This is a genomic window from Photobacterium rosenbergii (genome assembly GCF_003026455.1).
GTDB classification, from domain to species: Bacteria; Pseudomonadota; Gammaproteobacteria; order Enterobacterales; family Vibrionaceae; genus Photobacterium; species Photobacterium rosenbergii.
This window is the reverse complement of record NZ_PYMB01000012.1, coordinates 1-57,671: the sequence shown is the minus strand read 5'-3', so window position 1 is coordinate 57,671 and position 57,671 is coordinate 1. Positions and strand designations below refer to the sequence as shown.

The following is a 57,671-nucleotide window of genomic DNA, read 5'->3' as shown; positions in this document are numbered from 1 at the left end:
TCACGCACCACTACGCCAATGGTGTGGGTTTTCTCAGCTTTCAAGCTACGTGCTATAGGGTTGGGCACATAGTTCAACTCAGCGATAGAGGCCTTAATCTTTTGTTTTGTCTCTTCTGACATATGGCTGTAACGGCCATTAAGATATTGTGACACAGTGCTTTTAGACACTCCCGCATGGGTCGCAACATCGACTATGCGTACCTTCTTCATACAATACTCGAGTCATTTTCGGGTGTAATTTACTGCGCTACATCATAGCTAAGCCCCTAAATGAGCACAAGTAAATCGGTTTACAAACAAGGTTAATTACTTAGCATCTCGAACCAAACGAACCCAGTTATCAATCGAGATATAGTCTGTTGCCATTTCAGAAGCGAGCTCATATTCTGAAGGTGAACCACTTTTGGGGTCACTGCGTTGCGCACCAGCGCCGTGCCAGTCATAGTAATCTGTAGAGTCTGAGTTTTTCTTGCTCCATGCTTGCCCAAATGCAATATAGACTGCAGTATGTTTAAAGTCACCTTGGGTTGTACTCGTCCAAAAATAATATGAATCTTGTTGTGATTTAAACTGAGTTAAAGTCACATTAAAATACTTTGTATTAATAGCAGGTAAGTCTTTCTTCTCATAATCAACCAATGATTGAAGTTCTTTTGCATTTGGTAGACGCCAATCACTATATCCAGCAAGCGTAGAGTTATTGGCAAATTCCAGAGCCTCAACCCAGTTCATACGCTTGCCACTATCACTCTTCGCCCACATCAAATTTGTCGATTTGTCTGTAACGGTGCCATCTTGGTTGTCAATATATTCCATATCATATAGCGTCGTAGTATTTCGCACAGCGCGAACATAGTTACCTGGAACAAACATGTTATCCGACTTTTGAATAACAGTCCCATCGACAAACTTACCTGTTTCGTATGATTTTATATGGCCATCAGCAAAGTTAAACCCAAAACCTCCCTCAAGGCCTCCATGGATTGTAAAGTTTTGCACTCCCCCTTTGTTATAAACCGTGCTAGACCAAAATGCGCCGGCAAATGGAACTCTCTTGTCATACTGGAATTCAAAGTATTCTGTATCAATATATGGGCGGCTTTCTTTTCCACTTTCGGGTTTCATTAACTCACCGTCAAAGTCAGCTAATGAATATAGTTCTTTAATCGTTGGTAGTCGCCAATCCTCATGTCCACCTAAGGTCATGGCCTCAACAACAGCAACTGAGTCAGCTAGGTTACGTTTGGTCGTATCATGAGATTTCTGCCACATTAAGCCTGTATTCAAGTCAGTAACTGTCCCATCACCATTATCTTGATATCTCAAAGGATTACTATTTATTGAGGCATCTTGACCTGTATATAAGGTGCTTTCTGAGACAGCTAAGGGCTTCCCGTTAGTATCATATTGAGCTGTTTGGCCAGTATCTGGTAGCAATGGTGCATCTTGTTTAGAATAGGCAAGGTTAACCAATGAGAAAATTATCCCAACCAATAATGATGATTTTAAAATATTTGGCATATAAAGTACCTTTAATGGTTCAGATATATGAATCGATGATAGTTTCATTTTGGATTTACCAAATACGAAAACAAGGTATCAGTAAGGCTCTTATGTTAACCATAGCAAGGTTAAGGCGGGGTTAAAGGTAAATAGGACAACACGATATTGCGATACCTAAAATCCCTAATCAGTAAATAGGGCAAAACGTCTTTGAACATATCGGCATGACTAGGGGAGAGATCTAAACTATGCTTTTTGCTTTGTAAGGTAATGAATAATAACTCCGAAGTAATTGGTATAGGGAATCAGTATGAATCGCCTACTTTTGGCATTGTCGATTACGTTCACATCCAGCCTACCAATCGCAATGGCACAAAATGTGGAAATCGCACAAAAACATCAACTTGATGGTTTTTTGAGTAGCTATTGCTTAGATATGGTTGGACAGGGCGAAAATGCTACCATTGATAAACCACTACAGTCCCATACGTGTTATAGCTACCGTGGTGATTTAGGCATTGATCAAGTATTTGACTCAAAGAAACTCGCCCACAATCAGTTTTACCTCCCCCATTTTGGTCTGTGCGCAGAATTTAGTGCTATATCTGTTGGCGCTCAACTAAACCTCAATAAATGCAATGACAGTGAGCTTCAGCAAATTGAGTTAACAGTTGAGGGGTTAATTCGTCCAATAACAAATCGTAACTTATGCCTATCCTCGGGGCTCACTACTAAGCGGGGCCGAGGTGGTACATCCGATCACCAAATAAAAACCTTAACCTTACAACAATGCAGTGCTGAAAGAGCCCACTTTCAAGAATGGTATGGTCGTAAAAATGAATAGCGCAATAAGGAAAGGGTAAAAGCGAGTTTGGAACTCAACCAAAAAAAAAGGGGCCTTGCGGCCCCAACCAAAAGGTAACAAAGTAAATACAAGTAAGGGAGTAAGTCTGTTAGCGCCTTGATAACTCCTCGAGCCATCGGGTTAAGAGATTAAGCGAGGCTTGCTGGCGGTAGGCGGCAGTTGAGCGCTGATCATCGATTGGGCGGATGATTTCACGGTAACAGCCAACGACCTGTTCAATAAAGCCGGACTTGGCCAATGTTTGCAAAGATTGGCCGACGACCAAGGATTCCAGCTCGCGGCTGCGCACCACCGTTGGGCCGACTGCGCCAAAGGCGACCCGCCACTCTTCGAGGACAGGGGCTTTCTTGGGGTAGCGTTTGATACGGGCCATACCTGCCACCGATAACTTGCTCAGGGCATTAGCAGCCCGGGTGCCGACCTTGTGGTAGAACTCCTCAGGCAAGTCATGCTGCGGTATCACAATGTGGGTGAGCATTTCATCGGGCTTAAGGGCGGTCACCCTTGGTGCCATGATAAAATCTTCCAATGGCATTTCCCGCTGCCCGCGTATAGATGACAACACCACACGGGCATCGAGCACATACAAGGCTGGCAAAGAGTCAGCAGCTGGCGAGGCATTACAGATATTGCCTGCAAGCGTAGCGCGGTTACGCAACGCTGGTGCGGCAATTTTGGCAACGCTCTGGCGAAGTACCGAAGGCACCAACGGGTGCTGCTCGATATCTGCCAACACCACCCCGGCTCCGATGTACAAGGCTTGCTCTTGCTGCTCATCAGATGCAATGTACTGCAACTCATCAATGGCATCAACGAACAATACATCTTGCTCGAACTTTGGTGACATCCCTGCCCTGACACCATGCTGTACCATCAAGTCCGTACCACCGGAAAATACTGTCAGCTTGCCCATCGACAGGGTATCCAATGCCTGCGCCAGTGTTTCAGGCCGATAGACATTTACCATAAGCCTTCTCCTTTCTGGGCCGCAATCTTGGCCGCTTCGACTATCATGCCGTATCCGGTACAGCGACAAAGATTGCCGGAAATCGCGGTGCGGATAGCCTGCTCTGTCGGGTTAGGGTCGACTTCCAGCAAGGCATAGAGTGCCAGCACCATACCCGGCGTACAGAACCCGCACTGAACCCCCTTGGCCTCGAGCAACGCGTTAATCACGCATTGACCTTTTTCAGTCTGGCGCAGCCCTTCCAGAGTCATTACATCACCGCCTTGCACCTGGCCGATAGGCATCATACAGGCGTTGACCAAGCGGTTGTTGAATAGCACGGAGCAAGCTCCGCACTCCCCTTCCCCGCAGCCTTCTTTGGTTGCGGTATGGTTCATGGTGCCGCGCAGGGTGTGGAGCAAAGACTGCATCGGATCTACGTCGACAACGACAAGGTGGCTATTGAGATAGAATTCAATCTTCATACTTCGGCGCTCCATTACCAGGGCCCGATCCATCTAGGCCAGACCCATTCAGCTCAGCCGAGCGACTGGCTAAAGCCTCACATATCTTCTCCGGTGTTGCCGGAATGGATGACAAAGGCACACCAATGGCATTTTCAACCGCTGCAACAAAGGCTGCAGCCCCGCCGTTGTGGGTCAATTCACCACCACCTTTGGCACCGTTAGGCCCATATGGGTAAGGGTTGTCGACAAGATCGCTACCGATAGCCGGTACATCGAGTGCCGTTGGGATCACATAATCGGCCATCGAACGCTGGGCAAAAACGCCATCTTGGGTCATCTCCAGCTTCTCGCAACTGCCGTATCCCAGCGCCTGTACCAAGCCGCCTTCAATCTGGCCCCTGAATATGGTGCCGTCGATGGCTTTACCAATGTCATACACGGCCCAAGCGCCAGTAATTTCCGCTTCACCTGTTGCCATATCGACCTCAACCTCGACCACGTTAGCGCCGTAGCTGGTCGCCTGATAGGCATTGCCTTGGTAGGTATTTTGATCCCACTGGTGATAATCCGGTTTGCAGTAAACCTCTTCCAACTCCTGCGCTTCACCGTCAATCCAAGATTTTTTAAGCTTTTTCGCTGCTTTTTCGAGGATGTAACCGACAATCAGAATCGAGCGGGAAGCGACCGTTGGGCCGGAATCAGGCACAACCCCAGTATCTGGTACGGCTATTTGGATATCATCAAGTGGCTTTTCTAGGGTATCGGCCACAATCTTACGGAACGTTAGGCTCAAACCTTGGCCAATGTCGGTATTAGAGGCCAATATCTGGACCTTGTCCTCAGCATCTTTGAGCAATTTGACCTTGGCCCTGACAAGAGTATCTTCCAAGTCTCCGGCAAACCCACAACCATGCTGGAATACCGCTAGGCCAATCCCTTTACGTATTTCCAAACACTCAGGTTGACTTGGGTTCTGGTTTAGCCGATTAAATTCGTCGAATTTTCGCTCATATCCCGACATATCGAGCACTTTTTGCAGTATCTCTTCGAGAACCAGCTCACCGAATATCTCCGCCCCGGTCAAAGAATGGGAGTCAGAGGTCAAGAAGTGCTGCTGCTTGAACGCTACCGGATCGGCACCTATCTTCTTGGCCACATGGTGGATATGGGTTTCCATACAGAAGCAGTTCTGCGGCGAACCAAAACCACGGAACGCGCCAGTCGGTACGGTATTGGTCGCCCACGCATGCCCTTCAACCCTGACGTTGGGAATGTCATACACATTGGTTGCGGTTGTGATAGAGCGTTGCAGCACAATGCCAGACAGGCTCAGGTAGGCCCCGGCATTGACATCGAACTTGATATCCATGGCAACAATCTTGCCGTCGGCATCGACACCGGTTTTATAGTGAAAAGTGACAGGGTGACGTTTTGAGGTGGTAGCAATATCTTCGCCACGCTCGAAAATGATCCTGACTGGCTGTTGCAACCTCTCAACGGCTACTGCCAGAGGCGCTGCCAGCACATCGGGAAAGTCTTCCTTACCGCCGAAGCCACCACCAGTCGGACACTGGATTGCCCTAACGTTGTCATGGCCGAGTACGACCGCCATGGTGTGGTGGACATACCAAGGGCATTGCATCGAGCCTTCCAGCACCACTTTGCCATCTTGTGGATAGCAAACGGCACCTTGGGTCTCGAGGTAAATGTGCTCCTGGTAACCGGTCGAGCAGGTCTCTTCGATTATGGTGACAGCCTTGGCAAAACCTGCGTCGATATCCCCTTTGTGCAGCATATGGGTATCTAGCACGTTGTCATCAGCATGGATTGCGCCGTCCTTTAGCGCTTTGGATTGTTCAATCGTATAGGCTGGCTCCAGGGCGTCGTATTCGATGGCGATCTCGCCAAGCAACTCGTCAACAACATCAGGATCAGGCCCGACAACCAAGAAGATCACCTGACCGACAAACCGTACTTCTTGATCGGCGAAAGCTGGCCAGTCGATCTCAACGATCGGCAGGACATTTTGTCCGGGGACATCATTAGCGCCGAAGATATGGTAGCCGTCAGGCAAGGTTGGAAGTGTTACCGATTTGATCCGCCCGCGAGGGCAAGAAGAGCGGTAAAACCGCCCTTCTAATAGTCCCTCGTAATGGCGATCGGCAATATATTTCGCAGCTCCTGTGGCTTCCTCCCACTTGAAGTGCGTATTGACCGTATCCATAACGGGATCTCACATTAGTCCAATTTATCCATGGTTTGCCATAAACGCATCGCTACCTTGCGCGCCTCTGCGTAAATTGGTGCCACATCGAATGGGAACTCACGGTTTTCGTAAACGAAGCGACCTTCAACCACTACGCTATTAACGTTACCGGCATTGAAACCAAAGGCAATATGGCCCGGTAGGTTGTCTGCCACCAGCGGTGTCGGACTGGTGTAATCCAGTATGGTCAGGTCGGCCTTGTTACCTGCATCCAGGCGACCGAATTTCGCGCCGAAGTTACGGGCAAGAATTTCGTTACCGTTCCACAGGTGGCGCAGGAAGCTGTCTGGCCATAATGGACCGCCTGCATCACGATGCTTGAAGAAGGCGAACTTGAGCTCTTCGAACATGTCTGCGCCGATACCATCCGTACCCAATGCCACGTTCTGGAAGCGGGTCAGTTTGTCGTTGTAGCCCACGTTGTTGTTCATATTCGAACGGGCATTGTGGACCAAGAAACCGTTTTTGGCGTTGAGGATGGCGATGTCTTTTTCTGACAAGAACAAGCCGTGTGCCAAAAGGGTTTTCTCGTTGATCAAGCCGAAGCTGTCCAAGCGCTCGACAATATCCTGGCTGTAATGATGGTGGCTGTGGGTCACGTCATAGCGATCTTCAGCTACGTGAACATGGATACCACGTCCGGTTGCCTGTACCGCTTCGGCCATCATCGCCAAACCGTCATTGCTCACCGTAAACGGTGCATGGGCACCGATATGGGCTTCAACCAAGTAAGGTTCTTCGCCGTTTTCCTTGGCACGGTCAATCAACTGGGCAAACGCGATATTTTCCTCGACGCCTGCCACCATCTCTTTCATGCCGTGGTTACGGTCCGTGGTCTCGAAACAAGTCATGCCACGCAGACCGGCTTTTAGGAAGCCTTTGCGTAGTGTATTAAGCGAGCCGGCGATATAGTTCGGCGAGGCATGATGGTCAATCACCGATGAACAACCGCACTTGATGGCTTCCAGCGAACATATAAGACCGCTGTAGTACAAGGCTTCTTCATCCAATGCCCTGTCCATCCGCCACCACAGGTTCTTCAGTATCGAGATGAAGTCAGGACTTGGCTTGATATCGGCCATGATCCCGCGTGCCAGCCCGGAGTAGAAGTGGTTGTGAGAGCAGACAATACCCGGCATCACCATCTTGCCCTTCATGTCTTTGACTTGGGCATCTGGGTAGTTGGCGGCCAAATTGGCGCCAACTTCCTTGATTTTGTCACCATCGATAACAATATCGACGCCTTCTTTGATCAGTGCAGGCTCAAACTGCACTGCTGTTGCGTTTCTGAGTACTAACATTCCCTGGCTCCTCACTAAACATCTACTTTGCCAAGCAGGTAGCTGTGGTTAGCCATGACATAGTTAATAATCGTCGCTTCATCAGCGAGCGACTCTGGCATGTCCACATTGCCCTGCTCATTAATCCGGAAGGAATAAATCTCACTTTGGCTACGGACCAGTACTTCATCACCTTCGACGAAGAAACCGGCATTGGTGCTGTTGGTAAAGTCTTCACGCAGGTTGAACAGCGTGAACTTGTCTTTGTACGGCTTGCTGTCCCATGGGCAGAACTGGGCACAGTTACCACACTCGTTACAGTACGCATCGAGGTGTAGGGTCTGGAACTGGTCACGGAAGCCCGGAATTGGCAGCGAAATGTTGGCACGGTTCGGACACACATCCACACACTTGCTACAGATGTAAGAACATTCCAGACAACGTTTTGCTTCCTGCTCGATAAATTGCTCGCGGTCTGCTTCTTCCAGCTTGTTGGCTTCAATCAGCTTGACCTGAATATCACCCTTACGGGCATATACTGCCTCTACCCTAACATCGGATTTCGCTTCAAGCTGCTCATCGGCCTGTGCTTCACGGGCCAAGATAGTGGTTGCCGCCTTACGACCACCAGAAATTGCCGATACGATTGATGAAGGGCCGGTGTGGGCATCACCCATCAAGAACACATTCTCTACCGCAGTCTCACAGCTTTCACGGTCAACAACCGGCCAGCCATCTTCGCCCATAGGGATACCCATTCGGGAGAGGACATCGCAGTTGGACTGCTCACCGACAGCCGTAATCAAGGCATCAACCTGAAGATCAACAGTCATATCTGTTGCGACAGGACGGCGACGGCCTTTCTCATCAGGTTCACCCAACTCCATCACGCGCGCGGTCAGTTTGCCATCGGCATCGAACTGCTCTGGGTTGGTTAGGAACATGAACTGAACGCCATCTTCCACAGCTTCTTCGTACTCTTCCTTGTAAGCTGGCATTTCCGCGATAGTACGGCGGTACAGGATAGTGACCTTCTCAACGCCATCCACTTTCAATGCAGCGCGGGCACTGTCCATTGCGGTGTTACCGGCACCGACAACCGCAACGTGTTTGCCAAGCTTGAGTTCTTCGCCGTCATTGAAGCTGCGTAGGAATTCCAATGACTTGTAGATATTGGTGTTATCACCCGCCAATGAGATTGGGTTGCCTTTATCAGCACCTATGCCCAAACAGACATACTTGAAGCCGCTCTGCTTGAGCACATCGACGGTCAGATCCGGGTTGCAGCCGTATTCGATATTGACGCCGTGATCCCTGACAAACTGGATATCGTGCTCAATGGCCTCGGCTGGAATACGGAACTGAGGAATAATGTTTTTCACTACCCCACCAGCGTTTTTCTCTTTCTCAAACACCGTCACCGGATGGCCAGCACGTGCCATGAAGTAAGCTGCAGATAAACCAGCAGGACCGGCACCAATCACCGCCACAGGATGTTTGGCTGTATCTAGGCTTGGCTCATGCCACTTGGCTTTGTACTCATCCCAACCTTTGGCGAGGGCGATTTTCTTCATTTCACGGATATTCAACGCCCCTTCGTAGTCACGACGGGTACAGTTGTACTGGCACTGGTGATCACAGATATGGCCTGTGATAGAAGGCAAGGCGTTGCGCGCATAAATCACTTCAAGCGCTTCGGTGTACTTGTGCTCACCCATCAGACGGATGTACTCAGGAATATCCTGACTGATCGGACAGGCTGTGACACAAGGGGCAACATAACAGTCGGTCAGCGGAACCGCTTTCTTCACACTGATTTCTTCAGGTCCACGCCACTCTTTCTGGACGTATTCGGCATCAAGCGACTTCGCTGCCAACGCTTCTAGCTTGACCAAGTCCACTTTGCCCATGCCCCACTCATCGCTGCCTTCTAGCTCTTTGGCACAATCAGACAGGCGAAGGTAACCACCCGGCTTAAGCAGATCCGTTGCCATGGTGATAGGACGGATACCTGCGTCGAAGATCTCTTTGATGTTGAATTTGCTCGCACCGCCCGAATAAGAAATAGGCAAGGTACCATTGAATTCGCGGGACAGTTCCAGAGCGACATTAATTGAAAGCGGGAACAATGCACGGCCAGACATGTACATTTCTTTGTCTGGGAGGCGGCCTTTCTTGTTGATAGTCCCTAGGGTGTTGGTAAGTTTAACACCAAAGCCAATGCCCTTCTCTTTACCCAAGTCTACCAAGCGGTGCAGCATAGCTTTGGCATCATTGATTTGCAGGTCGTGGCTGAAAGACTCTTCGCTCAGTGCCACATAATCAAAGCCTGCATTGTCGAGGATGCCGCGCACACGCTCAAAGCCCAATAGGGTTGGGTTTAGCTTAACAAAGGTATTGATACCCTTGTCTTCAATCATGTAACGGCAGATAGCTTCGATTTCGTGTGGAGGGCAACCGTGCATGGTGGATAGTGTCACACCACGGGTAAGCTGGGCAGGGATCGCTTCGACCATAGCATTGAGATGATCCACTCTATCTTCAAGCTGGTATTCGCGAATGAACTCAGGATCCTGGATAAAGGTTTTCAGCTCGCTGATGTAGGCATGGAAACTTGGGTGCTCGCTAGAGTCGAGCATATCGTGAATGTATTTCTGCATCGGCGGTGTTTGGATCCCTGACAGATCGTAGCCGACACTCATGTTAAAGATGAAAGACTTAGCTTCGCCATCGGTTCTTGGCGCGAACACTTCTTCTAGCAAGTGGAGGGCAATCCACGCTTTAAGGTATTCATCATAAGCTTTAAGCAGGGTGAATTCTGTCGACCATTCGGTATTGAAACACTCATCCTCAGCATCGATACACGGTTTGGCAATCTCCAGCTGATCAAGCTTCTGGACTGTTTTCAGCTCCATAAAGCGGCCGCCTGCAAGCCAAGAGGTAATGATATTCTGGGCTAACTGGGTGTGTGGGCCAGCGGCAGGACCAACAGGGGTTTCACAATACTCTCCCCAAACCGCCAGTGATTCTTTGCTTGCTTTGCGGTAGAACTGCTTCTCTGGAATACCGAAGATAGATTTGCTCTGCTTGTATTCACTAAACATTCGGTTAAGTAGCTCACCGAACGGAACGGGGCGCATGATATCTCCCATGATAGATCTCCTTGATGCTTTTCTTGTTCTTCTAGGCACATTAATTTGCGCAATGTGTAGGGCTAATAGTTTGAAAATTAGTTAATGGCTAAAGAGCAACTACTGAGCCAAACTTTTTCAGCCCCGCCAAAACCTGCGGTTTTATTAATGAATTTCGTGAGCAAAGTCGAAAGTTCACTGCTTTTTGTGACAGGTGACAAACAAACAAATTTATAGAGAACAAGAAAAGCTCAAACAATAATTCACGCCAAATGAGGATGATTATTGATTAGAAGGAAATTGCTATCATATTAATAAAAAGCTATCAGTTTGATATCAACTATTATGATAGAAATTATCGACCATGAGAAAATAACTATATGATAAAAATAAAATGGAAAATGTGAGAAAAATGTAATCTCAATATCAGATTGATAATAAGCCTATTATCAGCTATCAAGTTGATAGCACTATTGTGACACTGCACGCAACTCTTCATAAGCTTGCGGTGTATCGACATCTAAATATATTTCGTCACAGTCCAACCCCAAGTACTTCACCGGATAGCGGAAGATAATCTTCTTCATCGACGCATGAATATTGGCATTGAGCACCATGTTCTTCAGTCGGCAAGGGATCAACACCGGATGCCCTGGCTTTACGGCAGTACCGGGAAAAACCGTGCAGCCGCCTCTTTCAAACCATACCTCACGGAAAATATGCGGCGGAACGCAAGGCATATCACCATGGGTAATAAAGAAATAGTCGCTCTCTACATGGCGGACTCCCTGCTGGATTGAACTAAACATACCAGCCTTATAATCTTCGTTGACGACTATCTTGACCCTTGGATCATCTTTATATTTTTCAATAAGTTCTGCTCCACGATAACCAACGACCAAAATAACCCGACGACAAAATGAGAGCGCATTTTCGATACTTGCATCAAGGATTGTGTACTGCTGGTAAGGTAGCATGAGTTTCCAGTCCCCCATCCTTGAAGACAGGCCCGCTGCAGGCATAACGCAATCCAAGCGTTCGGGACGTAACGATTTATCCATCACTGAACATACTCCTTTATTGATATTTATGGTGGTCGTATGGTTAATAACACACAGACACGATTAATAGAGCAAACTCCAGACCAGTTTATCCTGTCTGAGTTATACCAATACCATTTAACTGCTGAAACTAACCCATTGTTCATTACTCTGGTCGGCGGTGGTGGCAAAACTTCGGCCGCTTTTTGGCTGGCAAGAAAATTTAAACAGTGGGGCCACGCAGTCTGCATAACAACGACAACTAAAATGTATTTACCTGATGCCGAACAAACTGACTATATTCTTCCCTTCGATGCCATGTACTGCAATAAAAAAGAAAATGAAAAAAACTTAAAAGTACGTAATGAAGCTTTAGCACAAGACGCCTTTTCTTTTTATGATCCAACAATCACTTTTTGCTACAAATCGTTATTAACTGACCATTTGAAAACTACCCGGCTGAAAGTATCTGGGTTATCTGAAAAGGAGATAAAAAAGCTCGAAAATGACTTCCCCTTCACAGTTTTTATTATTGAAGGCGACGGTTCACACTCACTGCCAATAAAAGCCCCTCACGGGCATGAGCCTTGCATTCCGAGTTACTCGGATATGGTGATTGGTGTCACCGGCGCAGAGGCTATCAACCATAAGGCGATACCTGAACGCATCCACCGCTGGCCGGCTTTTTCAGCCCTTACACAGTGCCAGCCCGGTGATGTGATTGATGCCGACGTATTACAACCGCTGATTTCTCACCCGCTGGGGTTATTCAAATCAAGCCCAAAAACAGCGAAACAGGTGTGGCTGATAAACAAAATGGATAAAGCCAATGATACCCAAGCAGTGAGTCACATAGCAGAAGAGGTACTGGTGAACAGCCCACAACTCGATACGGTTTGGCTGGCAGAAATGCAGACGGAAGCACCAATCAAGAAAGTCATTTTGAAGGAACAAGTAGCCAATGCCACTGAGGCATAGCCGCTACCTGACTTCGTCAGTACAGAGGTCATAGAACATGAATATCTTTGCCAAGGCAGCCAAATTAGAACAAGACAACGTCCCTTTTGCCCTTGCCAATATCATTGAAACCCGCGGCTCGGCCCCGCGCCATTCCGGCCAGATGATCGTCAAAGCCGATGGCAGCATCATAGGTACTGTGGGTGGTGGCATGATTGAACGGTATGTTATCGACCAAGCCTTGGAAGCCCTACAAGAAAGGAAACCCCGCGTCGTCAAAGGCCGGATGACCCGAACCGGCCCCGAAGCTATGGGCATGGACTGCGGCGGGGCAATGACAGTATTTGTCGATGTCTATGGCCTGCGTCCTAGCTTGATCCTTATCGGAGCCGGTCACGTCAACCGCGCCGTTGCCCAGGCAGCTCATGTGCTGGGCTTTGATATCTCGGTAGCCGATGCCTATGCCGACAGCCTTGCCGAAGAGCACTTCCCACTAGGCACCAAGCGCCTTCTCGGCGATACCATGGAAGCAGCCATCGACCAACTTGATATCAACAAAGACAGTTATGTGGTCATTGCCACCAACCACCAAGATCAAGATGCCATTTCCAAAGTCGTCGATTGCGAAACCCGTTATACCGGCCTGATGGCCAGCCGCCGCAAAGTCCAGACCCTGTTTACCCACCTGCGCCAAAGCGGGGTTGATGAAGTCAGGATCCAGAATATCCATTCTCCAATCGGTTTTAATATCGGTGCCGAAACCCCCGAAGAAATCGCCATCAGCATTATGGCTGAAATTCTCAAGGTGAAACATGAATCTGCTGGCGGCCAAATGAAAGATGACACCCGCCTCAACCAGAACAAACTGGTGTTGGTACGTGGTGCCGGGGACATGGCTACCGGTGTGGCTGTACGCCTGTTCAATGCCGGCTACAAAGTCGTTATGACCGATATCGCCAAACCCACCATGATCCGCTGCAGCGTATCGTTCGGCCAGTGTCTGTATGGCGAACCGGTTGAAGTAGAAGGGATCACCGCCTGCAAGGCCAATAACAAAGACGAAGTGTTCGACATTATTGACCGTAACCAGATCCCCGTGGTTGTCGATGAAGATTGCAGCTACGCCAGCACATTGAAACCGACCTTCCTCGTTGATGCCATTTTGGCCAAACATAATGTCGGCACCCAGAAGGACATGGCACCCGTCACTATTGCCCTCGGCCCTGGCTTTACTGCAGGCAAAGATTGCGATGCGGTGATCGAAACCAACCGCGGACACTACTTAGGACGGGTTATCTACCAAGGGGCGACTCAACCAAATACCGGGGTACCTGGCAACATTGCCGGCTATACCCACCAGCGAGTCCTGCGGGCCCCATGCGCAGGCGTTATGCACAGCCACGTCAAATTGGGTGACATTGTCGCCGAGGGTGATGTGATTGCCCACATTGGGGATAGTCCCGTAGTCGCACCTCTAGGCGGTATGGTACGTGGATTACTGAATAACGGCCTCACTGTTCGCGAAGGCTTCAAGATAGGCGATATCGACCCTCGTGGCGAAGAAGCAGATTACACCACGGTGTCTGACAAGGCCCGGGCAATTGGCGGCAGTGTGCTAGAAGCCATGTTACATCTGGAGCAGCACAGAATGAGTTAACCCCAAACTCACCTCCAACCGCTTCAAATAGGGTGATTCAGAAGCGGTTGCAGGGACAGTTACAGTCTGGCTTGAGGGATTCAAGCCAGACAAATTTACCAGCTAAGGTTCCCCCCCACTGCATTCGCTGCTGATGAGGTAAACCAACTGCTGGGCACTACGACAGGAAGAGATCAAATTATGAAAACTAGAGGCTATTTCCATCATTTTGTTACCTCCTTTGTGCTGATGTGCGCTGCGGCACTCACCGTCAAAGGCTTCTTCTTACCAGAACACACCGGTTTACTGCTTACCGATACCGGTATCGTCCCCGCCATGTATGTCGAACCTATCGCTTTCGCCATCCCATTGGCGCTTGGGATCAGTGCTCTGACTGCCTACTTGGGCATCACCACCTTACTTCCTGTTGTTGTAGGCTTCGGCATCCATATTGCCCTGTCGGGGCTGGCGCTTTATCAAGGCCTGCATTTTGATTGCGGTTGCTACCTGCCAGGTTCGGTACAGTCAGATGTCTACAGCACTCTAGAGCCTCAGTTTCTCATCATGCTGCTTGTTCTTCTTGTTTCGGCAGCGCTTTATTACTTCAACAACTTGGCTAGCCACCGCCCAGTCACACCCGCGGTGTGATATAGCGAAATAGCCTAATTTTCATAAGGATACGTTCATGATAATGAAAAAAGTCGGACGCAGTTTTTGGCTTAACCTATTTATTCTCGCCAGTGCATTGTTAATCCTGCCGTTTAGTGCCAATGCCGCCCTGTTTGGTGGCAAGTTCAAAGCAGAGGTAGAAACCGAGCAGGTGGCTATCAAGCTCCATAAAGATACCCTCGCTGGTGGCTACCAACTTGTCGATACCAACGGGGTCAAAACACTGATCGAGCAAGACAGCAACGTGATGATCATCGATGCAATGCCGTTCAAAGACAGCTACAAGAAAGAACATATCCCCAGCGCCAAACAGTTTGAGTTCCCAATCCCTGATATGCCCGAATGGGACCCAGCATTAACTGACCAGCAATCTGTCGAGGATTTCACCAAACTGCTAGGCGAAGACAAAGATAAAACCTTGGTCTTCTATTGCGGGTTCGTGAAATGTGGCCGCAGCCACAACGCAGCAACTTGGGCGGTGAAACTTGGTTACACCAATGTCTACCGCTACCCTGGTGGTATCTTTGCGTGGAAAGGTGCGGGCTTTAAAACCTCTTCACTCTAATACCTCTCATAGTAAAACCGGTTAGCTTTAAACCTGTTCGAATTTATTTATTCGCAGTAAAAACTAAAAAGGCTGAATCTTGATTGAGATTCAGCCTTTTCGTTTAGATGAAAGCTTGCCTTACTGGGCCTTCATTGCCAGACGCTTAGCCGCCGCACTATGGCGTGCCATCAGATCATCGAGATCAACACCCAGAACCCGGCCATCCAATACCCGCCACTTTCCAGCGACCATCACTCTATCAGCCTGCTGGGCACCACAAAGCAACAAAGCGGCTAATGGATCATGGCTACCAGAGAAACGGATATCATCAAGCTTGAACATCGCGATATCGGCTTGCATTCCCACCTCTATTTTACCTATATCATTGCGCCCCATCGCAGTCGCCGAACCTGCGGTTGCCCAACTCAAGGCATCGAAGTGTGTCACCTCGGCTGAGCCATATCGTAAGCGCTGCAAATACATCGCCATACGTACTTCGGCTATCATATTAGAACCGTCATTAGAGGCCGAACCATCGACACCGAGGCCGACTTTGGCACCTGCCGCTTCCAACTCTTTGTTGCGGCAAATTCCCGATGCCAGCATCATATTCGATGTCGGGCAGTGGCAGATCCCCACCTGTGCCTGCCCGAGGCGGCGCACCTCCTCGTCGTTAAAATGGATACCGTGGGCCAGCCATGTACGCTCATGAAGCCATCCGACCTCTTCCAGGTAATCCACCGGCCGGTAACCGAACCGCTCGAGGCAAAACTGCTCTTCATCCTTGGTTTCACACAAATGGGTATGTAGCATCACTCCATGCTGGCGGGCTATCTGCGCCGTCTCTTTCATCAGTTCGGTTGTCACCGAGAAGGGTGAGCAAGGAGCCAGTGCAATCTGCACCATGGCACCATCATCCGCTTGATGATACTCACGAATTAAACGCAGGCTATCGTCGATGATGGCTTCTTCCGACTGGATAGTATGCTGTGGCGGCAACCCACCCTGTTCTTCACCCAAGCTCATCGAACCACGGGTAAATATCGCCCTTACGCCCAACTTCCGGGCCGCTTCAACCTGAATGTCGATGGCGTTTTCTAACCCGAGTGGTAATAGGTAGTGGTGGTCTGATGCGGTAGTACAACCTGACATCATCATCTCGACCAGTGCCACCTCGGTGGCTACCTGCATCATCTCTTCGTCCAATCCCGCCCAGACCGGATAAAGGCACTTAAGCCAGTGGAACAGCTCTTTGTTGAGGGCGCCAGGATAGGCACGGGTCAAGGTTTGGTAGAAGTGATGGTGGGCATTGATAAGCCCAGGGGTGACGACATGCCGACTGGCATCGATGGTGACATCTATTGGTACGGAAGGCAGTTGTCCCTGTGACAGGGTTTCAATGATGCGGTTACCCTTGATAACCAAACCGCCTTGGGCATTTTTTGTATTGGCTGTGAAAATAGCCAGAGGATCTTTAATCCACGTTGTTTCCATCCATAATTTTCCTTAGCCTTCGCAACCATTTCAGGGGAGAAGGACTTTGTTTGGGTTGTTTTTGAACACAAAACGCATATTTGAAAATCATCTCTATATTACCGTCAGCATCCTTGCAAAGACGTTACCAACTCCACGAAAACGCTTCTAAGCTACTGATAATAAAATACCCACAAGGCATCAAGCTCGCCCAGTACAACTCTCATTACCATTTTGAGACTATCAAAATGATACCCTCAGGAAATAAATGAAAATAAGTCTTATTTATCAACATTATAAAGAATTTTGATTTTTGATGCTCCTCTCAGCGAGCAACAATATGCTCACTAACACGACAAACTTTCCCCCTTGAGTTCACACTTTTGCCTGACAAATCAAACTACCGCTTTGTTGTGGCCTGATTAATGCCTTTATAGCTGGGTCGAAGTCACTATGAAATATCGCTAACTCACTATCAATTTCGCGTAATTTCCTAGTTTGTCATCCTCGATGCAGCAATTTATTTAGCACATTGTTTGTCATTGGTAGATCGTCGTCGCCAATGTAAGAGGGAGTGTTTAATGACGCGTTTCAATCACGTAGGCCACAGCCTACCCCGCGTAGACGGCCAAGCCAAAGTCACTGGTACGGCCATATATGGAGATGATATTACAATGCCCGGCATGCTGTATGGTGTGTGTCGCTATACCGATATCCCGGCGGGCAAAATCCTTGGCATAGACACATCTGAAGCTGACGCCATCGAAGGCGTAGTACGGATAGCCACTTTCAAAGATATCCCCGGAGATCCTACAACAGGGGTTATCATTCGCGATTACCACCCAATTTGTAATGATCAGGTTCGTTACAGCGGCGATGTTGTCGCTATCGTTGCTGCTGAAAGTTATGAAGCAGCCTGTCTGGCGGCCGATAAGATCAAAATCGATTACCAGCCATTTACTGCTATCGGCAACGTGCATGACGCACTCGCCGACGGCGCTCGCCTGATCCACCCCGAAACCGGCTCCAATGTGGTCAACCGCCACCATACCGAAAAGGGGGACGCCGAATCCGCCATTGCTGATGCCGATATCGTCCTTGAGCATACTTATCAGGTCGGCTTCCAGGAGCATGCTTATATTGAACCTGAATCTGTTACCGCTTATATAGACCCCACCTCGCGTGATTTGGTCGTAACCGGCTCTATCCAGAACCCGCACCGGGTCAGAGGCTTTGTCGCCAGTTTTATGGGCATTGACCAGGCCAAGGTCAATGTGAAACGGGCTGTAATGGGCGGCTCTTTCGGCGGCAAGGATGATGGTGTTGATCACCTTTCTTGCCGTGCCGCGCTGCTCGCTTCTATCACCGGTCGGCCGGTGAAGTTTTCCTATACCCGCGAGCAGTCAATCATCGAAAGTACCAAGCGCCACCCCTACCACATGAATTACAAGGTCGGGGTCAGCAAAGACGGCAAGATCCAAGGCATGAAGGTCGATATTCTGGCTGATGCTGGGGCCTATGCCGCCTGTACGCCTTTCGTCACGTGGCGTTCGGTGGTTCAGGCAGCCGGCCCCTATGATATCGAGCACGTTCGCGTCGATATCAAAGGCGTTTACACCAATAACAGTATGTCCGGTGCAATGCGGGGGTTCGGCTCGCCGCAAATCATCTTTGCCAATGAATCCTTGATGGATGAGATCGCCAAGGCCAGCGAGCTTGATCCCGTTCAGGTCAGGGAGCGCAACGCGCTGCGCCAAGGCAGCCGGAGTATTACCAATCAGGTCTTTGATAACCACAATGTCTCGGCGATTGAAGTCCTCGACAAAGCGACCCAACGCAGTGAATTCAGGGCCAAGCGCGAACATTATGCGCAGTTGAATAACCAGCCGGGCCATATCAAATACGGCATCGGACTGGCGCTGAGCTATCGCGGATGTTCAATGGGGGCCGAAGGGGTCGACACGTCCAGTGCCTTGGTAACCGTTAACAGCGACGGCAGTGTCAACGTCTCAACTGGGGTGTGTGAAAACGGACAGGGACTACAAACGACGATGGCAGCCATCGCCGCCGAGGTGTTGGGCTTACCTGTCACCAAGGTGACATTTGTCGAACCACCGACGTCTTTGATTGCCGATGGCGGTCCGACTGTGGCATCAAGGGCGACCGTTACCGGTGGTAACGCGGTGAAAGACGGTGCCGAGCAGATCAAACAGCGCATTTTCGAGGTGGTCAAAGAGCAACTCTGCGCCACCAGCATCGATGATACTCTGTGGGCCCATGGCGAAATCTGTAACCGCCACGCGCCGGACAAGTCCATCAGCTTTGCCGAAGCGGCCAATGCAACCAAGTGGGCAGGGGTCAACTTAGCGGCCTATGGATGGTTCGACCAACCGGCAATCCATTGGGATGAAGAAAAAGGCACAGGCTCACCTTATTTCACTTGGGTTTACGGTTGCCAAATCGTCGATCTGAAAGTCGATACCAGCACCGGTAAAATCGACTTGCTCGATGTGACCGCCGTCCACGATGTCGGTCAAGTTATCAACCAGATCGGTTATGAAGGACAAGTCGCCGGCGGTATTGCCCAGGGTGTTGGCCTTGGCATGCTGGAAGACTACAACATCGAACACGGTCAGGTGAAATCGGAAAACCTCGATAGCTACTTGTTGCCAACTATCAAGGATATTCCTTCGCTTTCTATCCATGCGGTGGAAAATGTCGACAACGGTGGGCCTTTTGGTGCCAAGAGTATCGGTGAGCCGGCAGCCGAACTTGCCGCCGCGGCGATAACCAATGCGGTCGCCTTTGCCACGGGCACACGCCATCGCCAATTACCGCTCACCCTTGAGCAGGTCGTACTGGGTTATAACCTCAAAAAGCCTGCCCGCCAGAGCGAATTGCTCCATGCGTCTGCCGAAAAAAAACAAACCCATCGACTTAACGGGTTCACGGTGAAAAACCCAGAGTCACTGGCTGCGGCACTCGAAATGCTTGATGACGGCAATGCCATGCCTTTGGCCGGTGGCACCGACGTGATAGTCCAGGGTCGATTGCAGAACGAACCACGTAGCTTGGTGAACATTGCCAAATTACCGGAACTATGCCAGATCGAACGCTGCGGTAGTGAGTGGCATATCGGCTCGGGAGTGTGTTTCAACCACCTCACCGAACATGCCGACATCAAACAGCTCTACCCTTTGCTTGCTGAGGCATGCCATACCATAGGCTCGCACCAGATCCGCAACCGGGCTACCGTCGGCGGCAATATCGTCAATGCCGCACCCTGTGCTGATTCCGTTCCGCCATTGGTGATCTATGACGCCAGAGTGGTTCTGCAGAATAAAGCCCAGACAAGGGAGCTTCCGATCAGCGATTTCATCACAGGAGGCTACCGGACCGAACTACAACCGGGCGAGTTGCTAACCAAGGTGATCCTTCCTATCCCAAGCTCGGCTAAGCACAATCCTTCCGGGCGTATCCAACAATACCGCCAGCTCGGCAGACGTAATGCACTCAACATTACCCGCCTGAGCCTAAGCTGCCTGATGGAGCGTGATGACAACGGGGTGATCACAACTTGCCGCCTTGTCGACGGTGCCCTGTTTAGCAAACCGCAAAGGCTATATCCGGTTGAGCAAATCCTGCTCGGTCACCCTCTTAACAGCGAAAACATCGACAGTGCTTGCCAAGTGCTTGAAGCGATGATCGATAAGGCGATAGGTGGCCGCTGGTCTGCCGCCTACAAGCAACCGGTCTATCTCAATATGTTCCGCGATCTTATGAACGATATTCGATATCAGCAATCCCATCAGCCACTACAAGGAGAAGTGCAATGAGTCTGCTTGCTGAAAACCTGATCCCATTGTCACTCTCGGTTAACGGCCGCTCCTATCAGTTGTCTGTCACAGGCAATACCCGTTTGCTTGATTTGCTGCGGCAAGATCTCGGGCTGACGGGGACCAAGGAAGGCTGTGCCGTTGGCGAATGTGGCGCCTGTACTGTTGTGATGGATGACGAAGCGGTTTGCTCGTGCATGATCCTGGCCGCCCAATGCCAAGACAGGCAAATCGTGACCATCGAAGGGCTAAAGGACGATCCGTTAGCCCAGCAACTGCAGCAATCCTTTATCAAGCGTGGTGGTGTGCAATGTGGTTTTTGCACGCCCGGCGTCCTGATGAGTACCTGGGCCTTGCTGAAGAAGTACCATCGCCCAAGCCAACAGCAGGTGTTAGATGCCCTCGAGGGCAACCTATGCCGCTGTACGGGCTATCAACCCATCCTGAATGCCATCAATGCTGTTATTGAAGACATCACCCCGTAAGTCTTTCTCCCCTGCCTAACCTGCAGGGGAGCTTTTTTATCCAAGATTACATGCTGTTGTACATAAGGATTGAACAATGCAGTTACTCTACCAAGTCAATGAACAGCCCCCCAAGGGGGTGACCTTTTTCCTCGCCCTGCAACATATGCTCGCCTCCATCGGGGGCATCGTCGCCGTCCCCTTGATAGTCGGCGGTGCAATTGGCCTGCCCGAACCGGACATCGTTACCCTGATCAGCGCTGCCCTATTTGTCTCCGGCCTCGCCACTATTGTCCAGTGCCTCGGCTTCGGCCCAGTGGGTATTAGGCTGCCCGTGGTAATGGGAGCAAGCTTTGCTTTCCTCGGCCCTTTGATTGCTATCGGCCAGACCGGAGGGATGTCGACGATACTCGGCGCCGCCTTCGTCGGCTCGTTCTTTGTTGTCCTCGCCAGCTTCTACATGGATCAAATCCGCAAACTCTTTCCCAACCTTGTCAGTGGCGTGGTGGTCACCCTTATCGGCCTGACTATCTTGCCGGTAGCGATGAATTGGATCGGCGATGCTCCGGCAGGCGACCCAAGTTTTGCTTCCTTGCCCAAGGTGTTCCTTGCTGCAGCATCGCTCGCTGTAGTTATCGGCGTCTCGGTATTCTGCAAAGGTGCCATCGCCGCCTCGGCTATCGTTATCGGTTTAGCCGCCGGTTACATCATGGCTATCCCACTTGGTATGGTCGACTTAACCCAGCTGTATGAAGCCGATTGGGTTGCCGCACCAGAACCCTTCAAATACGGCATGACCTTCTCGCTTCCTGCCATTATCAGCATGACCTTGGTCTATCTGGTGGTAGTTGCCGAGGCGACAGGGGATTTCATGGCGCTGGGCAGCAACTGCCACGTCGAGGTATCAGGGAAAGATCTTAAGCGCGGATTGCTCGGCGATGGCCTTGGCAGTACCTTTGGCGCGATGTTTTCTGCCATGCCAGTTGCCAGTTTCAGCCAGAATGTAGGGATTGTTGGGATAAGTGGTGTTGCGAGCCGTTATGTGGTCGCGCTGACTGGCTGCTTGCTCGTTGCCGGGGGCCTATTCCCGAAACTAGCAGCACTAGCTGTTACCGTACCGAAGCCCGTGCTTGGTGGGGTTGGTTTCGTCATGTTCGGCATGATTGCCTATGCGGGGATTCGGATGCTGCTTAAAGCGGCCGACTCACGGCGAAATGCCCTAGTGGTTTGTGTTGGTCTCGCATCGGGCATGGCTGTGACCCTTGAGCCCAACTTGCTCCAGCACTTTCCCGATTCACTAAAAACGGTGTTCCACTCAGGGATCACCACCGGCACCCTCGCAACAATCGTGCTAAACCAGCTACTGCCAAAAAGTAAAAAAAGCACCGACGATGCGAAAGTGACAGCCAAAAGTATACTTATTAAACCCGATAAGCGTGCCGCCCAGCTCGTGGCTGCGAAAGCCCGCCGCGCCGAGCAACTTGCCGCATCGAAATAACTGACTTCCTATTGTTGACGTTATATCGATGATTAAACAGGCTCCCAAAGGTATCTCTGGGAGCCTTTCTTCAAATCACTCAATATGAAATAAAGCGCACTATTTCGTCTATTGAAAACATCCTGTCATAAAGCCTACCTACAATCCCCATGCTTCTTAAGCCAAGTGGTCTGAATCACTCGGAAAAAACTACAACATTTAATCAACTCGATAAGCAAGATATGAAAAGTTCAGCAGATGTATTAAAAATGGCAATCACTGCGGTTTACCAAGCATTTCCCAACTTAAGTTACCGACCAAGGCCTGATGATGTGAAGCTCTTGGCGGCATACATGAAGAGCCAGAGTAATGATTACCCCGGTTTCCTAGATACGTTACTGGAGGTGGAGAATGGACATATCGAACTGGCTTTAACCAAATACCACAGCATCAATAAAACGAACAACAGCAAAAAAACTAAAGCCTCACCAGCGCTCGACCGTTGTAATGTCAGTTTCTAGAAAATAATGCTCTAACTTGGGAACAGTAAACGTCAGAATCTTACCTTCCTTCTCGGTTCCCGGTCTAAAGTATGTCTCCGGCATTCTCTTTATCGAGGTCCAAACAACATGGTTATCCCGTTTGAGCACTTCACCACTGTCGTTGCGCAAAATTGTAGCAACTTCAACAAGGATCACCGAGTCAGTCCCCTCGTTTCGCAGTGATACTGGAATTGTCAGCCGCCCATCCTGATAACTGGCAGACTGAGCAACCATAACGACACCACTGCGTTGGTACTCACCGACTAAGCGCCCAGTATCGGGCGCGACCAGATCTCCTTTGGCTGATGAGGCCATTTTAGTTGGCGCATTAGCCGCCCCAGATGAAGGAACAGCAGGTGCCGTTGCTTTACCAGAAGTGATCGCTGTCCCCGTTACCACCGCTGCTCCGGTCGCAGTGCCTTTTGCAACGTTCCCGGTGCTTGGGATTGTTGCTGCAGATGCTTGGTCCGGTGAACTGCTTTCTATTTGAGGTGTGACAAAACGCCAGGTATTGTCCTCCAGCAGAATCACTTCCCGGCCATCGGGCAACGTCGCTATCATAGATCCGGCTTGCACAAACTGGATGAAGCCGAACAATAAACTGGCTATCGCCACCTTGATAAAAATTTGCCAATTAATGCGCATAAACCTGTCCCCTACGTGTTCTTCCACTGCCTTGTTAGTTATTTCTTTTCATTTTTTAATGTGTTTATTGTTTGCCTGCTTGGCATTCAAACTTACTGTCGAACCATTGAATGGTTATTTCACCCTGGTGCTCGCTATATTCCACGTTCTGTCCTAGGTATTTGATACCACTCGCCATTGGTTCTGCCAAGGCAATCACTTGGTCATTACCTTGGGTCAACACCAAGCTTGCCGGGTCAGTCTGATTGTAGAAGACTGCAGTAAAAGGCTGGCTGGTATCTCCACAATCTAGTGAAATACTATTGGGCACCTCGAGTTGCCCACTGATAATTTGCAGCTCGACAATCCGGCTTTTATAGGAAAATTCGGTACAGTTACCGACATCATCAGCTTTCCAGCAATCGTTTCGCCCTTTGATCCAACCGCGCTGCATTGCCTTCTGCAACTTGACGTCTTCGGCAGGTAGTTGCTCCATCGCCTTATCGAAGACTTGCTGCATTTGCCTATCCAAAGCGGCCAAGCCATCATCTTGGCAAATAAGCGTTTCCACCTCGCCATCAGCGTTGGCGCAATCAAAAGCAGGTTCTGACGCCAAACTATTAGCTAGCGGTACAGCATAAGCCAACAGGGCCAGAGCCCCCTTCTTCCAATACAATTTGTTCACGAAGCCTCCAGGTTGCGAGCATTTAACCTCAAGCATCACTTTATTATTAACTCACCAGCCCCGCTATGTTTTTTCATCTTTGAGCCTGAAACCTAAAAGAGCTCAAGAAATATCAACAACACTAATTAACATTAATTATCAATAAGGTACCTTGTCGCAATTTTGCAAATCCCTACTATTGGTACGAGCTCAGCACCATTTCCTTTCAACGCCAATAAGTAAAAACCCAAGGAAAATAGTAATATGGAAAAAAAGCACTACAACCCAGTCACTATATTTATACACTGGCTAACACTCTGTGTGATCGTCGCAGTTTTTGCTTCGATAGAAATCGCCATAAGCTTTGAACGCGACTCAGAGACCCGTGACCTGTTCAGCAACATGCACTTTTACCTAGGCGCTACACTCTTTGTCATTACCCTTTTCCGCCTGGTAGTAAAATTGACCAGCCACAAACCTGCTATTGATCCGACGCCAAGCAAAATGCAAAACAGGATTACCCAGATTGTCCATATCGCCCTGTATGCGTTGATGCTGCTTATTCCTATTGCAGGTCTGGCTTTGTTGAACAGTACAGGAAAGCCTTTGATTGTATTCGGTCAGGCACTGCCGACGCTTGTCGAAACAAACCGAGCCCTCACTGCAACAATCAGGGAGCGTCATGCATTGCTTGGTTTTACCCTGCTGACCTTGATCGCAATACATACTGCCGCGGCCCTGTTCCACCATTTCATCATCAAGGACAACACCCTGAGTCGCATGATGCCGCGCGCTAAAACGAAATCGGCCCAGCCAAAGGCTGAGCCGACAGTCGATTAATCACAGAATAAACGAAAGAATAATAAAAACGTCACCTGGCTAGGCGACAGGCCTCACATCAGTGAGGCCAACCCAACACATCACCCCAACAAGACAGGCGACAGCCCGGTACTCTGAGTACTAGCCAACAAGAAGCCAAGTAGAATCAAAATAACCCCACCCAACAACTGCAAACTGTACCCGGCCCATAGCAAGCCAGCATTAGCTCTTGATTCACCTGATTGACCGCTACTTTGTTGCAGATAACGATGGACAATACGCTTGCCCGATAGCGTCAACAGAGCCAGAGCAGAGGTTGTCAGCGCCGTGCCCAAAGACATCACAAGAGCACTGACTACGCCCATCCAGTAAAGACCAACCATATTGGCAAACAGCAATACCATAATGGCACCGGTACATGGACGCAGACCAATACTCATTATCACCCCAACGTACTCACGCAAGGTCTTGGCATTATCGACCTCTTCCGGCGAAGCGATATGGCGGTGCCCACAGCCACATTCGGTACCATGATCGTGATGATGGTGGTGATGATGATGGCGGTCATGGTGGTCATGGTGGTCATGGTGGTCATGGTGGTCATGGTGGTGACTACAGCCCGACGCCTGCTTCTTAGCAACACTTTTACGGAATCGCTTCAATGCCCGCCAGCAAATCATTACACCCAGCACACTCACCAGCACGCTGCTCATGGTCATGAACTTCACAGCCTGTGAGCTCACTTCACGCATAGACGCATTGAAGCCCCATAGCAGTACACTGACCAAGGTAATAGCGACAAGGGCCTGGCACACCGCCGAGATTATCGTCAGCATCAAGCTGGTTTTCACTTTGGTCGGCTGGGTAGCTAAGTAAGTCGTTACTATCACTTTGCCATGGCCCGGACCAAGGGCATGAAGTACACCGTAAAGGAAGCTAAAGCCAGCCAAATAGCCCCCTGATACCAACGGGTTCTCCTTGGCATCGTAGAGCAAATCCGCCAACTGGTTGTTCACCGCCCTCTGCCATTCAATGCTTTTCAACACCATACTCGGCCATGCTAACCAAAGCTGATAAGCACCGAACAATAAGGCTATCATCAGCACCGACAACATCAGCCACTTCTGACTCAGTAAATTATTAGGAGCAGCCTTCACGCTAGTTAATGGCTCGTTATGTTTATGCTGTGTCATTAGTTTGCATCCTTTGCAGTTTCACTCGGCTGGCAGTGAAAACGAACAGATTGGGTGAAAAGTTGGCCTAGGGCATTGTCCGGATCGGCGTCGGCAGGCAACGACATGGCATAGCTCATCTGCTCTGGCGTTGGGTTGGGTTCAATCATTTCAAGCTCGCAATAGTCCGCCAGATCGCCGGCCAAAATGACATCACGCTTGGAAAGCCAAGACATATCGACGTAATAGCTTGGCTCGAAAATTAATAGCTTGAGCGAGTCTTTGGTGACAAGCTTCGGCTTGGACAACGGCAGCTCGAAAGTAAGTACTAACCGCGCCCGGTCACGGGTCAGTTTACCGTAACGGGCTAGTTGGTATTTGATGGGTTCTTCACCGTCATAAAAGTAGGTGAAGTAGTGTTCGGACAGCATGTTATCAAGGACCATAGCTGTCACTTTGGTAAAGGTCTGCTGCTCCATCTCAGGCGAGGTATCTTCGCCATCAAGCATGTATGCGGAAGTCATAGGATCAAAAGACCAAACCATGCGAAAGCCGGTGATCATACCGTCATTGCCATCGACATAGGTTTTCATCTCGATCCATGAATGGGGATGCGCTGTGGCAAACAGCGGAAAAGTCATTAAGGAGAGACCGAATAAAGCCCGCTTCATAGCGGTGCTAAATCGGTTGTTTGCCCTTTTGCGGTAAAACATCAAAAGCCTTGTGTTGTGGGTTATTCAGACTAACAAATGTTATAATATAACATCTACCAACTTTGCTACCACTTCTTTTAACCCATAAACAAAAAGGCTTCCAATACTGGAAGCCTCATTTTCATGCTTTGTGACAATATTTTGCGCCCAGAGTATGGTGCTCATCTCGACTTGAGCACATGGTGCAACAGCGAAACCGCCAATCGTGCCGTCTGGTTCTGGTAGTCATACTCAGGATTCAGTCCCGCAATATCGACTAATCTAACTTTGTTGCTAGCCATTGCCTGACTGACCACCATCTCAACCACCGCCAAGTTCACACCGAATACCCGTGATAGGCTCACTCCCCCAGCTATTGCCGAAGAGAACACTGACAAATCGATACTCAAGTGGATGTGGTCGACCTGCTCAAGATACTGGGCCACCACCGACTGGATCCGTTTGCGATTTTTCATCTTCATTTCGCTATCGAGCAACCATTGCGCACCCAGCTCACTGGCATAGGCCATCGTGGCCTGCGAGTTAATATGATCGCACATGCCAAGCCCAAGGTATCTGAAGGTACGGTTGTTGGCATGGCAGAATGCCGCAACGCTATGGAATGCTGAGCCTGCCTTTACCGCCAGCGAGCGCCGTAGCTGGAAATTGGCGTCAATATTGATGATGCCTATCCGGTTTCCTTCCAGAAAAGGAAGGATATGGCTCTCTTCACCCGAGCTATCATTGCCCGCTTGGTTCACCGTATCTGAAAGGGCCTGATAACTTCCAATAGCCACTTCGTGACCACCGCCTAGCATCACCGGCAAGTGACCGAGCTTGAGCATACTGCACAGCTTGGCATACTGGGCTGAACGCATGGTATCGAACTCGTCTTCCTTCACGCCAAAGTAACTTTGAGCCTCAATCACTCCCGCATCGTATATGGGCAAGGCACCAGAATATGAAGTTCTCACCAGCATCTGCCTAATCGCATCTGGCCCTTCCTTGGCCCCAGTGTAGATATCGTAATCACTCAGGCTCAAATCACTGGCTAGCCCAAGGATCACCGCCCCTGCCTTGCGCTGCTCGGCATAAGGCTCAATCATGGCTCTAGGATGAGTATTGACGGGGTGACCGAGGAAGGAAAATGGAAACCAACGTTTAACATCCAGCATGATTGCTCCTTATGGAATATTACAAGTCCGGCGGCAATACCCTCGCCGCCTGGAGGACTGAGAAAATAATCGCGTTTTTACTCTTCTGAACCCGCTCTTGCGGCGCCATCACACTCACCGCCCCGACAATCTTGTTGCCGGTAAATACCGGGGCACTCACCCCCGAGACGCCAACGTCATACTCAGAAGTACTGATGGCGTAACCGTCTTTTTTTATCTGCGCCAGATCCTGTAACCAGTGATTGATATCATCCGGCTCACTGATCCCGAAATGGTGCAGTGTGGACATGATCCTTTGCTCGGGAAGATGAGCCAGAATCACCTTGGCGGATGCACCGCGGATCAATGGCTGGCTCTGTCCTTCCTCATAGGCACAGCGTAATGCATGGGGGCTATCCACCCGGGCAGTACACAGTGCCCGAAAACCGACCGGTACCAAATAGGCGGCCATTTCGCCGGTTTGCTGCTGGACCCTTTTCAGGACCTGATGCACCCCGCTTGATAGCGGGGAAAACTGCTGGAAATTACGCAGCAGCTGTAGTGCCGCCGGACCTATGCTGTAACAGCTTTGTCTCGGGCTTTCCTCAATCAGGTTCCAGTTCTTGAGGATTACCAAATAGCGATAAACGCTACTTTGCGGCATGCCTGTCTGTTCACTTAATGCCTGTGCAGTGACAGGTTCGTTCGCTGACGCAATGTGCATCAAAACCTGAAGCATCTTTTCATTGGCATTCAATTTATATTTATCTGATTTCAAAGCATTTCCTGTCGGTTTAATCTGGTTAGGCGACACGTCCGGTAGCTCCCATCGCGCCGACGCCTCTATTTACGCGCATCAGCCACTGTGGTTCAACCAGCATTCCCACAATGTGGTAATTACTATGATATAGAAACCCTACATTCCCACAATTTGATAATTTTATGATGGCCATAAAAAAGCGCCGACCCCATGGCCGGCGCTGACGCTGTCTGTATGTAGTTATCTGTCAAGCCTTCTTGCGGGTGAGGTACCAACAACTCAGCGAAGCCAGCGTTACCATCACGACTCCTTGCCAAAACGTTGTTCCTAAACTGATTCCGAAAATCAGGGCAGAGAAGAATGCCGAAAGAATGGGCGTAAAATAGGATAACGTCGCCAGCAGCACCATGTTGCCGCCAATAATGGCAATGTTCCACAACCCGTACCCCCCAGCCATGGCAATCGCCGCCAGTACTAAGTTCACAATTGCCCCGCTGCTCCATACCATCAGCGGTTGCTCGGTGAGGAAGTACTTCACCCACAGTGCAATCGCCGTGGCGATAAAAAACCAGGCAATCGCATTCTGGCCATTGGCTAAGCGCTTGGTGATATTGCAATAGATTGCCCAAATGAATGCGCCACTAAATGCCAAGGTATAACTGACAGGGTTGGTGGCTACATTGGCTGCCAAACGCGTCAACGATAAGCCTTGTTCACCACTGACCGTCCATGCCACACCCAAAAAAGCCATTGCCATGGCCGGGTACAAAAGTTTGCTCACTTTTTGTCTGCTTGCTACCACCGCCAACAAAACAGTTAGCGCAGGCCAGAGGTAATTAATCACGCTCATTTCAACGGTCTGTACCCTGTCGTTGGCCATGCCCAGCGCCAATGCCAAACACATTTCGTAACTGACGAACAACCCACCGCCAATGGCCAAATAGCGAGGGGAAAATCGGCTAAGCTTCGGGGCGCCTACAACCACCACCAGCAACACCGAACTCAGGGTATAAATCATTGCCGCCCCGCCTACCGGGCCCAGCTGCTCTGCAACATTTCGGATAAAGGCAACAATAGTGCTCCACAGCAGGATAGCGACGCATCCGGCCAGTGTATATTTGTGCTGAGAAACCAAAGAAAAACCGCCACAACTAAATATTGAAAGCGGCTAGGTTATCAAGCTTTTATCGCTGACAGTTAGCCTATTTTGGTATCGATTCTCAGTTAGTTTAAACACTTATAAAAACCATGGTTTTTATGCTTAATTTGTGACCATCTGAGCAATGCTGTAAATGCAACTAGTGTAGCATCGGTTGTTATAAGCATCAGTTGGTCAAATCAAGAGCTATCACTTGTTGTATGTGATTTTTCACCAAAATGCTCTGGTTGATAAGGTGCAAAAAAACGGCGCATAAGCCGAGAAGTATTTTGGTGAGGAAGTAAAAAAAATCGACCCATAGGAAGTCGACCGAATAAAAATCACATACCAAGGAGCTATGTCGTATGTCTACATTGACACAAAGGAGCAATACGTCCCAGGGCACACCAACTTACCCAGGCCAATCAACCGTAATACATGGAAATGGTGCCGTCGCACATGTCATGGATTATGTTTGTGGCGGTGTCATTGGCTACCCCATTACCCCTTCGACTGAAATCTCAGAATTATACGAAGCATTCAGGGCGCAAGGCGGTTGTAATGTATGGGGACAGCACCCATTCTTCTTCGAACCCGAAGGCGAACACTCAGCACAAAGTGGTGCACTCGGCGCGGCTCTGACCGGCGGGAAATATATCTCAAATGCCTCCTCAAGCCAGGGGATCTTATATGGCTTGGAATCCCATTACGTTACCGTCGGTAAGAAAGCCGCAGGTTTCGTCCTTCACGTAGCGGCCCGCTCTGTCTCGCGCCATTCACTAAACGTAATGGCTGGGCATGATGATGTGTACGCCCTGCTATCTGCTGGCTACACCACCCTATTTGCCAGCAACGCACAGGAAGCGGCAGACCTTGCAGCGATCTCATACCGTGTTAGTGCCCAGTCACTGATCCCGGTAGCCAATACCATGGACGGCTTTGCCACTAGCCACATCCAGAGCGAAGTGAAACTGCCAGAGCCTGAACTACTCAAGCAATACCTCGGCGACCCGACTGACCGTATCCCTGCACCAACCGAAGCCCAGCGTATGCTTTACGGAGCCAAAGGACGGGTTTGGCAACTCAACCAGTTCATGGATAAATTCCAAGACCAGTTCTGGCCAGAAAAGTTAAACGATCTGAAAGGTTATATTGCCAACAATAGCGAAGCGGTTGAGAAAGACAGCGAAGGCCAGTTCATTGAAGCTACCAAGCCATTCCTACCAGAAGGCCTGCATAAAAAATGGCAGCGTGCCTGGCTCAACGCCTATGAGAAAGATACCCGCCAGCGCGTCCCTGCACTGATGGATACCCATAACCCGGGCCTGACAGGCGGGGTGCAGAACCAACCTGATTACCAAGCCGGTATTGTCGACCACCGCAGCCACTTCCAGAATGACGTGTCGATGTTTATCGAGCAAGCTATGAAGGAGTACGGCGAGTTAACCGGTCGCTACTACGAACCAGTGATGGACTTCATGTGTGACGATGCGAACTATGTCATTGTTGGCCTCGGCTCAGTCACCGATGATGCAGAAGCCGTCGCCACCCACTTGCGCAAGCAAGGCCAGAAAGTCGGTGTTATTTCTATCAAGCAGCTTCATCCGTTCCCTGAAGCGCAAATCGTTGAAAAGCTAGCCGGTAAAATGGCTGTGACCGTACTTGAGCGTTGTGATGAAACCCGCTTGACCGCCCGTATCTCCCGCGCCTTGTTCAAGGCACAAGAAAACGTACAAAACCCAAGGCACAAAGGGATCCCTGCCCTACAGCATATTCCAACCATCAGCACCGGTATCTTCGGTCTGGGTGGCCATGACCTGCAGCCAAAACACCTAATCGCTGCGTTCGATAACATGCGCGAAGAAAATACCAAGCCGTTCTTCTACCTCGGCAGTCAGTTCTTCGACGCCAAGGCCACCGGTGAGTTAAAGGAAATCCAAGACCGCCTGCGTGCTGCCTACCCGGATACCGAATTGATGGCACTGGAAACCGGTGAGAACCCTAACCTGCTGCCTGATTCTGCACTGCGGGTTCGCTTCCACTCCGTCGGTGGTTACGGCACCATTGCCACCGGTAAACTGCTGACCGATATCCTGTCTGGCGCGTTGGGACTGCACTCGAAATCGATGCCGAAGTACGGCTCGGAGAAAAGTGGTGCACCGACCAACTTCTTTATTACTCTGTCGCCAGAGCCAATCAAGATCACCAACGCCGAATTGCAGCAAGTTGAAATCGTACTATCTCCAGACCACAAGGTGTTCATGCACACCAACCCACTGGCCGGGTTGACCCCTAACGGTACATTCATCCTGCAAACCCATCACGAGCCTGAGCAGGTATGGCAGGAAATCCCAGCCAGTGCCCGCCAGTACATCCGTGATAACAACATCAACTTCTACATTGTCGATGCCTTCAAGGTCGCCCGTGAACAAGCACCATCGGCAGATCTTGAAATCAGGATGATGGGTATCGCCTTTATCGGCGCGCTTTGCGGCCATGCGACTCAAGTCACCCAAGGGGCTGACGAAGCTTTGATGCTCGAGCGCATCACCCAGCAGATCGCCAAGAAATTTGGCGCCAAGGGCGAGAAAGTGGTTGCCAGTAACATGGCGGTGATCCGTGAAGGGATCCACGCAACCAAGCAAGTTTGCTACGCAAACTTCGAAGATGCCGACACTGCAGCAACAGCAACGACAAAAGCCGATGCACCGAAACAGAAACAAGCCAGCTGTGGCTTGTTCGACCCATCCTACTTCAGCAATATCGCGGGTAAACATTACGCCGATGGCTCGATTGGCGAAGCACCGGTTATTCCAGGTTCGGGCATGTTCATGCCGCCAGCGAGCGCGATCACCAAAGATAAAGGCCTATTCAGGCTCAATGCGCCCAAGTTCGACGCAGATAAGTGTACCGGATGTATGGAATGTACCATTGCCTGTCCAGACGGTGCGATCCCGAATGCGGTCCATGAGCTCCACGATATCCTTTATGTCGCTATCGACAAACTGAATATTCCACCGGCTCAGCGTGATGGACTGAAGGCGAAAATGCCACCGATTTTGGATGCGGTTCGCCAGTACTACCGCACCGCGCCGAAGAACGAGTCACTGCCGCTGCACCAAGTGGTTGCCAAAGTGGTCGACACCATGTCATTCGACGAACCAGGGGTGAGCCAGCAAATTGCCGGGATTTGTGTAGCACTGGAATCATTGCCAGTCAGCCGTACCAAGCCTTTCTTCGATGCGATGGAAAAAGCGGTTCCTGGCAGCGGCGGTTTATTCTCAGTTGCAATCGATCCGAGCAAGTGTAGTGGGTGTATGGAGTGTGTGGATGTTTGTGGCCCGAACGCGCTACAGAAAGTCCGCCAGACCACCGAAATGAACCAGCAGATGCACGAGCTGTTCCATACCTTGGCAGAGATGCCGAATACCCCAGCCCGCTTCCTGCAACAAGGTGTCACCGATGCCAGCGAGTCCAAGCGCCTGTTGCTTGACCGCAGTAACTACTACGCCATGAGTTCAGGCCACGGTGCGTGTCGTGGTTGTGGCGAGGTCACCGCGCTGCGTCTGGTTACTTCTATCAACCGCGCCTTGCAGCAGCAACGCTACCAGTCACACATCGCCAGCCTTGAGGAGATGATTGATAAGCTGGAAGACAAACAACAATCTTTAGCGGCTATCGATGCAGAGCAAGCTCGTGCCGAGCGTATTGCCCGTACTATTCAAGTATTGGAAAAACGCCTGTACCACTTCGAATATGGGCCAACGGGTAACGGGCCATCCGATGCGCTGATCGCCAACGCCACAGGTTGTAGTAGTGTTTACGCCTCGACCTTCCCGGCTAACCCATACAACGACCCATGGGTAAACAGCTTGTTCCAAGATACCCCAGCCGTCGCGAAGGGCTTGTTTGAAGGTGAAGCAGCTAACCAGCTTGAGCAATTCAAGGCACTGCGTACCGCCAAGCTAGAGCTTGAAGATATGTACGATGCCGAAGTCCATGACCGCCAGCTTCGTTACCTAGAATGGAGCCACCTATCCGATCAGGAACTCGGCCTATTACCAACCGTATTCAGTATCGGCGGTGATGGCGCGACTTATGACATCGGCTTTGGTGCCCTATCACGCCTACTGTCCACCAGTACACCTATCAAGGTTTTCGTACTAAATACCGGTAGCTACTCCAACACCGGTGGGCAGGCATCGACCGCCAGCTTTACCGCGCAGGATTCCGACCTCAGCCGTTTCGGCAGTGCCCACAGCGGTAAACAGGAATCGCGTAAAGAGTTGGGTATCATCGCGACCTTCCACCCGAAAGTCATGGTGGTACAAACCTCTACAGCCCTGCAGGGTCACTTCATGGCGAATTTGATGGAGTACCTCAACTATCAAGACGCCCCTGCGCTGTTTGATGTCTACACCCCATGTATGGGTGAGCACGGTATTGCTGATGACGCCAGTACCCGCCACTCCCGCCTGGCTGTCGAAAGCCGCATGAGCCCAGTGTTTGTCCATGACCCACGCAAGGGCGAGACATTGTCCGAGTGCTTCTCTATCGAGGGCAACCCTGAGCTACAGCAAGACTGGGCAACCCATACCATTAGCTACATTGACAGCGACGGTATGACCCAGTTGAAACAAGTACCGTTCACGCCAGCCGACTTCTCACTCTATGAGGGGCGTTTCAAGAAGCACTTCAATCCAGTAACCGAAGCTCAGAATGCTGTTGAGATAGCTGAGTACGTCACAATGAGTGCGGATGAGCGTAATGGTAAGGTGCCGTTTATCTGGGCAACCGATAAGCAGCAGCACCTTATCAAGTTAAGCGTCTCCAGTTCGATTGTCGCCCTGACCGAAGAGCGGTTACGCAACTGGCATATGCTGCAGTACCTCAGCGGCCAGCACATCACCAACATCGACCAGCAGTACCAGCGCCAGATCGATGAATGGAAACAGCGTTACCACAACGCCATCGACAGCAACGAGAAAACCATCGAGACCATCGCCAATGGTTTGGCAGAGCTAGCTATGGCTGCTTCGCCTAATGTGGTCAATAGCATCCCGGTGACCCAAATAGAGAGCAATTCAGCAGCACCACAGGCACCGAGTAATACCAACGGCGACCTGCCTCTGGTAATGATAAACGAGGATGAAAAAGGCCAATGTACAGACTGCAAGACCTGTTACCAGCAACTGGGCGAATTGTTCGAGAAAACCACAATTGTTGAAAACGGCGAAGCCAAGGTCATCAGCCAGGTGATCCCTAACGCCTTGGAAACTGTCGAACTCAGCGATGAATTGATCAAACGAGCCTCGCGTATTGCCGATGAGTGTGATGCAGAAATCATCCACTTCAACGCACCTGCATCGGTGGAGGTGTAGTCATGAGTGATGTAATTTCCCGTCCAATCTCGCAAGCTCAACGGGAGCTGATGCTAAAGCGCATGGAGCAAAACCCACAGCGCTTCCAGCAGGTGGTGATCGAGGAGAGCATGCAGCTCATTCGCGAAACCCTTAAGCAAGGCAAGCTCTCTGCTGAGTTTACCGAAAAGCTCTGGCAACTACTGCTTGCCGATAACGAACTCAGTATCGCCCTGCAGCGCTACTTATGGCGTATCCCGCTCAAGCAAAAGCGTGCCTTTGTGCAGGCGCTGGATACCCATTTATCAGAGCGCTATCCGATGTTCAAAGGGCTATCTGCCGGATGGCCAGGAAGCAACAACATACCGCCTTATGTACGCCCGGCCGAAGAGCGCCGCAAGGACTTTGACTTGGTTAGCCAGGGCTATTTGGGTTACATGGGGCTGGGTTACAGCCTGCGTGAAGTTGAAATGTTCGTCTGGCTTGAAGTGATCCGAGACAAGCAGTGTGAAGATCGCCCGTGTGAGATCGGCGTGCCGAAGTGCGACCGAGACGGTAACCCCGCTGAAGAGAACGATGGCGGTTGCCCGGTTAAGATACACATCCCTCAGGTACTCAACCTAATGGGTGAAGGCCGTTTCAGGGACGCCTTCGAGCTCATCCGCGATGCCAACCCATTACCGAATGTCACGGGCCGGGTTTGTCCTCAAGAGCTGCAATGTCAGGGCGTGTGTACCCATAACGACAGGCCTATCGAAATCGGTCAGTTGGAGTGGTTCCTACCCCAGCGTGAACGCGAACTATCCAGCGGCGAGCCGCCGAAAGCGGCTGACATCAACCCTTGGGTTGCGGCTACCAAACCTCCGGTTGCGATTGTAGGTTCTGGCCCTTCGGGGCTGATCAATGCCTACTTGCTCGCCAAAGAAGGCTATCCGGTGACCGTTTTCGAGGCGTTCCATGTCTTGGGTGGCGTACTGAGGTACGGTATCCCTGAGTTCCGCCTGCCAAACCAGTTGGTGGATGATGTGGTCGAGAAAATCAAAGCGCTCGGCGGGCGCTTTGTCACCAACTATATTGTTGGTAAAACAGCGACCCTCGCCGATCTGAAACGCGCTGGCTTCACGCGCATTTTCGTCGGTACCGGAGCAGGTTTGCCGCGCTTTATGAATGTTCCGGGTGAGCATTTACTGAACATTATGTCGGCCAATGAGTTCCTGACCCGTGTCAATCTGATGCACGCCAACGAGCCTGACTACGAAACGCCAATGCCGGATATGGAAGGTAAAGAAGTGATGATCATCGGCGGTGGTAACACCGCGATGGACGCCGCCCGTACCGCTTGCCGTTTGGGGGCCAACGTCACTATCGTCTACCGCCGTACCCAACAGGAAATGCCCGCCCGTGTCGAAGAACTTCACCATGCGCTCGAAGAAGGAATCCAGCTTAAGGAGCTACGCTCGCCTTGTGAGTTCAACGGTGACAAAAACCATGTTCTGGCCAGTGCCAAGCTTGATGTAATGGCGCTGGGCGAGCCTGATGCTTCTGGCCGAAGGCGTCCACAGTCAACCGGTGAGTTTGAGCTGATGAAAGTCGACTTTGCCATTATGGCCTTGGGCAACAGCTCCAACCCTATCGTCAAAGACGCCAACCCAGACTTGGATACCTCCAAGTGGGGTACACTGCTGCTCAACAAGGGCTCGCAAGAGACCTCACTAAGCGGCGTATACAGTGGCGGTGATGCTACCCGTGGTGGCTCAACAGCTATCAAGGCTGCAGGTGACGGCCAGGCTGCGGCAAGGGAAATCATGGGCCACCTTGATTTCAATGCCAAGGAAGTCGAAGGGCTCGTCGCACAAGCTTGTCACTATACAGGGCTAGGCCAAACGCCAGCTAAAATCGTCAAACGTCGCCAATTGACCGAAGAAATTGTCGAATTCACCATTACCTCACCGCTCATTGCCCGTTCAGCCAAGGCTGGTCAGTTTGTCAGGGTACTGGCGGATGAAAAAGGTGAATTGATCCCTCTCACTTTGGCCGATTGGGACGCCGAAGCCGGCACTATCGAGCTGGTGATCCAGGGGCTAGGAACCAGCTCCAAGCTGATCAACCAAATGCAAGAAGGCGACTGCTTCGAGGCCATTGCCGGCCCATTGGGGCAAGCCAGCCATGTGGTAAAACACCCTGACAACCAGAGTGTTATCTTCACCGCGGGCGGCGTAGGCCTGCCTGCTGTGCATCCTATCATGCGTGCCCACCTGGAAATCGGCAATAAGGTCACCCTGATCTCCGGCTTCAGAAGCAAGACCCATAGTTTCTGGACGGAACAAGGCGACAAGGTCGAGAACCTACGGGCAGCGTTCCCTGGATTACTGGAAGTGGTTTACACCAGTAACGATGGTACGTTCGGCATCGAAGGATTTGTGACAAATCCGCTCGAAGATCGCTTGGTGCAGCATAGGGAAGCCAATAACCCTGATTCTGATCAGACAATTGCCGAAGTCATCACTATAGGCCCGCCTATGATGATGCGTGCAGTCAGCGATCAAACTCTGGGCTACCAAGTTCCATGTGTCGCCAGCCTCAACTCCATCATGGTCGATGCCACCGGCATGTGTGGTGCATGCATGGTACCTGTGATGGAAGACGGCAAACTAGTGCGTAAGCACGCCTGTATCGATGGTCCTGAAATCAACAGCCATGTCATCGATTGGGACAAGTTCTTACCAAGGTTTAATCAGTTTAAACCGCAAGAGCGCCAGAGCCAGATAGCGCACAAGCTGATTGAAGAGTAAATTAATGCAGAGTAAGCACCAATAACTAGGTAACACCCAAGGGGCCCCACTGCAGAGTGGGGCCTTTTTTTGCCTCCCACAAACTCCGTCCCGCAAGAGCATCCTAGATAAGTCATTCAAAGGTGAAACATAAGGAAGGCCTAAAACCAACTACACTTAATCGACTGTTAATATCAGGAGACTGTTATGAGTGGCTCGAATCATCATACCTATAAGAAAATGGAACTGGTTGGCTCCTCTCCCGTTAGCATTGAAGATGCTATAAGCAACGCCATCGAACGCGCCAATGAAACGGTAAACAACATGCGCTGGTTCGAAGTCGTCGAGACCCGTGGTCATATCATGGGCGGCAAAGTGGCCCATTGGCAGGTGACAATCAAAATCGGATTTACGTTGGAGGAATAGGCTTAAGGCTAACTAACACCATGAAGTTAAATAATTTATGGGATTTATAAAGATATAAAATCCCATAAAAGATATATCAAATCCTCGCTACTGCTCTTGTCTGCCGACCCATTTCGTAACATTATCCGTGTCGAAAGTTGATTGTTAAATCCAAATCAATGATTGCTAATTGTGTTTATCACCAATTTTAGATAAGCGACTGTCTGGGGAGGTTAACTCCCCTTTTTTTAATACCAAGCGCGTATTACCAGCCAATTATCAATTGGTAAACTCTAGCTTCATTGAAAGACATCAGTTTCTGTTACTACATTGAACAGTTGGGGCATTTATATGTTTGCGCCCCTTTTTTTATTAGAGCAACAACCAGTGCCGCAATGTTCGCAAAGCCCTTTCAGAGAAATCCATCTCTTCGATATTCTGTTTAGCTTCCTGCGCCAGTTTGGGCTCGTCGGTAATAATGCCATCAACCCCTAGCAGGAACAGTCGCTGCATTGCCGCTGCATTGTTGATAGTCCAAGCCAGCACCTCTTGCTCTCGCTGCTGGATTTCAATGATTCGCCAGGCATCAAGCCATTGGTCGCTAACCATCAACATGTCCACCTCGCGTTCAAGGTCCGACTCACCAACACTTGCTGCGTATATCAGAGCATATCGCAATTGCTCGGGCCGCTTTTCCGCCAGCATATTCATCAGTTCTGCCAGCAAGTCGGTATCCAGGCTCGAAACAATCATGGCCTGTCGATAATTCGGTAGTAACTCAGCCATTGCCTTAGCCAAACCAAAGCTTCGGTTGTATCGTTTGAGTTCGATATTAAACTCAATGTCATTGGCGTAATTATCCAATAGATGGGTCAACAAAGGCGGCGGTGTAAGATCCTGTTGCTGGTATGCTGCGACAATCTCAGCATAAGAGGCATTTTCCACTACCAGATGAGAACCCAGCATCCGGCCCAAATCACGGTCGTGGAATACGACCACCTGCCCATCTTTGGTGATTTGCACATCAATCTCGGTGCTTTGGATACCCAATGAAATAGCGTACTGGATACCCGCCTCACTGTTTTCGGGATAGGCAAATCCACCACCACGGTGAGCGGTAACATATCCCGATGTATTAGTCTGCAAATGCCCGACAAAATGGCGTACGTCGGAGTAGCCGTTAAATGAAGCAAAGACCGTAAACACCACCATTACGCCGCCAAGTAAAACTCGGCGCTGGGTGTTTTGCATTAGGCCAGCAAAGCGCTCTTCTTCATTGACTAACTTCAAGCGCCTTGTCTGCAGGCGCAACACGTAGTACTGGCAACTTGCGTAGATAAACCGGTCGATAAAGCTCAATAGAAAAGCGACACCAATCAGCACAACCGTTGCCACCATCAACCACGGATATCGCTCGGGATCATAAGTCGCCCAGTGCAATATGGGTTCAAGCACAAACAGTATGCTCGTGCCGATAGCGGCAATTATCACAGCCCGACCCAGTAACCATGCAACATGGCCTAATAGGATATGGATATAGATGCCCTGGCTGAGGCGCTGGGCTTGCTTGAACAGACGCCATTGGGAACAGTTCTGGAATAGGCTAAGTGGCAATGCAAGCCACCAGCTGGCCCAGTAGCGAAGAACCAACAAAACTATCGGCAGCGTGATTAATACCAGCAGGCCAACAGCTAGCCACAAAGAGCTCATCTGATGGCTGAGGTAATAGTTAATATCCCAGTCATTGAGCATAAGCCCATAAAGCCAACGCCCGCACCAAACTAAGGTAGAAAGTAGCAGACTGATCCCTAACGACTGGGCAAGGACCACCTTGGCAACGCGGAAACTGCGCTGGAGGATCAGCCCAAAGGTATCCATTATCGAGCGTTTTCCCAAATCATGCTGGGCCAACAAGATGCTAATCGTTGAATGCTCGACGAAAAAGGCAAAGCTCAACTGAGTAATGAGCCAGAGGCTGAGCAAAAAGCCTGCGGGTGACAGGAAGAAGGCCAATAGTTCCTGGTTGGCAATCGCACTCACGCCATGGAGTGACATCAACTTGGAGCTTATCCAGATATCTAGCGGGACAAACAAGGTCAACAATGTACAGCGAACAAAAAGGAAACTGGTTAGCATCTGAAACCCGCTAGTTCTAAGCCGGTGCCAAATGAAATAGAGGATATGTCGTCCGCGATGGAAAAATGCGTAGCTCAAAAGTGTGTTTCGCCAAGGTTGTATTATCATTCTATAGCTATGATAACACCTCAATAGCTTGGGTGCCCGCGAAGGTGATTACTGGCAAGCATGGGTACAGGCGGGCTTTCGCGGTTTGTTCTCAGCCACCCTCTATCGCCATTGTTGTTATCACCGTCATAGACTTCGATTTAAAAGTCTTGGATTAACGTTGGCGTTTTTGCAAAAAAGAGTTTGCTGAACCGGGATTTATACTGCCAGCCAAGTGCAAGCAGCCGCTTGGCCAAGCCTTTATTCTCGATAGTTGCGACTTCAATACCGTTATAATGATAAGGGTGCTTCCTGATATAATCGATAAATGCAGTTAACACCCCTTGTCCCCTTACCGCAGAAGCAAAGCGTACAGACACAATAGAGAATCGCTGACTCCCTACTGGGCAGCGAACCAAACAGTAACCTAATTCATTTTGGATGGTTTCCGAAAACTCTGGAAATGGCCGATCTTGATACTTTTGCGACAAGTTATCGTACTCTGCACAAAGTGTTTTCAGAAGTTGTTGGGCATTCTGATTCATGGGCAGTGCCTTTTTTGGGTCCTTTTACATAATAAATTTTAATTCATCATGCGAAGTGGCTGAACCCATTGAAGCCATTAAAATAGGGTAAACATTTAAGTGTTCAAACTGCCTCTTTTTACTTTTTTCTTAATTATTTGAAAAAACACAGTGGCTCATTTCTTTCAATATAGCCACAGTACTTATTCCTATTATACTTTTCTACAGAATCACACCAGTGCGCTCACCCCGCCACCCCAACATAAGATACTGAATATTAGAGACTTAATTGAAAAATAAAATTATTAACCTTTGGTTTCTTCGAGGTTAACGTCTAGTTTATGGCATCAAATAAGTATTTGAGCAAAACTATAACCGTGATTTGAACAAAGTATACATCTTCGTTAAAAGGTAATTATTACTTTTATTTTCATAATGAAGAAAAAGGTTAAATAAAACATTTCCCCTTTGATTTATTAATCATAGAAATTAAGCCAATATTTTTGAAATATTCAGCTAAAAGTCAGTTAAAGGATATATTTAATGAAGTTTGCAAAACGTACCCTAGCATCAGCGTTAACGATCGGTTTTTTATCTTTTTCACTCCCTGCTCTGTCATCACAAGCAGAGGCAATGAAGGGCAGCAGATACCCCGACAGGCGCACTTCACCAACCTAGTGTAGAAAAAGATGTCTTCCGTAACCTGACCCCATTACACCTTGCGGTTGTCGAAGGTAATTTGGAACAGGCCAAAAAGTTGATTGCCGAAGGAGCAGATGTCAACGCTTTGGACCCATTGATGGGAAATGCCCCTATTCACTTTGCCGCTCAGGCCCATAATGTCGAGATGCTGAAGATGCTGGTTGAGCATGGCGCATTCGTGAACCTTCAACCCGTGCGACTAGGCGCATCCCCACTGATGCTGGCGGTATGGTACCGCAACATCGAAGGCGTAGAATACCTTCTTAGCCTGCCGGATACTGACACAACGTTAGTAGCGGCGTTTGGTATGTCGGCCAAAGATTTCAATGACTTCGGTCCAAATCCTGAAGACAAGGCTGCCATCGCCGATATCGCGCAGATAAACCAATTGTTTGATAAACGCACCGCAGAACTAAACAGCCAGGCCAAAAATGACAGTACCATCTTTACTGCTTTGGTCCTTGATACGGAGTCAACCGACGAAGAAAAGCTGGCAAATATTCAAGCACTCATCAAAGGAGGAGCTGATGTCAATGCAGTTTCCCCAGTTCTCAAGGTAGGTAGTGACTTCCACGCCGCTCTTCTGGTCGCAGCCCGGAACGGCAACTACGAGATCGCAAAAGCCTTGCTCGAGGCGGGTGCCGACCAAACTATCCCTGGCAACTACATGGCTGCGATTCCTTTACACAAAGCGGCTTATTTTGGTCGGGCCGATATGCTGACGCTGCTTTCTCAATACGAAGGATTCAAGGAAGTATTGGATGCGATGGGTCCAAATAACGGTTACACACCGCTGCATGATGCTATCTGGCACGGCCACACCGAGGCGGCTAAAGTCCTGATTGAAGCAGGAGCGGATACCAGTATTGTCGCTTTTGACGGTTTAACACCAAAAGCACTGGCAGAGCAATTTGGCTATAGCGATATCGTCGAACTCTTGGAGGCCGGTGAGTAATGTCCAAGCCAAAATTGGAACCAATTATCAATGATATTTTTGCCGCTTTTGATCAGTTGGCCGACGACAGTTTCTTTACTCAATACCTCAGTGAAGAGTGCCATTTTGAATTCCACGGAGAGGTATTGTGTGATGGCTGACAACCGGTATCAAATTGGCTTCATGTTAGATTTCAAAGCCCGCGCTTTGTCGGGAGAAATATTCGACCATACCGTGAAGGAGCAGATTGAGAGGTACCTTGTTGAGCCAAGTGATTATAGTTCGGTAAGCTATCTACTAGCTCGAATTACCAACCAAACAGCAACCCAATAACTGAGTTGCTGATTTTCTTTCCCATGTCGATTGTCGTGAAATGACCTGTCAGGTATTTCAGTACTGAGTATTATCCGCGCACAACAGGCTGGGCTCTGAACAGCGCCCAGCAGACACATTGCGCCGTGCTCATAACAATCACAACACATAAGTAATAGATGACACGGATTTGGCTTAATCACTCACCAGGGTTCTGATGAACCTCGATATAAAGCAAAAGACACATGAAAAAAGTAATCCTAGCATCTGTAATTACATCTACTTTATTTGCAGCTAATGCTGCAGCTCAAGGGCCACGCATTGGTATTGGTATGTCTACTACCGGTGCCGAGTCGATTACGGCTGAGAAAGGCCTCAAAATTGAAGGTGGCTATGATATCAATGATATCTTTGCGGTAGTTGCCTCCTATGAAACATCGTCATTTGATCAGAGTAACAGTTATGGAACTTACAAAGACGACTTCACAACACTGAAATTCGGCATGGAGTTTGGTTATACGTTCCACAGTGAAGAAGGTATCGCCGTTAAGCCGTTCGTTACAACAGGCTTCCATTACAGTGATGTTGATTGGGAATACGACCGCCATAGCGGCTCATTCGGTGATGAAAATTTCTATTACGGTGCCGGTGTTCGTGCCAGTGGTGAAAACGTCTACGTTCAGCTTTCTAAAGACAAGCTGCACTTCAATGTGGGTGGATATAATGTCGTCCCTGGCCAACTAGCTTTGACCGTCGGCTTCAAGTTCTAAGCCATTAAGCCGAATTACATCAAGATAGCTATATCAAGATGATGCTCCATTACGGCCAAGTTTTATATTAACTGAATGCCAGTTAAATATATGTGACTGTATTTTATAGCCATTTGTAGATATCGTTTTAGCACTTCTCCTTTCCTCTCTGTGAGAAGTGAATAATGTTCTTGTTTATGTAAGTCAGAGCCCTCCAGTAACCGGTCAGATAATAACTGTTCCGTTACTGGAGGGCTCTTTTTATCTAACACCAGAAAGGCTGTACAAGTTCCTATGCGCTAACACAAGTCCCTGCTTTTTCGGCCAATACATCCAACCCTTCTTCCAAGGCGCCGATATAAGCCCTGCCGCCGAACTGGGCAAAATCTGCAGCGGCTTCCACTTTCGGGCCCATTGAACCGGCAGGGAACTGGTATTCGCTCAACTGGGCGGGTGTTGCAGCGCGAAGTGCGCGCTGGTTCTCAGTGCCCCAGTCCAAGTAGACCGCATCGGCGTCGGTTAAGATCAGTAGCTTGTCCGCTTTAAGTTGCTTGGCGAGTAAGGTCGCGGCAAGATCTTTGTCGATCACTCCTTCCACACCGGTATAGCCGTAGTCAGTTTTACGCACAGGGATCCCGCCACCGCCACAGCAGATCACGATTTCACCCGCGTCCAAGAGCGTCTCAATAGATTTCTTATCTATGATATTCAGTGGTTTCGGCGACGGTACAACGCGGCGGACAAACTCGCCATCTCGTTTCATGGTCCAGTTATTGGCTTCCGCCAATATGCCTGCTTCTTCTTCGTTATAAACTGGGCCAACGAACTTGGTTGGATCTAGCATGCTCGGGTCGTTCGGATCGACTTCGATACGGGTCAGCAAACTAGAGACTTCGGTGTCCGGCATCAGGTTTTGCAGCTCTTGCGCCAGCATATAACCGATCATGCCTTCACTTTCAGCGCCCAGAACATCGAGCGGGTATGGCTGGACTTTGTCGTAGGCCAGATTCTGAAGGGCTAACAAACCAACTTGAGGCCCATTACCATGGACAATCGCAACCTGGTATTCCTTGGCAATCTCGGCAATTGCTTTGGCAGCAATCTTGATATTGGCAAGCTGGTTGGTAAAACTCGGCGCATCGCCACGACGCAACAGTGCATTTCCCCCTAAGGCGACAACAGCAGTACTCTTCTTGGTTGGGGTGTTCATAATTACTCCTTGAATTATCCTTGTTGTTTGGGGCTGTCACCCCTACCCGTTCGTGACGGTTTACAGCGCACTGGCATCGAACGGTTTGCGGCGAATAAAGCGGCCATTCCCGGCTTTCCCCGTAAATTCGCCATTACACGCTACAACGTCCCCACGGCTGATGGTCATGACTGGCCAGCCCTGGGTTTGGATATCTTCAAACGGGGTGTAATCTGCGTTGTCGTGTAGTAATTCGTGTTTGATTGAGACTTCTTGTTCCGGGTCGAACAGCACCAAGTCGGCATCAGATCCAGCCTGCAATGCGCCCTTTTGTGGATATAGGCCAAACAGCTTGGCTGGCAGGTAACTGGTCAGTTCGACAAAACGGCTTGGGCTAAGCCGCCCTTTCATGACACCTTCTGAGAACAGCAACGGCATTCTGGTTTCAACACCGGGCATCCCATTGGGGCAAGCACTGAAATTGTCTTTGCCACGTTGCTTTTGATCGTGATAGGTAAACGAACAATGGTCGGTGGCAACCGTATCGATGCTGCCATCCACCAGCCCGAGCCAAAGCTTCTCGCGCTCTATCGCAGGTCGAAGTGGCGGGCTTAGGATGAACTTGAGCGCGTCTTCCCGTTCATAGCAGCTATCATCCAACATTAAATACTGCGGACAGGTTTCAACCCACACGGGTTGGTGGTTATCGCGGGCAAGACGGGCGTAATCCAAACCGAGTCCATTAGAAAGGTGAACAATATATAGCGGTGCATCACCGGCCAATTTGGCGAGGTTAATCATCCGGGCTATGGCTTCAGCTTCGCACTCTAGAGGACGGCTTACCGCGTGGTATTTGGGTGCGGTTTTACCCTGTTCTAACAATTGGGTACGACGCAAGGCAATGGCGGCATCGTTCTCAGGGTGCACCGTCGCAAGCGCACCCACTTGCTTGAGTTGGATTAGTGCCTTTAGCACTTCTTCGTCATCGAGCTTGTAACCATAAGTCAGGTACAACTTGAAGCTGGATATCCCCTCTTCTTCCACCATCGATGCCATTTCAGCGAGGATCTCATCATTTACGTGCTGGATAACCCCATGGAAGCTATAGTCTATAACAGCCGTTTCCTTGGCGTATTGCTGATAGACATTCAACTGGTGGTGGAGGCTACACCCTTTTGGGCCAAAGCCCATATGGTCAACAACAGTAGTGGTGCCGCCGCAGGCCGCTGCGCGGGTGCCGGAGAAGAAATCATCGCAACTGCGCGCGATGCCGACATCAATATTAAAATGGGTGTGGACGTCAATACCGCCCGGCATCACATACAATCCCGCCGCCTCAATGATTTCACACTGCTTGGGAATGATATGGATTTCAGGGGCAATATCGGCGATCTTGCCGTCAACGATAAGGATATCGGCTTTTTGTGCCTGTTGGTGATCGACCACTATCCCCTGTCGGATCAACAATGTCCCCGGACGGGGTTGGGTCAGGATCGCCGCTTGAGTTTCTGATGTTTTTTTCGACGCCGCGGAAAACATACTTTATTCCTTCTCTGCCTAAGAATTCACATACCCAAATAACGTCAAGGTATAAAAAGGATGCTGTTTCGTTTGCCCGCTGGGATTAGAGACTTAGCTTTGAAGCTTAAGCTTTGAGGTTTCAGCTTTAAGGCTTCAGCTTGAACGGACAAAAGAAACAGAAAATGCCTGCCTAAAAAAGAAATCCATCCTGGGGGGGATATGTGGCCAACGTTAGGCAGAGCGGTCGGCGCCCCCAGGACGGAAAAGGGTGGACAGGCAGAGCACAGAGAGCATAGTGCCCTACCCGTCACGTTTTATTACTTCTTCAGTTCTTTCAAGTACATCTGAGGGATAACAGCGTACATTGCGGCACAAGTAACTAGATGATCTTTCCAAGTCTTCTCGTTTGGCGCATGTGCTTCTGGCTCTTTACCCGGACCGAAGCCGATCACTGGGATCCCGTAGCGGCCCATGATAGATACGCCATTGGTTGAGAAGGTCCACTTATCAACGGTAGGTTTCTTGTCGAACAGAAGCTCGTAAGAAGCTTCCAGGGTCTTGGTTGCAACATGATCTTCGTCGATCTTCCATGCTGGGAAGTAGCACTCAGTTGGGTAAACCAAGCCGGTGTAGGCTGGGCGGTCGTAGTTGTACATAGATACTTTACCGCCGAACTTCTTAACTGCTTCAAGCTCTTCGATTTCCTTGATAGCACCTTCCCAAGTTTCGCCCCAAGTCAGGCGACGGTCGATAGAAACTGCACAACTGTCAGCAACGGCACAACGGCTTGGTGAAGTGAAGAAAACTTCAGAAACGGTTAATGTACCTTTGCCTAGGAATGGGTCGTCGCCAAGGTTTGAAGCCAGTTTTTCAATATCACCTAGGATGTGGCCCATCTTGAAGATCGCGTTGTCACCACGCTCAGGCGCTGAACCATGGCAGCTCACACCAGATACATCAACACGGATTTCCATACGGCCACGCTGGCCACGGTAGATCTGGCAATCAGTAGGCTCTGTAGATACAACAAACTCAGGGCGGATATTGCTTTCTTGGATGATGTACTGCCAGCAAAGGCCATCGCAGTCTTCTTCCTGAACAGTACCGGTAACTAGCAGGGTGTATTCGTCTTCAAGGCCAAGATCTTTGATGATCTTACCGGCGTAAACCATAGACGCCATGCCGCCTTCCTGATCCGATGCACCACGACCGCCGATCACTTCATCATCTTCCATACCTTCGTATGGGTCGAAGTCCCAGTTATCCATGTTACCCACACCAACGGTATCGATATGTGCATCCATCGCAATAAGGTGAGGACCGTGACCAATCCAACCCAGTACGTTGCCCATTGGGTCGATTTCTACTTTGTCGAAACCGACTTTTTCCATTTCTTCTTTGATGCGAAGTACTACTTTTTCTTCGTCACAACTTTCACTTGGAATGGCAATCATGTCGCGAAGGAAGCGGGTCATGTCCGCTTTGTAGTCTTGGGCTTTTTCCAGTACTTGGGCAAATGGGATGTTCATTATAATTCTCCTTGAACCGGGCGGTGGTCATCACACCCGGTATGATCGATTTTCACGGCACCCTGCCTATAGATGACACCAACAAGGTACGAAATTTAAAATTCTTGGTAGATTGCTTTGTGCATTTAGTGATGCTAGTTAGTGCAGGTATTGCGCTAACTAGCAGGCATAAAGGCTCAAATGGTTTGGTGTTTACCGCCCCACACAACTTCACGGTAATGGACAGGGTCGGTATCCCCTTCGGTGTTAATCAACAGCACGACCGAGTCTTGGTTGAGGCCCATTTTCTCCATCAGTTTTTCTTTTTCTGGATGGAAGTGAACGGCGGCAAGCAAACCAGCACCTACAGCACCAGACTCACCAGACACAACCCTTGGGTCTTCACCTAATGGATTACCAAGGACACGCATACCAAGTGCCGCAACACTGTCCTGGCAAGAAACAAACTGGGTGGAGCAATCGCGCAATACAGGCCAGCCGATAGGGTTAGGCTCACCACAAGCCAGGCCAACCATGATGGTGGCAAGGTCACCATCAACATTGATCATTTCGCCTTTTTCACTGATACCAGAACGGTAGATACAGTCAGCTTGGTCAGGCTCGACAACAACAGAGTGCAATTTGTCAGGGCCGTATTGGTCACATAGGTAGCCCAGCACGCCGCCGGCCATTGCGCCGACACCAGCCTGTAGGAAAACGTGGGTAGGACGTTCAACAGCCATTGCTTTCATTTGATCGACAGCTTCCGCCGCCATGGTGGTGTAACCCTGCATGATCCAGGTAGGGATTTCGGTGTAACCTTCCCAAGCGGTGTCCTGCACGACCTTCCAACCATTTTCGTCGGCAGTTTTGATAGCCAAACGGACGGTATCGTCGTAGTTCATGTCGGTAACAATACATTCTGCGCCCAAGGCACGGATATTGTTAACACGCTCGTCAGCCGCACCTTTTGGCATGTAGACCACGGCATTCTGACCGAGTTTATTAGCAGCCCAAGCCACACCGCGTCCGTGGTTACCATCAGTTGCGGTAGCAAAGGTCATTTTTTCTGTGATGTCGTTTTTCAGCTTGTCGAAATCAAACGCATTGATATCAAGCTTGAACTCATCACATAGCAGGCGGGCAATCGCATAGGCGCCCCCCAGCATTTTGAATGCGTTCAGATCGAAGCGGTAGGCTTCATCTTTGACTAGGATTTTGCCAACACCGATTGCTTTGGCCAGGCAGTCAAGAGAATGTAATGGTGTCGGCTGGTAGCCTTCCACAGCTTGGTGGAAAGCGCGGGCTTTTTCCGCTTCAGCGGCGGTAAATAGTGGAGATAGCTGACCGTTATAGTGGCGGTTATCGGCAATCTCCATTTTAAAAGTGAACGTAGACACGACCAGACCTCATAAAATAAGAGAAAGAAAAAGGCGGGGGCCTGAAATAACCCAAGGGTATAACTCCCCCGCTAATGGGCTAGCATGCCCAAGCATAAAGATACAGATAGATCGACTAGGGGTTCCCTACCCTGTCACACCATCACGGATGAACCAAGACGAATGCACCAAGGCAGGAAAAGTATCGATGCCCTAAGCGGTTATTTAACGCGCTTCTTCGCATCATCCAGTAGCTCTTGCAGAATATGCCCAGGCTCCTGGTATTTACGGTTTAGTATCATTGCCGCAATAATGTATGGCTTCCAGCTCGCTTCCTTGTAAGTCGCGATGCGGTATTTCTCAAATACCGACTCTTCCACTTCACCTTCTTCACACGATACGCCAGTGATATCCGCTGGTAAGCAGTGCATGTAAAGTGCTTCGCCCGCTTTGGTCAGCTTCATCATCTCTTCAGTACAGTGCCAGTCTTTGTGGTTGGCATTTTGAGCAAGGCATTCTTTTTCCAATGCTTTTAGACCATCGTGGTCGTTGGCACGTAGCAACTCGGTACGGCGGCCCATCACTTGGTAAGGTGCCCAAGACTTCGGATAAACGATGTCTGCGTCTTTGAATGCTTCTTCCATGCTGGCAACCTGAGTGAAGCTACCGCCAGAAGCTTCTGCATTCTTGCGAGCTTCTTCAACAACTTCAGGGATCAAGTCATAGCCTTCTGGGTGCGCCAGGGTGACGTCCATACCGAAGCGGGTCATTAGGCCGATGATGCCCTGAGGCACAGAAAGCGGTTTACCGTAGCTTGGCGAGTAAGCCCAAGTCATCGCAATTTTCTTGCCTTTTAGCTTGTCTAGGCCACCGAAGTGCTCTTCCAACCATGCCAAGTCAGCCATAGACTGGGTTGGGTGGTCGATATCACACTGCAGGTTAACCAGTGCAGGACGGTGAGGAAGTACGCCTTCTTTCACGCCGTCATCCAACGCTTCGCCAACTTCGCGCATGTAAGCATTACCCGCGCCTAAGTACATGTCATCGCGGATACCGATGGCATCGGCACAGAATGAGATCATGTTGGCTGTTTCGCGGACTGTTTCGCCGTGGGCGATTTGTGATTTGCCTTCATCTAGGTCTTGCTGGGCAAGGCCTAACATGTTGATAGCTGAAGCATAGGAGAAGCGGGTACGGGTTGAGTTATCACGGAATAGGGAAATTCCGAGGCCGTTGTTAAACACGTTTGTCGCGATGTTTTCCTGGCGCATTGATTTAAGGGCTTGGGCCGTTTTCAATACACGCTCCAGCTCTTCCGGGGTTTGCTCCCAGGTCAACAGAAAATCTTTGTCGTGCAGTTCAGATTTAAGCTCATTAATTTCCTTGATCAGTTCGTTGATGCTCTTCATGTTTTTCTTCCCGGTTTCAATTGTTATACGTTCCTGGCGGCGCTTTTCTCACGGGCCAGTCGCTTAATGGGTAATGACAGCCTTTGGCATTGCTCAATCAGCGATCATTGATTTGGTTTTGATTTAAGGCACTGAGATTGCTTAGAAGGACAAGAGTTGACGCTGATGCCTTGTAAATCTTCAGGCTTAAATTAAGGGTTAACAAAGATAAATTTTTCGGAACTTAATTCAGTACAATCAACAACTGTGCCAACATTGAATTTTGAAAATTTAATTTATTGTTAGTCGTTGAAAAGCCGCATGAATACTGGGACGGAAGATTGAGAAGTATTGTTCCGCCATAAAGGAAATCGAGGCAATAGAAATATCAGCTATCATCGAGGTATCAACTCTCTAGACCAAAATGATAGCGATAAAAAAGCGGGATTATCATATTGATATTCCCATGTGACATTGCTAGCAAAATATTCCATTTCGAATTTTTCAATTGAAAAACCCTGATACATATCAAACAGCATAAAGCGGTTTTTCTTTATGTTAATTCGGTCATTAAAGGAATAAGCCAATCAATATGCTGAACACACCAAGACCCTCAGAATTAATGCAGTTGCAACCAACCATCCTCCGCTTCACCCAGATGTTGTCGGCGGTGTTGAAAATCGATGCCGAAGTCGTCGATGCCGATTTGGTCCGAATTGCAGGTACGGGTCCCTACAGTAAGTTTTTTGGAAAGAAACTAAACACCAGTTCAAGGATATTTAGATACATCCTTGAAACACATGAAGAAAAAGTTGTAGTCAAATCTCGCACCGATCCTTTATGCGAAGGGTGTACTAACAAAAACGGTTGTCGTGAAATGGCCTTCCTGGGCGTACCGATCATGATTGAAGAAAGGTGCCTGGGAGTCATCAGCCTTGTCGCGTTTACCGAAGAGTCGCGTGAAAGAATCAAGGATAATGTCCAACTTTTCTCAGACTACATTAAACACATCGCCCAAATTGTGGTGTCTAAAGTCGTCGAGAAAAACAGTAACAGTGAAGGTCTCGATGAGGTGTTTACTAATCTTATTGAAAACATGGACCAAGGCGTATTAGTCCTCGATGAAAACAATCGGGTAAAATACGGTAACCAGCCAGCACTCAACAATCTGAATATTACTCAGGATGGGCTGCACACCCTCGAAATTAATATTCAACCGCTGTCGCTTCATAACAATGAAATGAAAGGCCACCAGCAACATATTATTTCGCTAGGTGGACGTCAGGAATTATTAGTTGGGCAGTTTTACAATGCCCACGGCCACCAATTATTTTTAATGGCTTACCATCAGCCCAATAGCGCCTTGATGATCCCAGATCATGAGCCACAATTCGCCACCGTTATCGGCGAGTGTACCAAGATGCGCCAACTGAAAAAGCTGATCACCCGTATCGCCAGCAGTCCGTCAAGCGTGCTTATCAACGGTGAAAGTGGTACCGGTAAGGAAGTTATCGCCAATGCGGTCCATAACCTAAGTGATCGTAACAACTATCCATTTATCGCGATTAACTGTGCTGCGATTCCTGATCAATTGTTAGAAAGTGAACTGTTCGGTTATGTCAAAGGCGCCTTTACCGGTGCTTCTACCAAGGGCAAAACCGGCCTTATTCAGGCTGCTAACAAAGGCACCTTGTTCCTCGATGAAATCGGCGATATGTCGATGACTCTGCAAGCCAAGTTATTACGTGTACTAGAAGAGCGAGAAGTGATGCCGATAGGCTCGAACAAATCCGTTCCGGTCGATATCCGCATTATTTCGGCAACCAACCGTAATTTTCAGGAGATGATCGCCACCAACAAGTTCCGTGAGGATTTGTATTACCGCCTTAACGTTATCCCTATCCACCTTCCGCCGCTAAAAGAACGCGAAGGCGATATCGCGCTGCTGATCAACTACTTCCTTGAGCATCACACCCAAAAGATCGGGGTAACCTACCCGGGGATCAGTGCTGAGGCTATGCGCCGCCTTAATGCCTACCATTGGCCAGGGAACGTGCGTGAACTAAGCAACTTAGTGGAGTATCTCGTCAATGTCGTCCCAGAAGGCGACCAGATCGACGTCGACTTATTGCCTCCGTATTTTGAGCAGACCCCAGAGGCAGCCAGCCCACAGGAAGTCTTAAGCGACGATTGCTCGATGAGCCTTGAAGAAATGGAGAAGATCCGAATTGAAGAGGCCATTACACGGCTTGGCAACCGCAAAATGGTAGCCGAAGAACTCGGGATAGGGATTGCGACCCTATACCGTAAAATTAAAAAATACGGGCTTAGCAACCACCGGGCCTGATGAAGGTTTGGACGTTCTTACCTCAAAATTTACTTCCTGATACAACAAGGCCGCGAAAAACGCGGCCTTATTGCATTCTTGCTTCAAGCAATAGCCTAGAAGCTAATAGGTTTACGGCCTGTTGCTTTGTCTGCCGGACCTTTAGCCGCAGGTTTACCCGAACGACCTTTGCTAGCTTGATTTCCTTTAGAGCCGGCTTTCGCTTTAGCCCCCTGCCCTTTGCCCTTTGAAGGCTTAGGCGCTGACTTAGCACGTGGGGCTGGCTTTGGCTCAGCCGCTTTCTTCGGCTTCTCCACCACCTCTGTCACTGGCTGGTCGCAAAGTACTAGATAAAACTCATTGTTAAACTCAATGACATCACCGTCATACACCTTACGGCGTTTACGTTGTTCCAGTTCGCCGTTTACCGCTACATAACCTTCGGCAATCGCGAATTTGGCTTCACCGCCACCACTTACGGCGTTGGCAATTTTCAACACCTTATAAAGCTCAATCGGTTGGACATTCACCTCAACGCCAAGGGCTTCAACTTCATATTCTTCGTGTTCTTCAGACATTTTTCTAACCAGTGGTGACTTCGATAATTTAACTGACGCCGGAGCGCTAACTGAATTTTAACCCAATCACGCTTGGCATTCACGGGTTTGAGTAATACCAAGCTAAATAATGAACGACTCCCCCCTTAATCGTTTTAGGTTGTACTAAAACGGCAGAGATGGCTCTGATATGGTCAGGTTATTGTTTAGTTTGGTATACTTCGCCGCTCGTTTCTTTATCGATTGCTTTCTAGTAGGTCAACACATGTACTGCCCCTCTTGCGGACAAGCCTCCCTCACTCGTAGCGATGCCAAAGCTTTTCGCTGTGAACACTGCCAGTTCACCTATTTCCACAATACCGCATCAGCCGTTTTGGCGGTTATCTGCTGTGGTGATGAAGTGTTAGTGGCAGAACGAGGGCGTAATCCAAGTAAAGGCATGCTCGATTTTCCCGGTGGTTTTGTCGATTATGACGAATCGTTAGAGCAAGCCCTTTACCGCGAACTGCAAGAGGAACTGGGCTTTCAGCCTAGCAATATTGACTATATCGGCTCGGCATCCAACACCTACGTTTACCGTGGTATCGAATACAAAACCTGTGATGCTTTCTTTCACATCACACTAGATAACAAGCCAAAAATGCAAGCAAATGATGATGTTGACGCTATCCGCTGGGTAAAGAAAAATGAAATATCCCCGGATGAGTTTGCTTTCGACTCGGCCAGAAACGCACTGAAATTACTGGGTATAGATTGACAGCTATTCGTTCGCTCTACGCCTACAGGAGCGAGGAAAGTGTGAACTACGCCTCCTTCCTCCTCCTTAAAATAATTAATCAGGGATGATGGTTTTTTAACCAAATCAAGACAGGATGTATGTCGTAAACAACATGATGACTTGAGGGTAAACGTCATGCTGACTTTTAATAAAGATTATGTTTTTTTAAACAACGCAGAAACCAGCCTCGAAGAAGCTAACCGTGTTAGTTGCCAGCAAGAAGCCGACAAAGAGCTGAAGCGTAAGGCAATGTTGGCTAGCGTACAAAAAGAAGGTGGTTTGGAAGACTAACATCAAGCTAAATGGCCGCTATAGCCTTTTAGCTTGCTTTGAAGACCAATCCTAATTCGACGTCTCTCCAGCGCTGGTGGTAACCAAGTTTTTGGCCGCCAACCAATATCTTCCTGTGCCTCGTTGTTAGTAAGCAATCAACTTTCTCAGGCCATCAGCGCTTTTCTTATCTTTCACCTATTGGCTCGGCGTCAGCCCACTTCTACTTTGTAGTAAATTCAACCATTAACTAGTATTCCTTAAAGTACATCGCTCACAGCGACTTTGAGGGAAGTGGCCATGTCTCTATTATCCTTGCTCCTGCGCACCCTACTTCTCACCGCTTTTCTGGTGATACCCGGCCTTGCCATGTCTGAAGAACAACCAGCAGTCACACAGCCAAACTCCGAAAAAAAGCTTGAAGGCGTGTTGGAGCGCCCACTCATGGAGCGCTATGTATTGGATGAGCTAAAAGCACTGCGTATCGAACAACAAGATCTTGAGCGCAGAATGGTGATTGAAATTACCGACCGGGAACTAGCGGTTGCTGATAAGTCGATGAACTATGCCAATGTCACTGTAACCTACTTCTTTTACTTCATCGCGGGTGCAGCGTCACTGTTTGCCTTCGTTGGCTGGCAGTCTCTGCGTGAACTTCGGGATAACACCAAAAAAGCCGCCGACCAGCAACTCCAGTCGATTGCCGATCAGTACGAGAAAAAATTCCAGCGTCTCGAGCAAGACCTCAAACGTAAGACCCGGATCATTGCCCAGAACAATAAAGAGATCGAGACTATTAATGAGATCCACAATTTGTGGCTACGTTCCCAAGGTCTTCAGACACCAGAGCAGAAGATCGAAGTCTACGACGATATTTTGAAAATACGCCCCGGCGATTTGGAAGCCCTGACCTACAAGGCAGATGCCGTTATGGAGATCAGGGAGTATCACTGGGCACTTAGCCTCTGTAACCGCGTACTTGAGCTGGATTCTAGCAATGCCCATGCGCTTTACCAGCGCGCTTGTGCCTATGCCTGTTTAGGCTCGGAAGAGCTCGCTATCAACGACTTAGAGCAAGCAGTAAGCGGAAGCGCCTCACTGCGCGAGTTAGCCGCAGAAGATCCTGACTTTGAATCCCTTCACGGTAACGAGCGGTTTGAAATCCTGATAGACCCCAACGATTCCTAGAATCTCCCCGCTAGCTTCATAGAATAATCTGAAAGATTAGGACTTTTCCTGATCCTGCTGTAAGCTAGCGCGCTTGCTGCCTGTGTGAGGCAGATCATACTTTTATCCAACTGAGAATTTTCTATGAGTTTTGCCTCTTTGGGCCTTTGCACCCCAATTCTTGAAGCTGTTGCCAACCAAGGCTACGAAACCCCGTCTCCTATTCAGGCTCAGGCTATCCCTGCTGTCTTGGAAGGTCGGGATGTCATGGCGGCGGCACAAACAGGAACAGGCAAAACCGCAGGCTTTACCCTGCCTATCCTTGAACGCTTATCGAAAGGCCCAATCGTACGTGCTAACCAAGTCCGTGCGCTAGTCTTGACGCCAACCCGCGAACTAGCAGCCCAGGTCGGTGAAAACGTTGCAACCTACTCCAAGAAACTGCCACTAAGCTCGGCGGTAGTTTTCGGTGGGGTGAAAATCAACCCTCAGATGATGCGTATGCGCAAGGGTGCCGACGTACTGGTTGCCACCCCTGGCCGCTTGTTGGATCTTATTGGTCAAAACGCTGTGAAGTTCAACCAACTGGAAGTATTGGTACTGGACGAAGCCGACCGTATGTTGGATATGGGCTTTATCCGTGACATCAAGAAGATTCTTGCATTGCTTCCTGCCAAGCGTCAGAACCTGCTGTTCTCTGCCACCTTCTCTGAAGAAATCCGTGAACTGGCTCGAGAGCTGACCAATAATCCAGTAGAGATTTCAGTTACGCCACGCAACAGTACGGCCAAAACTGTACAACAATGGATTTACCCTACAGATAAGAAGAAAAAGCCAGCGCTGCTAACCAAGCTTATCCAAGAAAAGAAGTGGAACCAAGCACTTGTCTTTACCCGTACCAAGCATGGCGCAAACCGCTTGGCGAAATACCTTGAAGAGCGTGACATTACTGCAGCTGCTATCCACGGTAATAAGAGCCAAGGTGCCCGTACAAAAGCACTGGCAAACTTCAAAACCGGTGAGATCCGCATTCTAGTCGCAACCGACATTGCAGCCCGTGGTATTGATATTGACCAACTTCCGCAGGTTGTTAACTTCGACCTGCCAAATGTGGCAGAAGATTATGTTCACCGTATTGGCCGTACTGGCCGTGCGGGTGCCGAAGGCCACGCGGTTTCACTGGTTTGTGCTGATGAAATCAAAGAGCTGAACGCTATCGAGCAATTGATCCAGCAGCATCTTGAGCGTAAAGATGTAGTAGGCTTTGTGCCAACCAACACGCTACCGAACTCTTTGCCGATCAAACCGCTCAAAGCGAAAAAGCCAAAGAAACCGAAAAAGCCAAAAGAATCGGCAGGAAACAGTGCTGAAAAACGTACTGAACGCCGCTCAGAAAACAGCAATAAGCCAAAGCGCAACTCAGGCCCTCGCAAAGGAAATGCGCCTAAGCAAGGTGATGAAAAACCTCGCAGCAAAACTAACGG

The 57,671-nt window shown here is 49.5% G+C and carries 46 protein-coding genes (1 of these 46 running past the window's edge); 22 read left to right on the top strand and 24 right to left on the bottom strand.

Features of this window, described 5'->3' with window-relative positions:
* Positions 1–212, bottom strand: the start of a protein-coding gene (locus tag C9J01_RS19470; protein ID WP_107299805.1) for a LacI family DNA-binding transcriptional regulator. Its footprint begins 796 nt before the window's first position; the window shows 212 of its 1,008 coding nt (coding positions 1–212); it begins with the start codon at positions 210–212; its stop codon lies beyond the left edge, outside the window.
* Positions 213–308: 96 nt separating this feature from the next.
* Complete coding sequence (locus tag C9J01_RS19465) at positions 309–1,523, bottom strand: Lcl C-terminal domain-containing protein (protein WP_237157015.1); 1,215 nt, start codon at positions 1,521–1,523, stop codon at positions 309–311.
* A gap of 292 nt (positions 1,524–1,815) precedes the next feature.
* On the opposite strand from C9J01_RS19465, the gene C9J01_RS19460 reads away from it, so the two are divergent.
* Positions 1,816–2,349 (top strand): RICIN domain-containing protein, encoded by a 534-nt coding sequence (locus C9J01_RS19460; protein ID WP_107299803.1) that lies wholly within the window; start codon positions 1,816–1,818, stop codon positions 2,347–2,349.
* A gap of 109 nt (positions 2,350–2,458) precedes the next feature.
* On the opposite strand, the gene C9J01_RS19455 is transcribed toward C9J01_RS19460, so the two are convergent.
* From C9J01_RS19455 to mocA, 6 genes are all read right to left on the bottom strand, one after another.
* Complete coding sequence (locus C9J01_RS19455) at positions 2,459–3,337, bottom strand: FAD binding domain-containing protein (RefSeq protein WP_107299802.1); 879 nt, start codon at positions 3,335–3,337, stop codon at positions 2,459–2,461.
* On the bottom strand, positions 3,331–3,801 hold the full coding sequence (locus tag C9J01_RS19450; RefSeq protein ID WP_107299801.1) for a (2Fe-2S)-binding protein: 471 nt from the start codon (positions 3,799–3,801) through the stop codon (positions 3,331–3,333). The genes C9J01_RS19455 and C9J01_RS19450 overlap by 7 nt, the downstream gene beginning before the upstream one ends.
* Positions 3,791–6,007, bottom strand: a complete 2,217-nt coding sequence (locus C9J01_RS19445; protein WP_107299800.1) for a xanthine dehydrogenase family protein molybdopterin-binding subunit — start codon at positions 6,005–6,007, stop codon at positions 3,791–3,793. Before C9J01_RS19445 ends, C9J01_RS19450 begins: the two co-directional genes overlap by 11 nt.
* 14 nt (positions 6,008–6,021) lie before the next feature.
* On the bottom strand, positions 6,022–7,350 hold the full coding sequence (gene ssnA, locus C9J01_RS19440) for a putative aminohydrolase SsnA (RefSeq protein ID WP_107299799.1): 1,329 nt from the start codon (positions 7,348–7,350) through the stop codon (positions 6,022–6,024).
* A 14-nt stretch (positions 7,351–7,364) separates the two neighbouring features.
* Positions 7,365–10,481: a putative selenate reductase subunit YgfK gene (gene ygfK / locus C9J01_RS19435; RefSeq protein ID WP_107299798.1), complete on the bottom strand. Its 3,117-nt coding sequence runs from the start codon at positions 10,479–10,481 to the stop codon at positions 7,365–7,367.
* A 449-nt stretch (positions 10,482–10,930) separates the two neighbouring features.
* On the bottom strand, positions 10,931–11,521 hold the full coding sequence (mocA, locus tag C9J01_RS19430) for a molybdenum cofactor cytidylyltransferase (RefSeq protein ID WP_107299797.1): 591 nt from the start codon (positions 11,519–11,521) through the stop codon (positions 10,931–10,933).
* Positions 11,522–11,560: 39 nt separating this feature from the next.
* On the opposite strand from mocA, the gene yqeC reads away from it, so the two are divergent.
* The 4 genes from yqeC to C9J01_RS19410 all read left to right on the top strand — a co-directional run bounded on the left by yqeC (position 11,561) and on the right by C9J01_RS19410 (position 15,327).
* Positions 11,561–12,478 (top strand): selenium cofactor biosynthesis protein YqeC, encoded by a 918-nt coding sequence (gene yqeC, locus C9J01_RS19425; RefSeq protein WP_107299796.1) that lies wholly within the window; start codon positions 11,561–11,563, stop codon positions 12,476–12,478.
* A 37-nt stretch (positions 12,479–12,515) separates the two neighbouring features.
* On the top strand, positions 12,516–14,114 hold the full coding sequence (gene yqeB / locus C9J01_RS19420) for a selenium-dependent molybdenum cofactor biosynthesis protein YqeB (RefSeq protein WP_107299795.1): 1,599 nt from the start codon (positions 12,516–12,518) through the stop codon (positions 14,112–14,114).
* Between the two features lie 180 nt (positions 14,115–14,294).
* A complete protein-coding gene (locus tag C9J01_RS19415) occupies positions 14,295–14,741 on the top strand; it encodes a MauE/DoxX family redox-associated membrane protein (protein WP_107299794.1) in 447 nt (148 codons plus the stop codon).
* Positions 14,742–14,778: 37 nt separating this feature from the next.
* Positions 14,779–15,327 carry a rhodanese-like domain-containing protein gene (locus tag C9J01_RS19410; protein ID WP_201797845.1) on the top strand — a complete coding sequence of 183 codons (549 nt, stop codon included), beginning with the start codon at positions 14,779–14,781 and terminating at the stop codon, positions 15,325–15,327.
* Between the two features lie 120 nt (positions 15,328–15,447).
* Here C9J01_RS19410 and C9J01_RS19405 read toward each other — a convergent pair whose 3' ends face one another.
* Positions 15,448–16,803: an 8-oxoguanine deaminase gene (locus tag C9J01_RS19405; protein ID WP_107299793.1), complete on the bottom strand. Its 1,356-nt coding sequence runs from the start codon at positions 16,801–16,803 to the stop codon at positions 15,448–15,450.
* A 560-nt stretch (positions 16,804–17,363) separates the two neighbouring features.
* Here C9J01_RS19405 and C9J01_RS19400 point away from each other — a divergent pair.
* From C9J01_RS19400 to C9J01_RS19385, 4 genes are all read left to right on the top strand, one after another.
* On the top strand, positions 17,364–20,618 hold the full coding sequence (locus C9J01_RS19400; RefSeq protein WP_107299792.1) for a molybdopterin cofactor-binding domain-containing protein: 3,255 nt from the start codon (positions 17,364–17,366) through the stop codon (positions 20,616–20,618).
* Complete coding sequence (locus C9J01_RS19395; RefSeq protein WP_107299791.1) at positions 20,615–21,103, top strand: (2Fe-2S)-binding protein; 489 nt, start codon at positions 20,615–20,617, stop codon at positions 21,101–21,103. The genes C9J01_RS19400 and C9J01_RS19395 overlap by 4 nt, the downstream gene beginning before the upstream one ends.
* 76 nt (positions 21,104–21,179) lie before the next feature.
* A complete protein-coding gene (locus tag C9J01_RS19390; RefSeq protein WP_107299790.1) occupies positions 21,180–22,580 on the top strand; it encodes a nucleobase:cation symporter-2 family protein in 1,401 nt (466 codons plus the stop codon).
* Between the two features lie 221 nt (positions 22,581–22,801).
* Entirely contained in the window at positions 22,802–23,080 is a 279-nt protein-coding gene (locus C9J01_RS19385) for a hypothetical protein (RefSeq protein ID WP_146157101.1), read from the top strand.
* Here C9J01_RS19385 and C9J01_RS19380 read toward each other — a convergent pair.
* Together C9J01_RS19380 and C9J01_RS19375 are read right to left on the bottom strand one after the other, a co-directional pair.
* Positions 23,045–23,746 carry a DUF3157 family protein gene (locus tag C9J01_RS19380; RefSeq protein WP_107299788.1) on the bottom strand — a complete coding sequence of 234 codons (702 nt, stop codon included), beginning with the start codon at positions 23,744–23,746 and terminating at the stop codon, positions 23,045–23,047. The genes C9J01_RS19385 and C9J01_RS19380 overlap by 36 nt on opposite strands.
* Before the next feature lie 64 nt (positions 23,747–23,810).
* Entirely contained in the window at positions 23,811–24,410 is a 600-nt protein-coding gene (locus C9J01_RS19375) for an MliC family protein (RefSeq protein WP_158264572.1), read from the bottom strand.
* 243 nt (positions 24,411–24,653) lie between these two features.
* On the opposite strand from C9J01_RS19375, the gene C9J01_RS19370 reads away from it, so the two are divergent.
* The gene (locus tag C9J01_RS19370) at positions 24,654–25,229 is read left to right on the top strand and encodes a cytochrome b (protein WP_107299786.1); all 576 of its coding nucleotides are present in this window, start codon (positions 24,654–24,656) and stop codon (positions 25,227–25,229) included.
* 80 nt (positions 25,230–25,309) lie between these two features.
* Here C9J01_RS19370 and C9J01_RS19365 read toward each other — a convergent pair whose 3' ends face one another.
* The 5 genes from C9J01_RS19365 to yddG form a co-directional block, all read right to left on the bottom strand.
* Positions 25,310–26,401 (bottom strand): nickel/cobalt transporter, encoded by a 1,092-nt coding sequence (locus C9J01_RS19365; RefSeq protein WP_419687380.1) that lies wholly within the window; start codon positions 26,399–26,401, stop codon positions 25,310–25,312.
* Positions 26,401–27,021: a DUF1007 family protein gene (locus C9J01_RS19360; RefSeq protein WP_419687377.1), complete on the bottom strand. Its 621-nt coding sequence runs from the start codon at positions 27,019–27,021 to the stop codon at positions 26,401–26,403. Before C9J01_RS19360 ends, C9J01_RS19365 begins: the two co-directional genes overlap by 1 nt.
* Before the next feature lie 233 nt (positions 27,022–27,254).
* Complete coding sequence (locus C9J01_RS19355) at positions 27,255–28,247, bottom strand: arginase family protein (RefSeq protein ID WP_107299784.1); 993 nt, start codon at positions 28,245–28,247, stop codon at positions 27,255–27,257.
* A gap of 19 nt (positions 28,248–28,266) precedes the next feature.
* Entirely contained in the window at positions 28,267–28,965 is a 699-nt protein-coding gene (locus C9J01_RS19350) for an IclR family transcriptional regulator (protein ID WP_107299858.1), read from the bottom strand.
* A 268-nt stretch (positions 28,966–29,233) separates the two neighbouring features.
* Entirely contained in the window at positions 29,234–30,121 is an 888-nt protein-coding gene (gene yddG / locus C9J01_RS19345) for an aromatic amino acid DMT transporter YddG (protein ID WP_107299783.1), read from the bottom strand.
* A gap of 368 nt (positions 30,122–30,489) precedes the next feature.
* Here yddG and C9J01_RS19340 point away from each other — a divergent pair, with 368 nt between their 5' ends.
* The 3 genes from C9J01_RS19340 (at position 30,490) to C9J01_RS19330 (ending at position 38,681) form a co-directional block, all read left to right on the top strand.
* A complete protein-coding gene (locus C9J01_RS19340) occupies positions 30,490–35,505 on the top strand; it encodes a 2-oxoacid:acceptor oxidoreductase family protein (protein WP_107299782.1) in 5,016 nt (1,671 codons plus the stop codon).
* A 2-nt stretch (positions 35,506–35,507) separates the two neighbouring features.
* The gene (locus C9J01_RS19335; protein ID WP_237157014.1) at positions 35,508–38,276 is read left to right on the top strand and encodes a sulfide/dihydroorotate dehydrogenase-like FAD/NAD-binding protein; all 2,769 of its coding nucleotides are present in this window, start codon (positions 35,508–35,510) and stop codon (positions 38,274–38,276) included.
* Between the two features lie 186 nt (positions 38,277–38,462).
* On the top strand, positions 38,463–38,681 hold the full coding sequence (locus tag C9J01_RS19330) for a dodecin (RefSeq protein ID WP_107299781.1): 219 nt from the start codon (positions 38,463–38,465) through the stop codon (positions 38,679–38,681).
* 351 nt (positions 38,682–39,032) lie between these two features.
* Here the strand turns inward: C9J01_RS19330 and C9J01_RS19325 are convergent, their stop codons facing one another.
* A complete protein-coding gene (locus C9J01_RS19325; protein WP_237157013.1) occupies positions 39,033–40,796 on the bottom strand; it encodes a glycerophosphodiester phosphodiesterase family protein in 1,764 nt (587 codons plus the stop codon).
* A 248-nt stretch (positions 40,797–41,044) separates the two neighbouring features.
* On the bottom strand, positions 41,045–41,428 hold the full coding sequence (locus C9J01_RS19320; RefSeq protein ID WP_107299780.1) for a hypothetical protein: 384 nt from the start codon (positions 41,426–41,428) through the stop codon (positions 41,045–41,047).
* A 682-nt stretch (positions 41,429–42,110) separates the two neighbouring features.
* Between C9J01_RS19320 and C9J01_RS19315 the strand changes: the two genes are divergently transcribed.
* From C9J01_RS19315 to C9J01_RS19305, 4 genes are all read left to right on the top strand, one after another.
* Positions 42,111–43,064 (top strand): ankyrin repeat domain-containing protein, encoded by a 954-nt coding sequence (locus tag C9J01_RS19315; RefSeq protein ID WP_272898732.1) that lies wholly within the window; start codon positions 42,111–42,113, stop codon positions 43,062–43,064.
* Positions 43,064–43,204, top strand: coding sequence for a hypothetical protein (locus tag C9J01_RS29670; RefSeq protein ID WP_158264571.1), 141 nt, complete (start codon positions 43,064–43,066; stop codon positions 43,202–43,204). The genes C9J01_RS19315 and C9J01_RS29670 overlap by 1 nt, the downstream gene beginning before the upstream one ends.
* Positions 43,197–43,376, top strand: a complete 180-nt coding sequence (locus C9J01_RS19310) for a hypothetical protein (protein WP_107299778.1) — start codon at positions 43,197–43,199, stop codon at positions 43,374–43,376. The genes C9J01_RS29670 and C9J01_RS19310 overlap by 8 nt, the downstream gene beginning before the upstream one ends.
* A gap of 224 nt (positions 43,377–43,600) precedes the next feature.
* Complete coding sequence (locus tag C9J01_RS19305) at positions 43,601–44,125, top strand: outer membrane beta-barrel protein (protein WP_107299777.1); 525 nt, start codon at positions 43,601–43,603, stop codon at positions 44,123–44,125.
* A gap of 271 nt (positions 44,126–44,396) precedes the next feature.
* On the opposite strand, the gene arcC is transcribed toward C9J01_RS19305, so the two are convergent.
* From arcC to ygeW, 5 genes are all read right to left on the bottom strand, one after another.
* Entirely contained in the window at positions 44,397–45,314 is a 918-nt protein-coding gene (gene arcC, locus C9J01_RS19300) for a carbamate kinase (protein ID WP_107299776.1), read from the bottom strand.
* A gap of 60 nt (positions 45,315–45,374) precedes the next feature.
* Entirely contained in the window at positions 45,375–46,832 is a 1,458-nt protein-coding gene (gene hydA, locus C9J01_RS19295) for a dihydropyrimidinase (RefSeq protein WP_107299775.1), read from the bottom strand.
* Between the two features lie 299 nt (positions 46,833–47,131).
* Positions 47,132–48,343 carry a YgeY family selenium metabolism-linked hydrolase gene (locus C9J01_RS19290; protein WP_170114923.1) on the bottom strand — a complete coding sequence of 404 codons (1,212 nt, stop codon included), beginning with the start codon at positions 48,341–48,343 and terminating at the stop codon, positions 47,132–47,134.
* A 176-nt stretch (positions 48,344–48,519) separates the two neighbouring features.
* Positions 48,520–49,722: a diaminopropionate ammonia-lyase gene (gene dpaL, locus C9J01_RS19285; RefSeq protein WP_107299773.1), complete on the bottom strand. Its 1,203-nt coding sequence runs from the start codon at positions 49,720–49,722 to the stop codon at positions 48,520–48,522.
* Between the two features lie 200 nt (positions 49,723–49,922).
* Positions 49,923–51,110: a knotted carbamoyltransferase YgeW gene (gene ygeW, locus C9J01_RS19280; RefSeq protein ID WP_107299772.1), complete on the bottom strand. Its 1,188-nt coding sequence runs from the start codon at positions 51,108–51,110 to the stop codon at positions 49,923–49,925.
* A gap of 601 nt (positions 51,111–51,711) precedes the next feature.
* Between ygeW and C9J01_RS19275 the strand changes: the two genes are divergently transcribed.
* A complete protein-coding gene (locus C9J01_RS19275; protein WP_237157012.1) occupies positions 51,712–53,436 on the top strand; it encodes a sigma 54-interacting transcriptional regulator in 1,725 nt (574 codons plus the stop codon).
* 95 nt (positions 53,437–53,531) lie between these two features.
* On the opposite strand, the gene C9J01_RS19270 is transcribed toward C9J01_RS19275, so the two are convergent.
* Positions 53,532–53,993: an RNA-binding S4 domain-containing protein gene (locus C9J01_RS19270; protein ID WP_107299770.1), complete on the bottom strand. Its 462-nt coding sequence runs from the start codon at positions 53,991–53,993 to the stop codon at positions 53,532–53,534.
* A gap of 244 nt (positions 53,994–54,237) precedes the next feature.
* Here C9J01_RS19270 and C9J01_RS19265 point away from each other — a divergent pair, with 244 nt between their 5' ends.
* The 4 genes from C9J01_RS19265 to C9J01_RS19255 form a co-directional block, all read left to right on the top strand.
* Positions 54,238–54,729, top strand: a complete 492-nt coding sequence (locus C9J01_RS19265; protein ID WP_107299769.1) for an NUDIX hydrolase — start codon at positions 54,238–54,240, stop codon at positions 54,727–54,729.
* Positions 54,730–54,885: 156 nt separating this feature from the next.
* The gene (locus C9J01_RS29665; protein ID WP_158264570.1) at positions 54,886–55,041 is read left to right on the top strand and encodes a hypothetical protein; all 156 of its coding nucleotides are present in this window, start codon (positions 54,886–54,888) and stop codon (positions 55,039–55,041) included.
* A 279-nt stretch (positions 55,042–55,320) separates the two neighbouring features.
* Positions 55,321–56,208 (top strand): TPR end-of-group domain-containing protein, encoded by an 888-nt coding sequence (locus tag C9J01_RS19260; RefSeq protein ID WP_107299768.1) that lies wholly within the window; start codon positions 55,321–55,323, stop codon positions 56,206–56,208.
* Positions 56,209–56,331: 123 nt separating this feature from the next.
* On the top strand, positions 56,332–57,671 hold a 1,340-nt coding region (locus C9J01_RS19255), incomplete at its 3' end, for a DEAD/DEAH box helicase (RefSeq protein ID WP_107299767.1).

Coding starts and splice junctions, on each gene's coding strand:
- yqeC (WP_107299796.1), top strand. CDS start 11,561: ATGGTTAATAACACACAGACACGATTAATAGAGCAAACTCCAGACCAG.
- C9J01_RS19400 (WP_107299792.1), top strand. CDS start 17,364: ATGACGCGTTTCAATCACGTAGGCCACAGCCTACCCCGCGTAGACGGC.
- ygeW (WP_107299772.1), bottom strand. CDS start 51,110: ATGAAGAGCATCAACGAACTGATCAAGGAAATTAATGAGCTTAAATCT.
- yqeB (WP_107299795.1), top strand. CDS start 12,516: ATGAATATCTTTGCCAAGGCAGCCAAATTAGAACAAGACAACGTCCCT.
- C9J01_RS29665 (WP_158264570.1), top strand. CDS start 54,886: ATGCTGACTTTTAATAAAGATTATGTTTTTTTAAACAACGCAGAAACC.
- C9J01_RS19340 (WP_107299782.1), top strand. CDS start 30,490: ATGTCTACATTGACACAAAGGAGCAATACGTCCCAGGGCACACCAACT.
- C9J01_RS19395 (WP_107299791.1), top strand. CDS start 20,615: ATGAGTCTGCTTGCTGAAAACCTGATCCCATTGTCACTCTCGGTTAAC.
- C9J01_RS19320 (WP_107299780.1), bottom strand. CDS start 41,428: ATGAATCAGAATGCCCAACAACTTCTGAAAACACTTTGTGCAGAGTAC.
- C9J01_RS19265 (WP_107299769.1), top strand. CDS start 54,238: ATGTACTGCCCCTCTTGCGGACAAGCCTCCCTCACTCGTAGCGATGCC.
- C9J01_RS19365 (WP_419687380.1), bottom strand. CDS start 26,401: ATGACACAGCATAAACATAACGAGCCATTAACTAGCGTGAAGGCTGCT.
- C9J01_RS29670 (WP_158264571.1), top strand. CDS start 43,064: ATGTCCAAGCCAAAATTGGAACCAATTATCAATGATATTTTTGCCGCT.
- ssnA (WP_107299799.1), bottom strand. CDS start 7,350: ATGTTAGTACTCAGAAACGCAACAGCAGTGCAGTTTGAGCCTGCACTG.
- C9J01_RS19350 (WP_107299858.1), bottom strand. CDS start 28,965: ATGCTTCAGGTTTTGATGCACATTGCGTCAGCGAACGAACCTGTCACT.
- C9J01_RS19270 (WP_107299770.1), bottom strand. CDS start 53,993: ATGTCTGAAGAACACGAAGAATATGAAGTTGAAGCCCTTGGCGTTGAG.
- C9J01_RS19260 (WP_107299768.1), top strand. CDS start 55,321: ATGTCTCTATTATCCTTGCTCCTGCGCACCCTACTTCTCACCGCTTTT.
- C9J01_RS19275 (WP_237157012.1), top strand. CDS start 51,712: ATGCAGTTGCAACCAACCATCCTCCGCTTCACCCAGATGTTGTCGGCG.
- hydA (WP_107299775.1), bottom strand. CDS start 46,832: ATGTTTTCCGCGGCGTCGAAAAAAACATCAGAAACTCAAGCGGCGATC.
- C9J01_RS19335 (WP_237157014.1), top strand. CDS start 35,508: ATGAGTGATGTAATTTCCCGTCCAATCTCGCAAGCTCAACGGGAGCTG.
- C9J01_RS19330 (WP_107299781.1), top strand. CDS start 38,463: ATGAGTGGCTCGAATCATCATACCTATAAGAAAATGGAACTGGTTGGC.
- C9J01_RS19380 (WP_107299788.1), bottom strand. CDS start 23,746: ATGCGCATTAATTGGCAAATTTTTATCAAGGTGGCGATAGCCAGTTTA.
- C9J01_RS19390 (WP_107299790.1), top strand. CDS start 21,180: ATGCAGTTACTCTACCAAGTCAATGAACAGCCCCCCAAGGGGGTGACC.
- C9J01_RS19460 (WP_107299803.1), top strand. CDS start 1,816: ATGAATCGCCTACTTTTGGCATTGTCGATTACGTTCACATCCAGCCTA.
- C9J01_RS19410 (WP_201797845.1), top strand. CDS start 14,779: ATGATAATGAAAAAAGTCGGACGCAGTTTTTGGCTTAACCTATTTATT.
- C9J01_RS19465 (WP_237157015.1), bottom strand. CDS start 1,523: ATGCCAAATATTTTAAAATCATCATTATTGGTTGGGATAATTTTCTCA.
- C9J01_RS19455 (WP_107299802.1), bottom strand. CDS start 3,337: ATGGTAAATGTCTATCGGCCTGAAACACTGGCGCAGGCATTGGATACC.
- C9J01_RS19290 (WP_170114923.1), bottom strand. CDS start 48,343: ATGAACATCCCATTTGCCCAAGTACTGGAAAAAGCCCAAGACTACAAA.
- C9J01_RS19360 (WP_419687377.1), bottom strand. CDS start 27,021: ATGACTTTTCCGCTGTTTGCCACAGCGCATCCCCATTCATGGATCGAG.
- C9J01_RS19310 (WP_107299778.1), top strand. CDS start 43,197: ATGGCTGACAACCGGTATCAAATTGGCTTCATGTTAGATTTCAAAGCC.
- C9J01_RS19370 (WP_107299786.1), top strand. CDS start 24,654: ATGGAAAAAAAGCACTACAACCCAGTCACTATATTTATACACTGGCTA.
- C9J01_RS19450 (WP_107299801.1), bottom strand. CDS start 3,801: ATGAAGATTGAATTCTATCTCAATAGCCACCTTGTCGTTGTCGACGTA.
- C9J01_RS19405 (WP_107299793.1), bottom strand. CDS start 16,803: ATGGAAACAACGTGGATTAAAGATCCTCTGGCTATTTTCACAGCCAAT.
- C9J01_RS19355 (WP_107299784.1), bottom strand. CDS start 28,247: ATGCTGGATGTTAAACGTTGGTTTCCATTTTCCTTCCTCGGTCACCCC.
- C9J01_RS19445 (WP_107299800.1), bottom strand. CDS start 6,007: ATGGATACGGTCAATACGCACTTCAAGTGGGAGGAAGCCACAGGAGCT.
- ygfK (WP_107299798.1), bottom strand. CDS start 10,481: ATGGGAGATATCATGCGCCCCGTTCCGTTCGGTGAGCTACTTAACCGA.
- arcC (WP_107299776.1), bottom strand. CDS start 45,314: ATGAACACCCCAACCAAGAAGAGTACTGCTGTTGTCGCCTTAGGGGGA.
- C9J01_RS19385 (WP_146157101.1), top strand. CDS start 22,802: ATGAAAAGTTCAGCAGATGTATTAAAAATGGCAATCACTGCGGTTTAC.
- C9J01_RS19305 (WP_107299777.1), top strand. CDS start 43,601: ATGAAAAAAGTAATCCTAGCATCTGTAATTACATCTACTTTATTTGCA.
- C9J01_RS19325 (WP_237157013.1), bottom strand. CDS start 40,796: ATGCTAACCAGTTTCCTTTTTGTTCGCTGTACATTGTTGACCTTGTTT.
- mocA (WP_107299797.1), bottom strand. CDS start 11,521: ATGGATAAATCGTTACGTCCCGAACGCTTGGATTGCGTTATGCCTGCA.
- C9J01_RS19415 (WP_107299794.1), top strand. CDS start 14,295: ATGAAAACTAGAGGCTATTTCCATCATTTTGTTACCTCCTTTGTGCTG.